This is a genomic window from Bradyrhizobium sp. SZCCHNR1051 (genome assembly GCF_032489615.1).
Lineage (GTDB): Bacteria > Pseudomonadota > Alphaproteobacteria > Rhizobiales > Xanthobacteraceae > Bradyrhizobium.
In genome coordinates this window covers 168,435-219,970 of record NZ_JAUEYJ010000014.1, presented here as the reverse complement: position 1 = coordinate 219,970, position 51,536 = coordinate 168,435, and the positions used below count along the sequence as shown (strand labels likewise).

The following is a 51,536-nucleotide window of genomic DNA, read 5'->3' as shown; positions in this document are numbered from 1 at the left end:
GCGGCTGCGCTTCATGCTCTGGTCCTCGTTGGGCCAGAACGAACTTCAAACTGGATTAAGCCCCAGGGGCAAGGTCACAATCTATCGCCATCCGTACTAGTTTGTCGTGGATTGCAACGTTCTGGCGTTCGCGTCGCAGTTACACACTCTCTTTCATTCTTATTCCGACTGGACCTTACGCTCGCTATCGTCATCCATGACGTGACTGCGGCTGGGGGGGCGGCAACTCTCGATCCGAAGAATGCCTTCCAATCAGGGCAAAAACGGCCGCCGAGCCGACCACGGCAGCGATCGCGGCAATTGCAAAAATCGTGGCAAATACGTTGATGCCGGACCAAATTGAATTGGGCTGTTCCAACGATGTCCTCATCACGGCACCGAACATCGCAATCCCGATAGCAAATCCACCTTGGCGGAGAATTACGCTGATCGCAGAAGCCGCTCCAGCCTGCTCGCGACGTACAGATCCGACGATCCTCGCCGTTAGTTGCGGATTGAGTGCGCCATTTGCGCACCCCGCGATGGCCATACCAACAAGGCCCACGACGAGATGCTGCATCTGTGCCGCGACGGCCATCACAAAAGCGCCGATCGAGACGATCAGAAGCCCGGCGCCAAAGAAGACCCGTGCTTCCATCGCCAGTGCAATGCGGGCGGAGAACATAGGCAATGCAACCATCGGCATGGTTGCAGCTAGCATCAGAACCCAAGCGTCACTAAAAGAGCGGCCTAACCGTTCTTGCAGGAAGAGGGGCAGATAGATTAGCACGGCCCAGTAAGCGACCGACAAAGCAACTGGCACGAGACAGAACCCAACAAATGTTCGGCTGGAGAACATATCGAGTTCTATAAGTGGTTGAGTGCCAAAGCGTTGAGTTGACCAGAAGGCGACAAAGAGCGCCAATACCCATAGAATTGCAAGCCAATTGGGAATTTCGAACGTCGAGATGCGTGTGCCATGAAGCAGGAGCCAGACGACCGAAAGAAGCAGCGCACTTAACGTCGCAATGCCGCGCAGATCAATCTTCCGCTTAGCTGGATCGCGAGATTCGTCGACTACCATGATCGCGGCAATCGCAATGAATAGGCATATGGGGATGTTGATTAAAAACACCCAATGCCACCCCAATAGATCCGCGATCAGGCCGCCTCCGGCCGGACCGAGGGCTGTTGCGACTCCTGCCATTGTTCCTGTCCAGGCGAACGCCCGAGCGCGACTTGCTGTATTTGTGTAGCGATTACCAATTATTGCGAGCCCAGAGGACATCATAAAGGCCGCGCCGATACCTTGGCCTACGCGGCCGATGATCAGAGAAATCTGGGCCCCAGCAAAGGCACATTGGAGAGACGCGAGAAGGAAGATGGCATTGCCGCCAAGCAACATCATGCGTCTGCCGAAACGGTCGGCGAGAATTCCGGCGGACAACAAGAAGGCCGTTAGCGCAATGCTGTAAGAATCCATGAGCCAAGCGAATCCGCCGACATCGAGTGCCAGATCCTGCTTTACGAGGGGCATCACCATAACGATTGCTGTGATATCGAAATTCACAACGAATAATACCATGCCTACAATTGTAGGAACCAACGTGTTCAGAAGTGATGTTGATTCGTCTAAGCGGGTCGAACTTTCCGCGGTCAATGTCGTCCCCTATCTGAAGGTGTTGCCGGATTTCGTGTGGGTTATCGGAGCTCTAGCGGATGAACGGATCCGAGGGAGAACGCGCACGTCGGGAGAACTTCCGGGAGTGGAAGACGATGCATTCCAGGTGATTAAAGGCGGTTCGGATCGCAAGACGATGAGGTCCCAGCTGCGGGCTGCCTGTCCCGGATTGTCTTCTGCGGTCGCACAAAATGCAGGCTTTGCGACCAATGTTCGCTTCTCGAAGGCGCAATGGGCATACCGCTTTAAATGCCGAACAACTCCGGAGGACGCGAATGATCGCTTCTCAAAACGGCATGAATCTGTATCATGTTACGCGAGGTCCCAAATGATCCGTCGCTTACCGCCCTTCGGCCCGCTTGTCGCGTTCGACGCAGTCGCCCGCAATCGCTCGTTTACGCGGGCGGCCGACGAACTGGGAGTTACCCAGAGTGCAATCAGTCATCAGGTGCGCCGGCTTGAAGAATTCTTCGGCATGCAACTTTTGATACGCCGCAATCCTGGAGTCGAATTGAGCGATGACGGGGCTAGGTTAGAAGGCGAGCTCGGCCCACTCCTCGACGAGATAGCGGGTCTTGGGCCTAGCTTAAGATATAGATCGACCCGACAGATGCTGCGCTTGGGAGCTGGCTCGTCGTTAGCCGGATGGTGGTTGATTCGCCGGTTGAGAGCCTTTCGCCATTCCAACTCGGAAATTGAGATTGATTTCCGGCTTGTCGAGTCTGAGGCTGTTGGTGAACCGCCGCTGGATGTCCGGATATTGTGGACTACTCTCGCAGAGTCCCGCGCAACGCCATTGCAAGAGCCGCTCCTACGCGAACGTATCTTTCCGGTCTGCGCCCCGTCTCTTCTTCCTCAGGGCATGCCTTTGTCGGACCCAACGGCACTGCTCGATCTTCCATTGATACAGAAAGGTCATCCCCCTGAGGGTGAATGGAGTTGGGCCTACTGGTTCGGGAAACTTGGGCTTAAGCGCACCGAACCGCACGGTCTTTTATTAGGGGACATGGGCCTTTGCTTGACCGCCGCTGTGGAGGGCGCTGGCGTCGCCATCGGCCGCTCTCTCCTCGTCGCCGATGCAATCAGCGACGGGCGCCTCGTGCCCGCACTAGCGAACGCTCCTCACGTACTATCAAACAAGGTTCACATTGCGCGTTGGAGCCAGGATCGCATTGGAGATCCACACACCAAAGTGCTGGTGAACTGGCTCGCGCAAGCCGCCGAGGACACGGATCGCGCTATGTCAAACGACTGGCACAGCATGGCGTAGTAGCGTTGTTCGGCTTCGGCCGGCGGGAGGTTGCCAATGGGCTCAAGGAACTTGCCGTTGTTGAACCAGTCCACCCATTCCAGGGTCGCGAACTCGACGGCTTCGAATTTTCGCCATGGCCCGCGCCGATAGATCACCTCAGCCTTCTAGAGGCCTTTGAAGGTTTCGGCGAGAGCGTTTTCATGGTTGCCATATCATGCGCCTGCCGTGGTTTTCGAGCCAAGATCATACAATAAGTTCCGCGCGACAGGGATCAACAGCGCGGAGCCTCGCCTGAGACGCCGTGGGCTAAGGCAAAGCACGCCCGGAATGCCCAGCTCCGGTTCGCCGAAAGGCCTCGCTGAGCCGTTCGGTCCCGAACGGCTGACGGATAGAATTTTGAGCAGCCGCTTCGAAATCGACAGGGTACACTGGCGGGTACACCCAAGAAGACGCAACAAAAAGCTCTGTGTATATCAAACGTATAGCGCAAAGTGCGATCCCGCCCCTGGGGCCATACCTACACCACTCGCACCGACGGTCTATTGGGATCGGGCACATTGGGCCGTCAGCGGTTGCGGACCGATGAGGCTATTCATCTGGTTGCGTATCCGAGAAATACAAACTCACGAGCTTGCCCGAGCCATATCGCGGCTTGTTGAATCGCGCCTCAACATACTGCAGCCGCCCACTTCTCAGATCGGTCCGCAGCGCCCAAAATACGTCGGCTGGAAGATAGGCAGAGAAAAGCCGGAGGTCTGGCTTGAGTCTCATGTACAGCAACGAGGGTTGTGCCTGAGCACCATTCGCATCGCTGCGATGATAAACGCGCGAGCACATCAGAGAGCAGCGGATTTCCCTGCCGAGGTGCTTGGGCAACTCGGGTCTGGTCATGACGATTTCAGCAAGCAAATGAGCAATAGCTTCATCTGTGCTGGCGTCACGCTCGCTACCGTGCGTTGAGATGTAGTAGCTCGCAGTGACCGATTTCACGTGAGCAACCAAAGAATATTCCTCTTCCGGTTGCTTGCGGTTTGGCAGTCGTTCTCTAGCCGGCATTCGAGGTCTTTCCTTTGGCCAGGTGGAGAGCTCGGCTATGAGGAAAGCAGGCCAGTGTTGACCCAGCAGTCTGCTGAAAACTGTCACATGATCTTTGCCAGGGATCGAACAGGCAGCATCAACCGCGCACGAAGCTACGTGACTCAGCCCTGCGACCCGCGCTTGATCGGCATCACCTTCTTGGGATCGAGCCAGTGGTCGATACGATCAGCCCAATGCTGCATCAGCTTCGTGCGCGAGCCGATCAGCGCGAGCGGTCCGTGTTTCTTGTAGAGCCCTTCCACGGTCGAACTATCGAGATGCGCGAGCTGCAGTTCGACGACATCGCCATCCCATGCCTTGGCCTCCTTGATCTCTTCGTGGTGGGACAGGGTCGAGAAGGTGGTCCGGAACCCGTGGGCGCAATGATCAGTCTTGGTGTCAATGCCAAGCAGCCGCAAGCGCTTGTTGAGCGTGTTGTTCGATAGCGGGGCATCCTTTGAGCAGGAAAAAACATACTGGCGATGGCCGGTCAGCTTTTGGACGCTGCGCAGGATAGCGAGTGCCTGTCGTGACAAGGGCACGACATGGTCCCACCCGGTCTTCATCTTGGTGGCTGGAATAGTCCAGCGCTCAGTGTCCCAATCGACCTCGCTCCACTCCATTTCATTGACCATGCCGGGGCGAGGTATGGTCAGCGCATCGAAGCGCAAGGCAAGGCCAACAATGTCGCCAAACCTCCCTCTCGCCCACGGTGCGCTGATGAGCTTGAAGACGCGCGTCACATCGCGTGGCTCAGTTACGCCGGGACGCGGCGTCGAAATGTTGGCAATCAGCTTCCCATTCAGATTGCGGAATGGATTGTAGCCGTCGCCTTCGACGTCGGCATAGTCGCAGATTTGCGCACCGATGCTGCGCACGCGGTCGCGGGTTTCCAGCTTTCCCTTGGCTTCGTATGAACGCAGGAAAGCGAGCACGTCCGGACGCTTGATGTCCTGCCTGCACAGCTTGCCAAAGCGGGCCTTGACGTAGCGGACGCGCAGCTCAAGGACCTCGATTGTCTTTGGGTCGCGCACCGCAACGATTCTGCCGCGCTTGACTTTCTCCATCTTTTTCTTCGCGAGCCACTCGTCAGCCCATTGCCCGAAAGGTCGAGCGGCCGCTTGCCTGTGCTTATCGAGCTGTTTCTCGGTGCTCGGGTCTTTGCCGTCCTTGAGCAGGTGCTTGGCCTTGTCGCGCTCGTGACGTGCGTCGGCGAGCGAGAACGTGCCGTTCTTTCCGTTGCCGTAAGGCCCGATGGAGTAGGTTTTCTGGCGACCGGAGAAGCGGTAGGCCATCCGCCAGAGCTTGGAGGCAGCATGGCCGGGTTTATTGTCGTCGGGTGTGACGAAGAGGTAGAGACCGCCGCCGGTTACATCGGAAATCTTGGCGGCACCCCACGCGCCATTGTCGAATCTCGGTTGGGCAGCGCGGCAGTCGACGTCGGTTCTGATCTGCTTGGGATTGACGCACGCGACATCGTTCTTGCGGGTCATCTGCTCCATTCCTTCGTTCGGAATAGCGAAAGTCGCCGTGAACGTTTGTTCTCCCGATACCAACACGATACCAACAAAAATACCAACAAATCGGGCGGCTGGGATCGGGCGAGAACAAACGGTGATGAACGCCAATGTGCGCGGAAAGGCCCACTTTTCAAGGGGTTCCGAGCGGAGCGCGAACTGTTGCGGACGATTTAGAACGGGCTTGAACAGCCTAGTTGGTGCCCCTGGCCGGAATCGAACCAGCACTCCTTGCGGAACTCGATTTTGAGTCGAGCGCGTCTACCAGTTCCGCCACAGGGGCATTCGCCGGGCCTGTGCAGGAACCATAGCGAAGCGGGCGGACTATAGCGGGCGGCCGGGCCGGGTCAACCCGCACGGACGTGATGGGCGCGCATCTCGACAGCTTTCGCTGGCCGGAGTAGGAGCCGGGACGGCCCGGCGTGACACCGGATCCCTGCCCGTTGCGGAGGATGGATGACCAATACGTCTGTGATGGCGCGCCCGGCGGTGACGGCGGCGTTGCTTGCGGCCGGCATCGCGGCGGCGACCCTGGCCGGCGCCTGGTACATGCAGCTGGTCTGGGGCCTGCAGCCCTGCGAGCTCTGCCTGAAGCAGCGCTGGGCCTATTATGCGATCGTGCCGCTCGGGCTGCTGATCGCGCTCGCCGCCAGAGGCGGCGCGCCGCGCGCGCTGGTGCTCGCCGGGGTCGGCGTCGTGGCGCTGGCCGCACTCGGCAATGCCGGGCTCGGCGTCTATCACTCCGGCGTCGAATGGGGCTTCTGGCCGGGGCCGACCGAATGCACCGGGCCGATCGGCAATCTCGGCAGCGCGGGCAACCTGCTGGAGCGGCTCGACAGCGTGAAGGTCGTGCGCTGCGACGAGGTGCAGTGGCGCTTCCTCGGCCTGTCGCTCGCCGGCTACAGCGTGCTGATCTCGCTTCTGATCGCCGCCATCGCGGGCTGGGGCATCGCCCGGAAGCGCGCCTAGTCGTCGACGTCCTCCTGCGGCCGTCCGAACAAATGGACGATGCCGGGGGTGGCGATGGTGACGAACACGAAGCGCGACAGGTGATGCGCGCCGACGAAGATCGGGTCGATGTGCAGCGTCAACGCCAGCGCCATCATCGCGTCCATCGCGCCGGGCGCGAACGCGACAATGGTGTCGGAGAAGCGCACATGCGTCACCAGCACGATCACGGTGACGAACAGCGCCGATATCGCCACCGCGATCGCGAACGAGCCCAACGCAGCCCTGATATGGCCGACCAGGGTCTTCACTCGCATCCGGGCGAAGCGGCTGCCGATCAGGGCGCCGATGCCGACCAGCGCCACGCCGCGCATCCATTCCGGCAGGCCGCCCTCGACGAGGCCGGTGCCGTGCAGGACGCCGCTGGCGACCATCGCGCCGAACAGCCAGCTCGCCGGAAACCTGATCAGCTGCATCAGCATCGCCGCGACCAGCGAGGCCACCAGCAGTGCGAGCAGGCCGAGCGGCGAGGCGACGCTCTGGCCGAGCGAGATCGGCGCGGCCGGTGCGACGCCCGCCACCGCCAGGACCAGCGGCAGCGCCGCGGTCAGGATGATCACGCGAAGCGTCTGCACCACGGCGATCGCCGGCAGGTCGGCACCGCGCTCGACCGCGAGCATCGTGATCTGCGACAGCGCACCGGGACTGCCGGCGAGCAGCGCCGAGGTGCGGTCCCAGCCATGGACGCGCTGCAGATAGAGGCTGGAGCCGAAGGTCGAGCAGAACGTCGCGAGCGCCAGGAGGCCGATGGTCACCGGATAGGCGCTGACATGGTTGATCAGCTCGCGCGAGACCACGGCGCCGATCGAGATGCCGAGCAGCAGCAGCACGGTCTGGGTCAGGATCGGCGGCATCGCCAGCGGGCGGCCGGCGATTGCGGCGATCGCGGTCGCGATCATCGCGCCGGAGATCAGCCCGCCGGGCAGATGGGCGACGAGGAAGATCAGGCCGCCGGCGGTGCCGAGCACGAGGGTCTCGATCGCGCTCAGGGTCTTGGCGCGGCTCGGCAGGTCAAAGGGGAGGGAGGAGATGATCTGGCGCACGGCGCCTTATGCCAAAAGCTGCCTGCGCGAACAATTCCCGCCGCTGCGCAGGCGCCATGCGCGCGTGCACCCGCAGGTGCCGGTCATTTCGGCTTCTCCGGCGTCGGCGCGGGAGCGGGCACGGGTGTCGCCGCGGCGGCCGCCGCCGCCTTGTCGCGCTTGCAGGCCGAGCGGAATTTGCCGCGTGCTTTGCCCTTCAGCCCCTGCTCGTCAGCCTCCTTGGAGCAGGCAACGGAAATCGTCCGCCGCGCCGCCTTGTCCAGGCTGGCGAACTTGTCGGTGGCGGCATCGGGCCGCGCCGGCAGCGTCAATCCGGGCTGCGAGCAGGCGGGGCCGGCGGTCCACAGGGTGGCAATTGCGATGGCCGCAATCGCCGCCCGGGCAGAGAATCTCATGCTGAAGTCCTCGAACGAAAGGCACGGCGCGATGTCCGGCGATGCTGAACCCACAGTGAATGGAATGAGCCGGATCGCCGCGCGACGCAAATTATATTTTCGCGCGGCCACGCTCCCGCCTGCTTTGTCGGTCGCGGGCGTCTCGCTAGAATTACCGTCCCATTCCATCATGCTCCACAGGGAGATCGAGGATGAGTTTTCACGCAAAATCATTGATTGCTTCGTCACTCGCTACGCTGGCCGTGATCGGGCTCGCGACGTTCGCCGCCGCCCCGGCGAAGGCGCTGACCGCGCAGGAATGCAGCGCCAAGTACAAGCAGGCGAAGGAGGCCGGCACGCTGGGCGGCCAGAAGTGGAACGACTTCCGCAAGGCCCAGTGCGGCAGCGATGCCGCCGCGGCCGCGGCTCCGGCGGCTCCGGCCGCGCCTGCCGCCGAGGCCAAGCCGGCCAAGGCGGCGAAATCCGAAGCCAAGGAGGCCGCTCCCGCGCCGACCGGTCCCGCCGTGTTCCCCAACGCGGTGGACCCGAAATACGCCAAGGAGAAGCCCGGCAAGGCGCGGCTGCAGACCTGCGTCGATCAGTACAATGCCAACAAGGCGACCAACGCCAATGGCGGCCTGAAGTGGATCCAGAAGGGCGGCGGCTACTACAGCGAATGCACCAAGAAGCTGAAGGGCGCTGCCTGATCCGGGCTGACGTGACGTTGCCGGCGGCCGGGGGCATCATGCGTCCGGCCGGCGCTTTCGACGCCGCGCATCGCCGCGAGACCGCCGGGCTCGGATCGGCGCCGGTCGCGCGGCGGTTCGCAGCGGTGGCGGCGGCATTGCTGCTCCGGTGATTTTGGGGCTTGCCTTCCTGTGCGGGAAATGACCCTGCTCTCGCCATGATCTCTGCTGTCCAAGGTGTGCTCAGCCTGTTTTGCGGCGCGATGGTCGGGTTCTCGCTCGGCCTCGTCGGCGGCGGCGGCTCGGTGCTCGCGGTGCCGCTGATGGTCTATGTCGTCGGCGTGCCCGAGCCGCACATCGCGATCGGCTCGAGCGCCATCGCGGTCGCCACCAACGCGGCCATCAATCTCGCCAATCATGCGCGCGGCGGCACCGTGATCTGGCCGATCGCGGCGCTGTTCGCAACGGCGGGCATCGTCGGCGCCTTCATCGGCTCGCTGCTCGGCAAGATGGTCGACGGCCAGAAGCTGCTGGCGCTGTTCGCGCTGGTGATGATGGTCATCGCCATGCTGATGCTGAAGACGCGCGCCCGCATCGGCACCCCCGATGTGAAGATGAGCATGGCCAACGTCCCGGCGGTCGTCGGCTTCGGCCTCGCCACCGGCACGCTGTCCGGTTTCTTCGGCATCGGCGGCGGCTTCCTGATCGTGCCGGCGCTGATGGCTGCGACGGGCATGCCGATCATGAATGCGGTCAGCTCGTCGCTGGTCGCGGTGACGACCTTCGGGCTCACCACCGCGGCGAGCTATGCCTGGTCCGGGCTCGTCGCCTGGGATCTTGCCGGACTGTTCATCGCTGGCGGAATCGCCGGAGGTCTTGCCGGCACACGCCTGGCGCGCCATCTCTCCGAACGGCGCGGCGTATTGAACGTGGTGTTTTCCGTCGTGATCGCGGTGGTGGCGCTGTATATGCTGACGCGCAGCCTGCTGCATATCTGGAGCTGACCTCAATGAAGCGCGTCCCCTCGACTGCGATCACCTCCGCCAGCAGCCGGCGTGACGTGTTGACGCTTTTTGGCGCAGGCGCGGCGCTTTCCTTGTGGCCCCGCGACAGTCACGCCGAGGATGCCGACGAGCCCGACGAGGGCGCGGTGCTGCGCGACCCCGACGCGCCGGTGCTCGGCAATCCTTCGGGCGACATCACGATCGTCGAATGGTTCGACTACAATTGCCCGTATTGCCGCAAGCTCGATCCCGAACTGCAGCAGGTCATCCACGATGATGGCAAGGTGCGCTGGGTGCTGAAGGAGTGGCCGATTCTCGGGCCGACTTCGGTAACTGCCGCGCGGATGGCGCTGGCCTGCAAATATCAGGACAAATATGCGAAGGCGCATGAGGCGCTGATCGGCGTCAGCTCGAAGCTCACCGAGCCGCGCATCGACGAACTGCTCGCGGGAGCAGGCGTCGACGTCGATCGCGCCAAGCGCGACCTCGCCGCCAACGCCAAGGCCATCGACGGCATGCTGGCGCGCAACGACAAGCAGGCGCGGGGCTTGCGTTTCCGCGGCACGCCGTCCTTCATCGTCGGCAAGTTCAGGGTACCCGGCGTGCTGACCATGGCGCAGTTCGAGCAGGTCATCGCCGACGCGCGCAAGGCCAAGGCGGCCAACTGATTGGCAAAGCAAAAGCGCCTCGACCAACGGCCGAGACGCCTTGAAAACAGCAGCATCGCGCGCGTTACTTCGACGAGATGCGAACCCAGTCGTCATGCGCGCGGGTCTTGAGTGAATTCCAGCTATCCGCCGCGACGTCCCAGTTCACGATGGTCCGGCGCGTCTGCGCGGTCGGCCCGTTGGCGACCTCGGAGGTCTGCATCGAATCATGGATGTAGACGCCAAACCCCAGGATGAGGGCCCCCAGGATCATTCCCACGAATGTCCGCATGTCATGTTCTCCAGTGTGACGGCCAACAACGCCGCGGTCGAAACTTGGTTCCGCGCTCGCCGCGGTCCCGGTCCACCGCGATCAGAACATCCTAACTGCGCGATTTTTCAGGCCGCGATTCCGGCAGCGAGGTGACGAGATTGAGTGTTTTCATCTCGTCGGGCTTGAACGTGAACAGCTGGTCATGCGGCGTCTCCATCGCATGCACCCAGACCTTCAGATCGATGCCCATCTCGGCGAGGTGGCGCTGGCATCGCGCCGAGATGTTCTGCGCAAGGCTCATGTCGTCGCCGGACCTCACGGCGGTCCCGGACGTGGGGGCTGCGGCGATCTGATGCACGCCGATGATCGCCCGCTCGCCGGCCCGGCGCTCGAGACCGCCGGCGAACACCAGCGGGCACGACGAGGCGCAATATTTTCCCGCCTCCACTTCGGTTGCGAATTTCCGCGCGCGGATCAGTCGCCCCATCGCCAGCGCGTCGGCGACGGAGCCGCCGGGCGAGTTCAGCACGATCGTCCTGATATATTCGCCATGACGTTCTACTGCGTCCGCAAAGCTGCGCGCGCTGCCGGGTGTGATCGTGCCGGTCGCGAACAGCCGGCCGCCGCCGCGCAGCTCGAACTGAATCGGCTGCTGCAAGGCACGATCGCCCTGCGGCAGCGGCATCAGCCGCTTCATCAGGGGCGCCAGCAAGGATGGTGATTCGGCCGGCAGGTCCGGCGCCTCGCGCCGAATGTCGAGCTGAGGCGGGGCTGCATCCGATGGCACCTGCGGAGCATTCAACTCGAGCAGGTCCGCCGCGAGAACCGCGACGGTGACGACGAGAATGCTGCGGAAGACCCAACGCAGAATGCTCTCGTCGGGATTGCCCGCGAGCCAGGCATGGACGCGTCGGTTCAGCGCCGAAGCCACGGGACTACTTTCCGATTCGTGCCGATGACAGCGACGTCACGTTCTCATCCACCGCGGCCGGCGCCGGCTCAATGGCCGGTGCAGCAGGCGCTTCCGTGGGCGTTTCGGCTGGCCGTCGCTCGGCCGCCCGCCTGGCGTCCTCGACCTCGCGCGCAATCCGCAATGCGGTGACGAGATCGGCGGCCGTCAGGCTGGAGGCGCTCACGGCGGGCAGGCCCTCGCGGCGGATGGCGGCATGGACGACGCAGAGGATCAGCACCAGCACCGCCGGCATCAGGTCGATCGAGATCGCGCCCGCCCAGCTCGGGATGAAATCGCTGGCGTAGCGCAGCACGGCTTCGGCCGGCGACAGCGTCTGGAAGCGGGTCGGCTCGATGCGCGGCAGCGCCAGGATCTTGTCGGCGGCGTCGGCGAGCGAGGCGGCCTGCGTGGCGATCGCGCCTTCCACCTTGCCGACGACGGCGGTCTGGCGCTCGGCCAGGTCGCCGCTGCGTCCGCCTGCGGCGGGCGCGATGAAACCGGCGGACAGCGAGGCCGCGGCGCGCCTCACCGCAGGTGCCACCGAGGTCTGCTGCAGATTGGCGATCACGCCCATCAGGTTCAACGACTCCGTGGCGAAGGCATCGCTGCGCGTTGCGATCGGGCCGCGGTCGGAGATCAGCTCGCGCATCTTGGCGAGGCTCTTGCCGCCCTGCTCGTAGAGAGCAGAGACGCGCTTGCCGGACTCCTGGACCTGCTGGCCCAGTCCGTCGAGCTGCGTCGACATCTGCGCGAGAAGCTGGACCACGGTGCCCGATCCGGAGGTGCCGGTCAGCGAGCCCGCGCGTTCGGCGTCCGCCAGCTTGGCGAAGCGGGAGGAGGCGAGCTGGATATCGGGCAGCAGGCTTTGCGCAGCGATGGCCTGGCTATTGGCCCTGTCGAGGTCGCGCGTGTAGTTCTGCACGGTGATGGCGAGATGCTGCTGGATCGCCGCGGCGCCGGCCAGGGCAGACGCATTCAGCCAGGACGACATCGCGACGATCATCAGCGAGCCCAGCAGCATGCAGCCGGCCATCATCAAACGCCCCATCGCGCTGGTGACGTGCGGCATGAACTGCATCATGAACACCCAGAAGGCGTAGATGCCGACCGAGACCGCGACGGAGTAGATGACCGCCGCAAAGAACACCGTGGTCGGACTGCCGTTGAGCAGCTCGCGGACGCCAAGATAGGTGTAGACGCCGGCGGCCAGCGCCAGGATCGCGGTCGTGAGCTTCAGCGTCACCTCGAGACGGTTGACGCCATTGGCAAGCACGACGGAGGTGGAGGAGCGGGCGGACGAGACTTGCGCGACGGACGCGGCAGGCGAGGGCATCAGCGGCGAGGGCATGAGCAGACCTTCGGCGGCGTCATGGCCGCCCGTGTGCAGCGCCCCCGCTGTATGACCGAGCAGGACCAATGCGGACAAAATCCGCCGACATTGTGTCGGCGGCATTGCCGATCAGCCATGTCGTAGCAAGGAGAGGCAAGCTCAGCGCAACAGCCAGCGCAGCAGCTCGACATTGGCCTCGCGCGGATAGCAATGGCTGAGATCGTCGATCTCGCGATAGGCGACGTCGGCGCCGGCCTTGGCCAGGGCGTCGGCCGTATGCCTCGCGATCTCGACCGGGAACATCCAGTCGAGCCGGCCGTGCACGATCTGGATCGGCAGGCCGCGCAGACGGTCCCGGTCGGCGATCTCCGCCATCAGGGGATGGAACGTCGCGGCCACCGGCGCAAGATGCGTGAACGGCGAGCCTGCGGCCAATCCGCTGACGTAGCAGAACGTGCCACCGTCGCTCATCCCGGTCAGGAGCATGCGGGCGGGATCGATCGCGACGCGGCTGCGGACGAGGTCGAGAATGCGCAGGAGGTTCGGCGTATCGGCGTCGTCGCCCATCAGCGCCCAGGTCGGTCCTGCCGCGGTGGGGGCGATCAGGATGGCGCCGAGGCTGCGCGCGGCGCGCAGCCAGCTCCAGAGAAAGTCGCGGCCGTTGCCGCTGCCGCCATGCAGCGCCATGACCAGCGGCCAAGCCCTGTCCGCCGTGTAGTATTCCGGCACATACAGCGAAAAGCCGCCGCGATTGCCGATCTCGTTGTGGTCGTGAAACACGGCGTCCTTGCCTGCAGAAGAAGCGGCCAGCAACTGGCGCAGCCCGTTGTCGCCATCGACGGCGGGATCGAGGAAGAATTCGCTCAGCGGCGGCAGCGTCGCTGCCAGTGGAAACAGCGCCTCGAGTGCGCGTGGCAATTGACGAAGGGCCCTGAACACATCGACCAGGTCGCCCTCACCGCGCTGAACGGCGCGCAGGCCGGCAAACGACATCAGCGCGGCGTCCGCCGCGGTGTCGAAGGCGATACGGATATGGGCGAAGTCCGCCGGCCACGACGTGAGATGAATCCGCGCCGTGTGCAGCGTCCGCTCGGGATCGCCGACATCAGCCATCACGCGATCGAAATCCGGCGGGTTCAGGTAGCGTGCAACGTGGGACAGGGCTTCGAGCGTCTGCAGCAGTGGCGGCAACACGATGAGAATGTCATCCACCACGGCATCCGTCATGCAGGTCTCCTTGGTACGCGGGTCTGGCCGTCTCGTCTGCTTGCCGGCGAGCGCTGTCATGCAACGCAAAATCGGACGTCCGGGCAATGACCATTTTCCGAACGCGTGTTCGCTCCGCGAAGCCACAATCTCGCGATGCGGCTCCTGCAAGTCAACACAGCGCGGAGGCTGCCATCGCGCGCGGCAGGTGAGTCGCGCGCGAATACACGCGGAGACGATAGTTGGTTGACAAAATTCGGGCGCGATGTCGCACTTGGTGAGAGCCGGCGGCGCAGCGGAGGGTTCCTCGTGGATCTCCGCCCTGGGTCAAAACTGCCGATCGGTTGCCGAGGGGGGATTCGCATCATGACCAAGTCGCCGTCGGCCGCGTTGATCAACGCGGTGCTCGCCATGGACGTCTACAACAGAGGCGTCAACCCGACGCTTGTGGTCAATTTCAACCGTATCGGGAGCTATGAGCTGGTGGCGGCGAGCGTGACCTCGACCGCCGACAATTTCGAGGCCGCGACCTATCAGCTCGCGAGCGATCCATCGACACGGATCATTTCGTTTCGCGGCACCGACAGTCTCGCCGACGTGCCGTCGTGGCTTGGCGGCGCCGGTCTGACCGGCTGGCCGACGCAGTTCCCGGATGCGGAAGCCTACTACAAGAAATGGGCGACATCGAACGTCTCGCTGACCGGCCATTCGTTGGGCGGCGGACTTGCCGGCTACATCGCTGCGCTCAACGACAAGGTGGTCTACGCCTACGACGCGATGCCGTTCGAGTTCGCCGCCGAGGTCCGTTACGATCAGCTGCACGGCTTCTGGGGCGCGCTGACGTCGCACCCCGTCGAGCGCTATTCCGACATCCATATGGTCTCCGTCGCCGGCGAGATCCTGCAATATGTCCGAGCCGCGGCGCCCGTGCTGGAAGCACCCCTGGCGTTGCTGCAGCTCGGACCGGTCGCCGGCGCGCTCGCCATTGCCGATGCTGCGATCGGCATCTCGTCCGAGCAGAAGACCGTGCTCGGCGCGGGCACGGATCTCGGTCTGGATCCGGTCAGCCTGCACTCGATCGCGCTGCTGACGATGATGCAATGGGCGAGTGACAACGGTGCCCAGGATTGGAAGAAGGCGGCGGCTGTGCTGCTGGCGCCGCTGCAGGATGACGCGATTGCTTCGGCCGTCGGCATTCCCGCGGCCGGTGTGAGCGGGGAAGGCGCGCCGTCCGACAAGATGAAGGACATGATCGCCTATTCGGCGGTGACCGACGCCAGCGGCTACGGCAACAGCGCCGTGCAGGCCCTGTTCAACGGCGGCGGCGTGCTCGGCAACAGCGTGACTGCAACCTCGGCTGCGACCTATCTGAAAGATGGCGGGGTCGAGAAGGCGCTGGCCGAGATCGTGGTCGAGTATTCGGCGCTGCTGGCGCAGAACCATGACGAGGTGATGTCGACGACGCCCGGCCTGATCGGCCACGAGCACGGCATCCTCTATCAGGACACGGCCAAGAACCTGCTGGTCGCCGACCTGTCATCCGATCTGTGGTCGCGCTGGGACACGGGATCGGCGGTCGACATCCTGGGCAAGGTCGCGCTCATCGATGCCGTCGCCAGCTTCGACAGCGAGGATGCTGGCCTGATCGACATGGCGATCGGCGTGCTCTGGGGCGGCAAGACCGACAATCTCGACTGGCTCAGCGCAGCCTTGAGCGACGCGGCGACAACGGTGACGATCGATCCAGTGTCGGGCGCGACCATTGCTGCAACCGATGGTGCGCTGCTGATCGCGGGCGGCGGCAACGACATGCTGTTCGGGACCGCCAACGACGATCTGCTGATCGGCGGTCTGGGCAGTGACGTGCTGCAGGGCGGGGCCGGCGACAACATCCTGGTTGGTGGCGTCGGCGCCACCTATGTCTACGCGCCCGGTGACGGCAACGACATCATCATCAATGGCGTCGCGTCGCTGGCGAAGCCGACCGGCACGCTCGATTTCGGCACCGCCTACACGGCCGACAATTTCTGGTTCGTCAAATCGGGCAACGATCTCGAGATCGACATTCTCGGCACCCATCAGCAGGTCACGGTGGCCGACTGGTTCCTTGGCGGCTCCTATCAGCTGCAGGAGATCAAGGCCGGCGGTCTCGAGATCGATACGCACGTTTCGCAGCTCGTGCAGGCCATGGCGACCTACGCCCAGGCGCATCCGGGTTTCGATCCCACGGTGGCATCACAGTTGCCGACGGATGCGCAACTGCACGACCAGATCGCGGCGGCTTGGCACGTCAACGCGTGAGCGCAGGCCCGCGGCCGCCTCAGTGCAGCCGCGGGGCCTTGAGCAGCTTGGCGCGGTCGGTCGAGGCGATCGTGACGTCGAAGGTGACGCCCTCATGGTGCACCGTCAGCGGCACGTCGACGCCGGCTGCGCCGAGCGCCCAGAGCTTGCGATAGAACTCGCTCTGGCTCGTCACCTTGTCGCCGTTGATCCCGAGGATCACGTCGCCCGCCTTGAGCTCGGCGCGGGCCGCGGGACCGTTGTCGGAGACGCCGATCACGACGACGCGATCGTCGACCTCGGTCGCGTACATGCCGAGCCAGGGGCGCGCCGGCTTGTTGACGCGGCCGAAGCGCCTGAGATCATCGATGATCGGCTTCAACAGATCGATCGGCACGATCATGTTGACGTGCTCGTCCTTGCTGTCGCGCTCGCGCTCCAGCTGCAGCGACCCGATGCCGATCAGCTCGCCCTTGGCCGAGAGCAGGCCGGTGCCGCCCCAATTCGGATGGGCGGGGTGGGTGAAGATCGCCTCGTCCAGCAGATATTCCCAATAGCCGGCGAATTCCTGCTTGGCGATGATCTGGCTCGCGACCGATCGCGTCCGCCCACCGGCGCCGCCGAGCACGACATGATCGCCGACCTTGGTAGCGGCCGACGAGCCGAGCGGCAGCGCCGGCAGGTCAAGCGACCCGAGCGCCTGTACCAGGCCGAAGCCGGTGGTGAAGTCGAAGCCGAGCACATGACCTTCGACCACGCGTCCGTCATTGGGGTGCAGCCAGACGGATTCGGCCTCGGTGATCAGGTAGCCGATGGTCAGCACCAGCCCGTCGTCGATGACGACGGCATTCCCGGCGCGCTCGGTCCCCAGCGTTTCCGCGCTGAAGGCGTCGGACGGAATGATGGCATGCAGGCCCACGATCGAGGACAGGGCTTGATCAAGATCATATTGATAGTCTTCGGCGCGAGGCTGGAAGGCGGATGGCACTTTCCATTCGGTCAAAGAAGGCATTTCGTTCTCCTGCTCTGTCGATACCCCCGGGTGCATCGACCAAGCTTCTGCTTCGTGTCGCGTGACGGCCACAGCGTGAACGCGAGCTTAACATCTTTGGGCGTCGGCGCCAGTTCCGAGGGCTCCGCGTTCGCGCGAGGAGGAACTGCGCTTCACCGACTACCCGCGGCCGCAGCCCCTGCCGATCAGGGGCCAGACCAGCCACGCGCCGGCGGCGTAGAGGCTGCCGACCGTGGCGGCTCCCGTTCTGGCCGCGAGGTGGAAACGCCCGGCGTCGAGCAAGGCTCCATCGGCGGTAACGATCGCGGGGATCACACGGTCTGGCGGACCGAACACGACCACCGCATCCGGCTTGATCACCAGCGCCATGGCAGCCATGCCCGCAAACCAGGCGAAGGCAACTGCCAGCACGCCCTTCACTGGAACGGCGCGGGATCGGGGATGCTGGTCAGTAGTCGTAGGCATGTTCGAACGTATATCCCGCGGCTTCGAAACGGGTGATGTCCTGAACCAGTGACCGGACGGGCACGTCGACACCGATGCGACGGGCACCGGGACGGGACTGGATCGGCACGCTGAATATAGGCAGCCCGTCGAAAGCTGCCAGCCGTCCGTCGCCGGGCGGGACCACGATCGTGACCAGGATGCGGTGGTTGCCTGCGATTTCGCCGAGCGAAGCACCGTCATGACGGCCGAGCTCCTTGGCGAAGGCATCGAACTTGGCGTAGCGCTGGGTCTCCACCAGCACGCCCTTCGCGCCCTTGGCGTCCGTGACCTCGCGGATCACCTTCACTCCCGGAACGACTGCAAGCTCGGCGGCGGGCAGGCCGGTGACGACGCTCTGGATGGTCAGCACGGCCGGATCGTAGCCCGCCGCATAGCCGATGACGGCCGCATAGGCGGCGCGCCCTGCATATTGCAGGCTGAGCGAAACGCGCCGCTCCATCGCGCGGAACGATGGCACGAAGGGCGGCTCGCGCCAGAACTCACCGAGCTTGGCGGCGAAGGGATACCGATACCAGGGTGTCTGATAGAGGAACGCGGCGTAGTCCTTCAGCAGGGCAAGGTTGAAGGCGTCCTCTGCCGTCTTGACGCCGTTCGTGGTCTCCCAGCTGATCGCTCCGATGCTCTTCTCGTAAGCGCCCTGTAGCGCCATCTCGGCGGTGAAGCTGAAGCCGATGATGTAGTTCGTCAGCTTCTGGTCCGAGGTGGCGGGTCCGGAGCCCGCGGCCTGCCGCGTGGCGCGGCACAGGCTGCGCCAGAAGCCGGAGATGCTCGACAAATAGTGGAAGTCCGATTCCGATGCCTGCGCGGTCACCGCGGCGAGGTCGGCATAGGCGTGGACGATGTACCATTCCGGAAAGGTCAGGAAGCTGTCACCCTGCGATCGCGCATAAGCGGGATCGGTGATGCCGAACTCCGAGGTCACGGCGGGTGTCGGTACGTCGGCGACGCAGACCGTCTCGACGCTGATCACGGTGGCGGCGATGCCGATCGCGGCGGCCGCGACGAGGGCGCCGGCGAGATATAGCGCTTTGCGACGCAGGCTCATGCGACGGCGGCCTGCGTGCGCCACGGCGACCAGCCGACAGCGATGCCGATCGCGCCGAGTGCGAGATGCGGCAGGCTGGAGAGAACCCTCACCAGCCACGAGGTGTTGCGGATGCCGTCGATGACGATCGAGAGGTCGAGATAGCCCGAGCCGGTGAACACGCCCATCACGCCGTCGAGGAAGTACAGCGTGCCGAACACGCGCAGGAAGAACAGCGCGCTGCGGCGGGTCAGCATCGCCGCCAGCGCCCACAGGCCGGAGACGACATGCAGCGCATCCTTGTAGATGTCGAGCTGGAACAGGCCGAACACGCGGCCCTGCGCATCGATGAACGTCGGGATGTAGTCGGTCGCGGCGGCGAACAGGAGCGCCATGGCGAGCGCCAGCGCGGCGATGCGGTAGCGGTCCAATGCGAAGCCGTCTGCTGCTGATGTATTCATGCGAAGTAGGCGTCCCACATCGCGTTGCGGAACAGGAGGTTCGGATCATACTGCCGCTTGGCGGCGACGAAGCGCGCGGCCGCCGGATAGGCCTTCTCGACCTGGTCGCGGCGGGCGTGCAGACGATAGGGCAGATAGAACGCGCCGCCAATCGCGGTGATGCGGTCGATCAGCGCCTCCGTCGTCCGCAGCATGTCGATCTCGCCTTCGGGCGAGGTGGCCTGTGAGAACGACATCACGGCCGCGATGCGGCGTACCGGCGCAATCGTGAGCGCGGGTGTCCTGTCCTCGGCGACGTAGCGCAGGGTGACGTTGAGGAATTCGGCGCGCGCCTTGGGAATGATCTCGCGGCAGGCGGCGAGGAAGTCGCCGAACCGCTCGGGCGCGACGAAATATTCATGCAGGATGTCGGTGCGGTGCATGTCCTTCTGCGCCAGATTGGCGACCGGCTCGGCCATCAACGAGTTGCGGGTGTAGCGGCTGTCGGAGATGGCGGGGCCGAGCCGCGTCTCCATGAACCAGCGCAGGCCCTTGGCGACCTCCCAGCCGGTCTGGGCGCGATAGATCGTGTTGGCGACGCCGGTGAGCTTGCCGGAGCTCACTGCCGCGGGCAGGGTCGCCGGAGCATCGGGGGCAGGGCGGAAGGTGACGAGCAGGGCGTCGTCGAAGAACGCCTTGCGCGACACCGACATCCGGCCATAGGCCATCTTCACATTGGCGTCGCCGTCGATGCTCTGCGTGAACTTCGCCGCGAACGTCTCCGGCGCCATGCGCTCGAAGCGCGGCTCGAGCAGCAGGTTCGGCACCATCTCGACCTCGAGATCGACGATGATGCCGAACAGGCCGTAGCCGCCCATCGCAAGGCCGAACAGCTCGGCATTCTCGTTACGCGAGCACTGCACCAAGGTGCCGTCGGCAAGCAGCATGCGGATCGACTTCACCGTCGATCCGAACGGACCGTACGGCACCGGCCAGCCATGGGCATTGACGCAGAACGTGCTGCCGACGCCGAAATCGCTGTTCGACTGCATCACCGCCGGCGAGAAGCCCTTGGGATCGAGCGCGGCGATCACGTCCCACCAGCGGTTGCCGGCCGCGGTCCGATAGGTCTTCGCCGCCGTGTCGAGCTCGATCGCGCCGCCGTCGAGTGTGATCGCGGTGCCGTCGCGCGGCAGGCTCTGGCCGCCCATCGAATGCCGGGCCACGGCCGCGGTCACCGGGCGTTTCGCGGCCGCAGCCTCCTTCAGCTCGGCGCGCAGCCGCGCGATCAGATCGTCGGTTGTGGGCTTGCTGATCACCACGTGCCTGGCGACCGGCGTCGGGTTGAGCCGGCTGGCATCGTTGAGGATGGTGCGCAGCTCGGCACGCGCCCGCGGCATCCGCGCAAAGGGCAGCGCCGCGGCCGTACCCGCGGTGCGCAGAAACCGTCGTCTCGACATCATGGCGCGGAGTCTCCTTCCCTCACGGAGTCTACGCCAGCATCGTAAACGTTCGAAAAATTTCCGTGCCGTCAGTCTGCTGCCGGTCGCGCCCGCGCGGGCACGAGACGGAAGTCGCGGCCATCCTTCATCCATGCCGCGCGCTCGTCGCGCAGCAGGGTGCGCCGGACCTTGCCGGAGTCGTCGCGCAGCATCACGTCGACCAGCTCGTAGCTTTCCGGGTGCTTGTAGCGGCTGAGCCGGTCGGCGAGGAATGCACCCATGCCGTCGACAATGGCTTGCGCGTCCTTGGCACGGTCGATCTCCACGATCGCATGCACGCGCTGGCCGAGCTCCGGATCGGGCAGGCCGACGACGACGCAGGAGCGGATGTCGGGATGCGCCATCAGCGCCGCCTCGACCTCGGCCGGATAGATGTTGGCGCCGCCGCGCAGGATCATATCGGCGAGGCGGTCGCCGAGATAGAGGTAGCCGTCGGCATCGAGCCGGCCGATGTCGCCGAGCGACTCCCAGCCGTCGGCGCGCCGCTTCGGCTCGGCGCCGAGATAGTGATAGGTGCTGCCGGCGCCATCAGCGGGCAGGAAGTAGATCTCGCCGCTCTCGCCGGGCGCGACATCGTTGCCGTCGGGACCAAGGATGCGCAGTTTGCAGGACTCGTCGATCCTGCCGACCGAGCCCTTGTGCTGCAGCCATTCGGTGCCGGAGATGATGGTGCGGCCCTGGCGCTCGGTGCCGCCATAGAGCTCATGGACGCGCTCGGGCCCGAGCCACTCGATCCATCTTTCCTTGAGCCATGGCGGCATCGGCGCGGCCATGTGGAACACCATCTTCAGGCTCGATACGTCGTAGCTGTTGCGGACCGCCTCCGGCAGCGCCCAGATCCGGTGCATCATCGTCGGCACGAAGTTGACCCACTGGATGTGCTGCGCCTGGATCAGCCGCAGCGTCTCCTCGGCGTCGAACTTCACCATCCCGGTCAAGCTGCCGCCGGCGAACAGCGCGTAATGCGACACGATGAAGGGCGCGTTGTGATAGAGCGGGCCGGGATTGAGCAGCGATGCGCCCTTCGGAATGCCGAGCGGCGGCTCGGCGGCGGTGTCGGTCACCGCAGGCTGGTGATCGAGGATCACCTTTGGCCGTCCGGTCGAGCCGCCCGAAGTCATCGCCTTCCAATAGCGTGACACCGGCGCGCTGAGCGGCTCGTCGGAAAAGCCCTCGGGCGTGAAATCGGCCGGCAGCGCGTTCGGCGCGTTCCAGTCGGCCTCGCCACCGACCACCAGCGACGGCTTGAGGATCTCGAGCACCGCGGCGGCCTCGCCGCGCGGCAGCCGCCACGACAGCGACGTCGGCGTCGCGCCGCACTTCCACACCGCGAAGCTGGTCTCGAACAGCGCATTGCCGTTGGGCAGGCCGATCGCGACGAAGTCGCCTGGCTTGACGCCCTTGGCCGCGAAGGCGCGCGCACGCGCATTGGCGCGGCGCTCGAGCTGCTCCCAGGTCAGCGTATCGGTCCCGTGCCGGAGCGCGACGCTGTCCCTGGGTTTGCGCTCCGCATACCAGCGCGGTACGTCGGCCATCGGAATCAGCATCCATTCCTCCACATCGTCGGCGCTTTGCTTGCGCGCGTCGTTCTTGGTCCGCGGCTCGGGCCGCCGACGTCAGTGACAAGAGCTGTTGTGCCTCAACCGAACGGGTGCGTCCATACGCGCACGCCGCAAGGTTTCGGATGGCAGTTCTGCGAAATGGCGCTCGTAGGCGCGGGCGAATGAAATGCCGGAAGCCGTGACGCACGGTGAGGTGATAATTCCGTCACGCGGATCGTGAGATGATTGAGGTCGCGCCGCGCGATCGAACTTGATCGCCCAATCGATGATGGATGCAGGCGGGAACAGAGTTAGGCGTCAGCGCGTCCGGATACGTTGATGCCGGCTCTGTGCTGAGGAATGCGAGCAGCACGCCGGGATGCATGCCCATTGCCGGATCGGCGCCGAGTCCTGCCGGCGCTGCACGAATGCCTGCGAGCAGGCTGGACGCAGCACGATGCCCTGATAGGTCGGTTGCGGCGCCGCTCCATCGAAGAATGGAACTATATCAAAAGACAAAGGCCGGGCGCGAGGCCCGGCCAGTCCGACCATGGCGACCGGATTGCTCCGATCCTGAGAACGCCATTGCAGACAATCGATCGATCAGCCGCCGTTCAGCTTCGTGGTCAGGGTCGTGAAGATGCCTTCCAGGGTCAGTCCGAGCTTGTTGAGTATGGTGATGATCGCGAGCGCGATGCCGGCCGCAATCAGGCCGTACTCGATCGCGGTTGCGCCCGATTCATCCTCGTAAAATTTGAGAAGCAATTTCCTCATCAATTCCCCTCCGCCGTCCGGCAAATGGCCGCCGGGACGATCTCCGCAAAACTACGGAATGGAACCTAAGGTAGTGTGAACGAGGTCCAGCCAAGTTTCGCAACTTTGCCGTTCATGTCGAAAATTTCAGTTGCAGCAGGGTCCGCTGCACGCGAACGAGATCACGGCGGCACCCCGGCTGCGCGCAGCGCCTCCGCATAGGTTGTGGCGAGCATTCCGGCCGGAAACGGGATCCGTTCGAGGAACCCGGACACGGTGAGATCCGGTTCGAGGCTCAGAAGCTGACGCGCGACCTCGCCGGCGCGCGACATCTCACCGGTCCCGACCAGGGCCACGATCAGGACGCGGAGCGCCACAGCGAAACGGCGGTTCTGCGCCAGCGCGATCTCGGCCCATCGAATGGCACCTGCGAGATCGTCCTCCGCCACCGCGCAGATCGCCAGCGCTCCGGCTGCGAACCAGCCCCGCGGATCGCGCGGGTTCAGCTGCCGCGCCCGTTCGATCATCGCGCGTCCCGCAGCCGTGTGTCCGGCCATGATCTCGATCCAGCCGCTCAAGGTCAGCGCCATCGCCGAGTTCGGGTTGATGGCAAGCGAGCGGCGGAATAGCTCCCGTGCCGGGGCGATGTCCTCGGCCATGTTCCAGATCGCGAAGGCCGCCATCCACAGCACCTGCGCGTCGCTGGGCGCACGCTCGCACGCCTGCCACGCCCGCGCGACGGCGGCCGTGCGATAGGTCTCGTCCGGCGCGCTCCAGCCCTGGAAGTGGCGCAGCGCCTGACAATAGGCCCAAGCCGCCATCGCGGGCGCGCAGGCGGGATCGATCGCCAGCGCCTGGTCCAGACACGCGATCGCCGCCGCGAGGCTGTCGGGCGTGAAGGCGTCACGCAGGCTGGCGGCGCGCAGCAGCAGATCGTAGGCGTCCGGATGCAGCGGCGGCGTGGCGCGGCGCCGCTCGCCTTCCGCCAGCTCGAGCGTCGGCTCGATCGCCGCCACGATGCTTTCGGTGATGCGGTCCTGCAGTGCGAACACATCGTCCAGCTGGCCGTCGAAGCGCTCCGCCCACAGATGCGCGCCGGACGCCGCATCGATCAGCTGTCCGTTGATGCGCAGGCGGGACCCTGCGCGGCGCACGCTGCCTTCGAGAACGTAACCGACGCCGAGCTCGCGTCCGACCGCACGGATATCGACGGCCTTGCCCTTGTAGATGAAGGAGGAGTTGCGGGCGATCACGGCGAGGCCGCTGCAGCGGGACAGCGCGGTGATGATGTCCTCGGCCATCCCATCGGCGAAATAGTCCTGCTCGGGATCGCCGCTCATGTTGGTGAACGGCAGCACCGCGATGGCGGGGCCGTCGAAGGCTTGCGCGACCGAAACCGCCGCCGGCGTCTGCACTGCGTCCGCCTGCTCATGGACTTCCCCGACGAAGCGGACGCCCTTGCGCGGAATGGTGCGGATCAGGCGCTGCGCCTCGCCGCTGTCGCCGATCGCGCTCCGCGCGGCGCTGATGCGGCTCGCCAGCGTCGCCTCGGAGACGATGCGGCCGCCCCACACCTCGGCGAGGATGTCGTCGCGGCTGACGACGCGGTCGCGCGTCCTGATCAGGAACGCGAGCAGGTCGAACACCTGCGGTTCCATCGCAACCAGGTCGTCGCCGCGGCGCAGCTCGCGGCGGCCGGGATCGAGCACGAAATCGTCGAAGCAATACACCACATGCACCGCCCTGGCCGCCGCGGCAGCCGGTTTCACCCTCGCGTCACGCGATCCGCAAAATCAAGCCGGCCTCAAGGAAAAATCAATGCCTCCTCCAAGCGCCGCGCGGATGCATGGCGCACAAGGACCGCACATCGGAACCAGGAGCCTCCGCCATGCCGACCGTTCTTTACCCCGACCGCCGCCGTTTCCTCACCCTTGCCGGAACCGCCGTTGCGGCCTTTCAACTCGGCTCCAGCGCTGGGCAGGCGCAGAGCTTCAAGGCGACGACGAAGCTGCCGGCGATCCGGCCGGGGGCGGGGACGTCGCTCGGACCGATCAAGCAGGTCACGGCCGGCGAGATCAGCATCGGCTATGCCGAGACAGGTCCGGCCGACGGCCCCGTCGTCATCCTGCTGCACGGCTGGCCGTACGACATCCACAGCTTCGCCGACGTCGCGCCGGCGCTGGCCGCGTCCGGCCATCGCGTCATCATTCCGCATCTGCGCGGCTACGGCACGACGCGGCTGCTGTCGCCGACCGCGTTGCGCAGCGGCCAGCCGGTCGCCGTCGCCGCCGACATCGTCGCGCTGATGGACGCGCTCGCGATCAGGACCGCGACCCTCGCCGGCTATGACTGGGGCGCGCGCACCGCCAACATCATCGCGGCGCTGTGGCCGGAGCGGTGCAGGGCGATGGTCTCGGTCAGCGGCTATCTGATCGGCAGCCAGCAGGCCGGCCGCATGCCGCTGCCGCCGGCCGCCGAGCTGCAATGGTGGTACCAGTTCTACTTCGCGACCGAGCGCGGCCGCGAGGGCTACGACAAGAACCGGCGCGACTTCGCCAGGCTGATCTGGCAGACGGCCTCGCCGAAATGGGCGTTCGACGACGCCACCTTCGCGCGCAGCGCCGCCGCCTTCGACAATCCCGATCACGTCGACATCGTCGTGCACAACTATCGCTGGCGGCTCGGCCTCGCGCAGGGCGAGGCGAAATATGATGCGCTGGAGGCGAAGCTCGCGACCTTTCCTGACATCACCGTGCCCACCATCACGATGGAGGGCGATGCCAACGGCGCGCCGCATCCAGCGCCCGAAGCCTATGCCAGGAAGTTCACCGGCCGCTACGAGCACCGGCTGATCACCGGCGGCATCGGCCACAACTTGCCGCAGGAGGCGCCGCAAGCGTTTGCGCAGGCGGTGCTCGACGTGACGGCGAGCGCGTAGCGCCGACGATCTCAGGCGGGAGCGCGTTGCTTCCCTTGACGTTGCAGCCACGTCTCCCGCCGCACGATCCATTGCTCGGAGCGGGTCTCGCCATTGTGGTGCGCGACCTCGATGAAGCCGACGAACTCGGCGCCCGTCTTCTGCTTGACTCGCCGTGACGCGACATTGGTCGCGACGTTGCAGACGGTGAACTGATCGAGGCCGAGCGGACCGAAGGCGAAGTCGTTCACGGCGGCGATCGCCTCGCTCATCAGTCCCCGATTCCAATAGGGCTCGGCGAGCCAGAAGCCGCGATGGCCCTTCACCGACTTCATGCGCGGCCGGAAGTGAATGTTGCCGATGGCCTCGCCGTCACTGTCGCGCAGCACCAGCACCCATTGATAGAGCTCCTCGCCGGCTGCGATCCTGTCGAGCTGCAGCCTGACGAAGGTCTCGGCGCCGTCGGGAGGATAGGGCCACGGCACGACGGCCGCGAGGTTGCGGATCACGTTCCAGTTGTCGAACTGACGCTGGATCGCCGGCGCATCGGCGAGGGCCAGCGGCCGCAGGATCAGACGGGCGGTATGCAACGTGGGCGTGAGCATGACGCCATGCTGTCGTTTACCAAGCTCGTTTGCAAGCCGGGGTTGCTACGCCGTCTAACTCGCATGTCATTGATAATTCGCATCGCGCTCCGCCATTAAGGTTGCCAGGAACTTTCACGCCCGGACTGGAGCCCGATACTTCCACAACGTTGCATTGCAGTGCATGAATCGAGCACACGCAACCTGCGCGAATGCAGCGCGCGTACAACCGTCGCAGGAAACTGCGCCGGCTCGGGCTCAGGGTTGCGCCCGAACGTCAACCATTCGCTTGCCGCGAGATCATCACGCAGATCTTGGGCTGGCGCGATTCGGGGTGTCGTGGACATGAAGCGCAAAGCGGCGGATCGTCAGTTACGTCGTCTGCGGGCGGAGCAGAGCTTCGATCCGCGCACATGGCGCGATCGGCAGCTCGGCCGGGCCGTGCCGTTCTACGGCTCGCAGCTGTTCCAGCTCGGCTGCCCGCCGCTGGCGTCGTTCATCGCCGCGTTCCTCGGCTGCCTGATGACCCTGCATCTGAGTGCAGCCGGGCTGTCGCCGCTGATTGCCTCGGCGGCGGCGGCTTTGCTGCTGTGCGCCTCGCTGATCCTGACACGGACCGCGGATCTGGTGCCGAGCACGTTCTTCTCGTCGGCCTATGGCGGCAGCTTCGTCGGCATGACTCCCGTGGCGCTGTTGAACGCCAGCGTCATTCGCGCCGGCCTGCCGCTCGACGCTGCCTTCGTTCTGCTCTCGCTGTTCTGTGGACTGATGTTCTGTCTGGGCTGCGCGCTCGACATGTGGCTGCGCGGCGGGCTCGCGCGCGGTTATGGCGGACGACTGGGCGCGCTGGCGGCGGTCGCTTCGTTCCTGTTCGTCGGTCTGGCGCCGCTGCTCGGCGCCGAGGGCGAGCTGTTTCCGATCGCGCGTCGCGGCGCCCTGGAGCAGGGGCTCGGCGGCATCGCGCTCACCTTCGCGTTGTGCTCGGTCGGCATGCTGGCGACGATGGCCGCCTTGCGTTGGGCGCCCGTGGCAGGGTCGCGCCGCGCGGTGCGCATCTTCGTTGCGGCGACCGTGGCCTTTGCCGGCCTCGTGGTGCTGCAGCTCCTGCCCAGCGACGCCCCCGATCTCGACGCCTATTCTGCCGGTTGCTTCGTCGGCATGTCGTCGTCGCGGCGGCTGCGCAGCCTGCTGCAGGCGATGGCCGCGGCGGTGCTGCTGACGGCTCTGCTGATCCTCACCGGTCCCATCCTGCCGAGCGTCGGCGGCAGCCTCGGATACATCGCCTTCGTCTCGGTCATCTTCGTGGATGCTGCGGTCCGACTGTTCGTCGAGGCAGGGGAATCGCCGTGGCAGACCGCCCTCGCCTGGACGCGGGGGCTCGTCGCCACACTCGCTATCTTCGCGGTGCTGCTCTCCAGCGAGCTGATGTTTCAGCGGCCGGTGGCGGAGCCCAACGGTCCGTTCGTGAACGCGGACGGGGCCGCTGCGCCGGCGCGGACCACGATGCCCTCACGTGACGAGGATCGGCGCGACGGCATGGTGCCCGGCGAGCCGGCCTCGGCCGCTGCCACAGCGCCGGATCTGCCGCTTCAGATCCTGGATCCGCAGGGCGCCAATCCGCTCGCCGCGCGGCCCCCGAGTGGGCCGGCCCAGCAGTCCGCGTCGCCGGCCTCCGCAGGCCCGTCCCGGCGGATCGCTCGCGACGGTCAGGCCGCGGGGCTCCTAGCTGCGCCGCTGAAGCGCCACCAGACGCGGGTGGTGCCGCACGCGACGGCGCGACCGCGCATCGTGGCCCGCCATGAGGTGCAGCCCGCGCCGGAGTGGCGGCCGGACCCGTCGACGTTGGCGGGGCCGTGACAGCGGACCGCGATGGCGCGCTCGACCAGTCGTCCGAGCCCGGCTCTCGCCGCTGGCCGCGCCGGTTGCTGAATGTCGTGCCGCTGGCCTCGTTCGCCGGTGCCTTTCTCGGCTGTCTGGCGACGCTGCACCTGAGCACGTCGGGTCTGCCCCCGGCGCTCGCGTCGGTCACCGCCACCCTGCTGCTCTGCGCCGGCCTGATCACGGCAAGAACCAGAGATCTGCTGCCGACGACCTTCTCCTCCTCGGTCTATGGCGGCAGCTTCAGCGGGATGACGCCGATCGTTGCGTTGAGCGAGAGCGTGGCGCGGTCGGGGCTTCCGGTCGACAGGTCCTTCCTGCTGCTGTCGCTGTTCTGCGGCCTCGTGTTCTGCAGCGTCTGCGCGCTCGAAATGCGGCTGCGCGTCGTGCTGTTGCGCGGCTATGGCGGGCGCTTCGGCGCGCTCGCGGCGATCGGCTCGTTTCTGTTCCTCAGTCTCGCGCCGCTGCTCGGCGCCGATGGCGTGCCGTTGCGCGTCGCCAGCCTTCAGGGCTTCGATAAGGGTCTCAATCATTCGGTGCTCATGCTGGCGCTGTGCGGCGTCGGAATGGTCGCAACGATGTTCGCGCTGAGGCTGCCGCAGGTCGCGGCCGCAGGGCGGCCGGCGCGCATCTTCGTCTCGGCAGCACTGGCCTGTGCCGGTCTCGTCATCCTGCAGCAGCTCGTGCCGGACGATGCCCGCCTGTCCGACGCGTATTTTGCCGGTTGTTTCGTCGGCATGTCGTCGCCGCAGCGTTTGCACGGCGTGGTCCAGCCGCTGGTCGCCGCGGTGGCGCTGACCGCGTTGCTGGTCCAGGCGGCGGCGATCCTGCCCAGCGTGGGCGGCAGCCTCGGCTTCGCGGCCTTTGTCGCGGTGGTCGGCGTCGATGCCGGGCGCCGGATGATCAGCAGCGCCGCGCTGCCGCGCGAGCGTCCTGCGCCGATCTCGCTCGGCAGAAGCCTCGCCGCCGCACTCGCGATTGCGGGCGTGCTGCTGCCGAATGACATGTTCCAGTCGGGGCCGGTCGAGGAGACCACGGGATCGATCGTGCGAGCGGAGACGCCGCCTCAAGCTGCGCCCGCCGTTCAGGCCGAGCCTGTTGCGGCCGAGCCGGCCGCGGCGGCAGTCCCAATCGAAATGCCCGCCGATGCGCCGCCGGCCGCCGAGACGACATCCGACATGGTCCGTCCGGTCGCTCCGCCGGTGCCGAGCGAGCCGCCGCGGCGGCGCCGCGCCAGCCGGCCCGCGGTCGTTGCTCCGCAATCGCGTCCGATCGATCCCGAGCCCTGGCGCATCATTCGTGACGGAGAATGGGCGGGTGCGGCGACAACGACGACCAGCCTTCCGCCGGCTCGCGCCAAGCGCAGCCAGGCTCGCGCTCCCGGATCGGCGCCGGCTCCGCCGCGCGCCGCGCCACGGCCGCGGACACTCCGGGTGCAGGACCCGCAGCCCTCGGCGTCGGAACCGCGCTGAGCGGGCTCAGCCGAACTTGCGCCGCGCGTCGAGCGCGAGCCCGATGCCGACGCTGCCGAGCAGGTCGGTCTCCGCGATGCGCGCCGCCGGAAACAGCGCCAGGATCGCCTGACGCAGCGCCGGCACCATGCTCGAGCCGCCGGTGAGGAAGATGGTGTTGATGGAAGCGGCCCCGACGCCGGCATCGTCGAGCAGCTTCGTCACGGTGCCGACGACGCGTTCGACGGAATCGGCGATGGCGCGGTCGAAATCCTTGCGCGTAAAGCGGATGCGGGCCCAGTCGTCCTTCTCCGACAGCACCGAGGTCAGCGACTTCGCCGCGGTCAGCGCGATCTTGGCCTGCTCGACGCCGATCGCAAGCGTATGGCCGCGATGCTCCTCCACCACCTTGATGAAGCGGTCGACCAGATCGCGCCGCTCGGCCTCGTAGCGGATCTGGCGCAGCTCGCCGATGACGCCCCTCTTGTAGAGCTGATTGATGCGGTGCCAGGTGGCGAGCTCGTGATAATACAGCGTCGGCAGGTTGCGCTTGCCGTCGGCGGTCAGGCTGCCATAGCCGAGATGCGGCATCACGCTTTTCAGGCTGAGCAGCCGGTCGAAATCGGTGCCGCCGATATGGATGCCGCCATTGGCGAGGATGTCGTCCTCGCGCTGCGCCTTGCTGCGCCGCTCGGGCGAGACGCGCACGATCGAGAAGTCCGAGGTGCCGCCGCCGATGTCGACGATCAGCACCAGCTCCTCGCGGGCGACCTGCTGCTCGTAGTCGAGCGCGGCGGCGATCGGCTCGTATTGGAACGCGATGTGCCTGAAACCCTGGTCGCGCGCGATGCCCTCCAGCGCGCTCTGCGCCTCCGCGTCGGCCGCGTCGTCCTTGTCGACGAAGCGGACGGGACGGCCGAGCACGACCTGATTGATCTCCCTGCCGAGCCGCGTCTCGATCTGCGTCTTCAGATGCGCGAAGAAGAAGCCGAGGATGCCGGCAAACGGCACCGCCTTCTGCCGGATATAGGTCTTCTCGTGAATCAGCGCGGTGCCGAGGATGCTCTTCAGCGCGCGCATGAAGCGGCCGTCGTGGCCGGTCAGATAGCGCTCGATCGCGCTGCGCCCGAACTGGGTGCCGTGATCCTCGAAATCGAAGAACATCGCACTCGGCAAGGTCCGCTGCTCGCCCTCCAGGGGGATGAGCTCTGCGGAGGCGGAATTGCTGAGGCCGACCGTGGTGTTCGAAGTGCCGAAGTCGATGCCACAATGGGCCGCTGCCGCCATGCTCGTCTCGTTTCCGTCCGGGGGGGGGCGGACCGCTTAGCCGTTCGGCGGCGCGATGTCATCCGCCAATGTGCGGAGCGGTGCGCATGGCAGTCGTCTGGCGGAGAGATGACTGTGCGTCCTGCCTGTCGAAGGTGCAGCCGGGGGCGCTGACGCCCCCGCTGTCCGGTGATCATCCCGCCGGCCTGAACGCCGGTCCCTCGAAGCGCAGCCCGGCTGCGCCGCGTTCAACGCGGTCATGCGCCGCGTGGATGAGGCGCTCCTCGCCGGCGTCGGCCAGGCGGGCGCGGCCGTCCAGCAATGCGGCGAGACGCGCGAGCGCCAGCGCCTTGTTGCGATGCTGGGAGCGGCCGTCGCGCGCGATCGCGACCAGCCCCGTCGGCACGTGAACTGCGCGCACCGCGCTCTCGGTCTTGTTCTGGTGCTGGCCGCCGGGCCCGCCGGCGCGAAAGCTCTCGAACCGGGCGTCGGTGGCCGCCAACGCCGCCACCTGCTCCGACAGGGGCAGATCGACGATGCCGACGAACCAGTTCTTGCGGCCGTGATGCGGCCGCAGCGGACTGCGGCACACCCAGAGCAGCGAGCCCTGCGTCCAGCGCCGCGCGAGGTCGGCCGCCGTCGGCCCGTCCAGCACGACGATCGCGCTGGCCGGCCCATGCCGGTCGGTCTGCTCTCGCGCGATCGCGCATTCGCAGTCCGCCGCCTCGGCCTCGTCGGCGAGCCGCCGCAGCGCATGCGCGACCGCGAGCCGGCATTCGGCCGGACCGCGTCCCGCCGTGAGGAGCAGCCGTCTCATCGGCGGTCCTCCCTGCGCGGCCGCTGGACGGCGATCTTCTTCACCGTCACCAGCGGGCGGAAGCTGGCGACGACGCGCGCCAGCCCGAATGCTTCGAGATCGGCGATCACGCCGGCGATCGGCTTGTAGGCCTCCGGCGCCTCCTCGGCGAGCAGCGCGCGGTCCTCGCAGATCACGCGGCCGCCGAACGGATTGCGCGCGAGACGCTCGCGATCCGATCGCGTGGCGCCGACACGGCCGATCATCGAGCTCCGGTCGAACTTGCGACCGGCGCCATGCGCGATCGACCACAACGCCTCCTTTGGCGCTGACGCGAGCGGCGCGACCAGATAGGACAGCGCGCCGCGCGAGCCCGGCACGACGACGAGACCCTGGTCGGACGGCGCAGCCCCCTTTCGGTGCAACACGCCGTCTGTGCGATGCTCGATGCAATTGTGCGAGCACGCACAGACCGGATCGGCCTCACCGCGCAAGGCCGTCGCGGCCCGCTGCGCGATCACCTGCCGGTTCAGCGACGCCCAGCGCAGCGCGTGGTCATGCGCTGCCAGATAGGCGTGGCCAGCCTCACTGTCCGGCGCGAGCGGATTGAGACCCTCCGCAACGTGCCGTTCGAGCAGCGCGTGGCCAAGGCCGCGCGAGCCCGAATGCACCAGCAGATGAGCGCGGTCGCGATCGATACCGCAGGACGGATCGAACACCTCCTCGACCGCCTGCAGCTCACAGAAGTGATTGCCGCCACCGATCGTGCCGAGCGACGCATCGAAGTCGGACGGCGCAAGCTGATGAGCTGCGAGCTCGCCCACGATGTCGCCGTCATAGGGGGTGGCGACGTCGCGCAGCCGGTCGGCCGCCTTGTCGACGCGAATCCGGCGCGAAGCGAGGTCGAGCTGATACAGCGCCATGCCGCAGCCCGCATCGGAGCCGACGAAGGCCGGGTGGATATGGTCGGCGAGGATGGCGCAGCCGACGGGACCGAACTTGCCGGGATGCAGATCCGGCATGCCGGCGACAGCACGCACGCCACAGATGTCAGCCACCGTTTCGAGCTGGCGCGCAGCGGCGCCCTCGATCCAGGAGCTGGACGAGTAGAAGCCGTGGACCGGCGCACGGCCGTCCACGCGATGGGAATTGCCCATGTAAATACCTTGGAGAAAGACAGGGAGAACTGGTCAGGGACGATCAGCGCGCGCGGACGCACGCATGCCAGACCAAGCCTCGCCTCACGCGAGGATCAGTCCTGGCGGCTCCTGGCGGAGCAACGGATGATCGCAGTCATCGTCTCTCTCCTGTGCGGCGGAGCCGAATGCTCGACGCCGGAGCGCGTAGTAATCACATCCCGATCATATTGGCAATGTGCATCATTCAACCGATGTCCCGCTGTGACGTACAGGACACGGATGCCCCGTCGTTTTCGAGCAGCTCGCTTTCTCTCCGTCATTGCGAGGAGCGCAGCGACGAAGCAATCCAGGGCCCCACGCACCACACTGGATTCTTCGCTGCGCTCGCACAGAATGGGTGGCATCGAAGATGGACAACGGCGCATCTGCCCGCAGCCGGCAGATCCAGGCACGTGCATCCTCGCGATCAGAACAGCGCGAGGAAATCGCCGAGGAAATAGATGATGGCCACCACGATCAGCGCGCCCATCAGCAAGAAGGAAAGCTGCACGGCGATCGCGCAGCCGCCCAGGGTCGTCGCCATCGCCGCGACGTGCCGCTCCTCGCGACGCAACTGACCCACGACGCCGAGAATGATCGCAAGCAACCCGAGCGAGACCGCGGCCACCGGCAATTGCTGGTGCAGGAGGTCGGTCCAAGACGTCTCGCGCACCGGCGCCTGGTAGTCGACGCCCTTGATGCGCGCCATCAGGCGCTCCTTCACGCGATGTCCGACATCGACGATGACCTTGTCGATCGGCGGCGGCGGATCGATCACCGGCAGCACCCAATGCGGCAGAACCGCCGCGACCAGAGCAACAAGCCCGATCACGCAACCGATGATGCCCAGCCGGCGTGACTGAACGATCGTGTCTGTCATGGCTCAAAATCTCCGATGCGGGCGTGCTGCGTCTGCTTCGGTCGCGGCGGAAGGATTGCGAAACGTTATTCTCGTCATCGTCACCGCGGAAAGGACCGAACCCTGCAAGCCTGAACGCCGGATCATGCGTCGGCCGCCGGAGCTCTCCGGTTCAATCCCTCCGATCCGCCCAAGCTCATAGCAAGCGCGTCCCAAGCTGCTGCGCCTCCCAGCCTTCGAGAAATTCCCGCTGCTGCGTGACCCAGCGGACATTCTCGCTACCCCATTCGCGCGAACGGCTGGCCTGCTCGCCCATCAGCCAGAAGTGCCTGACGATCACGAAGGCATGCGCGGCCTCGAAATCAGCGGTCGAGATCGGGCGGACCGAGCGGTAGCCGTCGACGAAGGCGTGCCACGCCGCATGAAAGCGCCGGCCGAACGACAGCTTGGCCCACAGGAACACGGCCATGTCATAGGCCAGATAGCCGGGGCCGCCGTCGTCGAAGTCGAAGAACACGGCCTCGCCGCCAGCGCCGATGCGCGCATTGAAGCCGTGGCAGTCGCCGTGACAATGCGTCCATGTCAGGCCCTCCATCGCCTCGATCCGTGCGGCGGTTCGCTCCGCGATGTCCTGGAGAAAGCCGCCGTCATCGGCATCGATTAGGCTGCAGAGCTGTTGAACGCGCGCGAGCGGCCGGCGCAGCAGATGGTCGAGGTCCAGAAGATAGAGCGGCGCTTCGGGCCGATAGGACATCGCCGCCGCGTGCACTCGGGCAAGCGTCACGCCGTTGGCGCGCGCGTCGCTCTGCGATGCGACCTCCGGGGTCCGTCCCTCGATGGCGTGAAACAGCACGCCTTCGCGGCGGCCTTCCGCCGCCTCGCCGCGTACGAACAGCGCGCCGTCGCGCGCCGGAACCGCCGCGGCCACCGGCACGCCGCAGCGCGCGAGATGTGCGAGGAAGTCGGTCTCGGTGCGGACATCGGCCGGGCCGCGGGCGCGGTGATGCGACAGACGGAAGACGTAGCGTGCGCCCGTTGCGGATGTAATCAGATAGACGTCGTTGAAGCCGCGGTTCATCAGGCGGCACGCGAGCGGCTCTGATAGCGCGTAGTGTGTTGCCACGAAGCGGCCCACGCTCTCGGCGCCGGTCGTGGTGTAGATCGGCTCGAAGTCGGGCACGTCGCGTGTTCCGGATTGTGCAGACGATGGCATCCTAGGCGGCTGCCGTCCGCAGTGAAAGCCGGGACGGGCACGAGCAATCCATCGCATTGGCGTAGGCAGGTTGTACCGGGCTGCCCGTCGGGCAAATCGATCGAGGTGGCGAGCGCAATCTGCCGCGGATGTCCAGCCCGCCTGCGAAAAATATTCTTGTTTCGTTTTTCCGGAAATAATGCTTATCTCCCGCGCATCCCGCCTCATGCAGAGAGGGGCGTACGCGTCGTCACGATACGCGGGGGCGGGGAGTGGTGGCCGTCGCGAGGTCGGGCGCGTTCGCGCGCAAGACGACTGATGTCGTGGCGGACGGTCAAGCCGTGTGGTCCTGGCACCCCGAAGCTGGCGCCAAGCTTGCGATCACGTTCGTGCGTGGTTGCGAGCGACGGGGGCAAACAAGCCGGTCCCCGGGGAGAGCGCGGAGCAGCCGTGAAAACCATCGCGCAGGGAAGGCCGGGTCGATCCGGCTGATCCTTGTATGGGGAGTAAGTTGTCAAGAGGGGCGTCGTTTGTTGGGGGCGGTCTTTGGCGCCAAGGAGAGGCGCGGTCAAGGCTGGCCGAAGGCCACCGCCGGAGGCGGCGCGTCAGCGGCCTTGAGCGCGCCGAGCTTGGCGCCATCATGGCGCGCCCGCAACGCGCGGTGTCGCGATGGCAGGCCGGACGTGATGCGAGGATTGGGCCGTGAACGACAATGCGGAACGACCGCATCACCTTGTATCCGGTCGGGCGCGAGGCCCGGTACCCTGATCTTTCATGCACGGGGGAAGGTAAGGCCCAGTCAAGACGGGACCCCTCTGTGAGAGCGGGAGGTTTATGCCCCCGGTTCAGCACGGTCACGCGTCGGTCCTGGCTCACGTCGGCTGTCATGGCGCGCGCAGCCGTTTACGAAGTTGGACGCAGCACGGCGCCTTCGGGAACAACGCCGGTCACCAGATAGCGCCACAGCGCCACCATCAGCTTGCGTGCCAGAGCGACAATGGCAATTCGCCGGATGCGTCCCTTGATGTCGCGCACCCGCTCGCGGAACCAGCGTGTCAGTGCGCTGTCCGGCTGATGAACGGTCCATAGCCACGCCAGCTCGACCGCGAGCTCACGGGCGCGCCGGTTGCCGGCTTTGCTGATGCCCTGCTCACGGCTGCGCTCGCCACTGTCATAGGGCGTGCCGGTGAGACCAAAGTAGCTGCCGACCTGACGACGGTTGTCGAAGTCGCGATAGAACACCTCGTTGACCAACTTCTGGCCGCCGACCGGGCCGATGCTCCTGAGATCCATGAGCTGCATGATCCTGGCTTCCGGCGAGCCGGGCCGAGCGGCGCACAGCTCGGCTTTGCTTTTGGCCTCGAGCTCCTTGAGCTGCCGTGCCACCAGGCACAGTCGCTCGTGTTCGCGCACGATCTCTTCCTTGAGCCGCACCGGCAGTGGACGACCGTCGCCAGTGCGCAGGCTGGCAAGGCTTTCCAGGAACGAGCGATCGAGCGGGTGGACGTCGCGAATGCCCTGGCCGTGCAGCAGTCCCTTGATGCGGTTGCTGTGAGCCGTGCACTCCTGGATCAGGCGATCACGTTCACGGGTACGGCGCTTGCGATCCTCATCCTCGACGCTTGGCACGTGGACGATGCTGCAGACCCGAGGCTCGCCCCGCAAATGGGCGAGGAACGCCCGCATCAGCTTCTCCAGATCGATCCGGTCGGTCTTGGCGCGCCGGGCACGACGGTTCACCTCGATGCTGGAAGGGTCGACCTCATGATTGACGATGCCTTGTCCGCTCAGCCATCGGTGCAGCCAGTGGCCATCCAAGCCTGCTTCGTAGCATGACAGGATGCGCACCGGCCGGCCGCCCGCGGCAGCCGCAGCCTTCTTGCGCATGTCCGCAAGCCGGGCCGCCAAGGCGGCCAAGTCACCGCCGCCGATCGTGTACCGGCTCAGTTTCTGCGAGCCAGGAAGCAGCACGCCGAGCTTCCATTTCGCTTTGCTCAGTTCAAACGCGAGGTAAACCGTGGCATGCTCCGCCGCGGCGGGTGTGTCAGTGCGATCGAGCTTGATCATCTTGATCCTCCGAGGGCCGGATGGTTCGGAAATCCAATCCTAACCCTTCTTGACCACCCGCCGCCCCATAGGATCTGTGGTTCCTGCCCCGTGCATTTTCTCCGCACGGGGGCCACGGGCCTCGGCCGAGGCTCGGCCTTCCCTGCGCCCTCTCGTTTCGAGAGGAGATCGATCAGCACAGCTCGGGCCCATCGCGCCGCGAGAGTGCGAAGTCATGTCTCGACGCGGCGCATCTCAAGTTGGCCGATGGCCGTGAAGGCGAACGCGCCTCGCGAAGAAGGCCCGGCGGCCGAATGCCGCAGCAGCCGGCCGCGGGCGCGCCCTCCGGATTGACCGGGATCAAGAGCGCTCGCGCTTGCTCCCTTAAGCCCCTACAACTCTGTTGTTCGTTGGGATCAAGAATGGACGTCGTGGTGCCGCAAGATCCAATCGTGCCTCCATCTGGCTTGCGGCGGCGGCTCGGACTGCCGCTGCTGGTCCTCTATGGCACGGGCGTGACCGTCGGAGCCGGCATCTACGTGCTGATCGGCGCGGTCGCCGGTCATGCGGGAGTCCATTCCTCCTGGGCCTTTGCGCTGGCGGCGTTCGTGATGGCGTTCACCGCCGCCTCCTATGCCGAGCTTGCGACCCGCTATCCCGTGAGCGCCGGCGAAGCCGCCTATGCCCGCGCGGCATTCAAGTCGCGGCTGTTGTCGACGGCGGTCGGCTCGCTGCGGCTCGCCACCGGCATCATTGCGGCGGCCGCGGTGACGCTCGGCGGCGCCGGCTACATCCGGCAACTGATCGATCTGCCGACGCCGTTGATCACGATGGCAATCGTGGTCGCGCTCGGCATGGTCGCGTCCTGGGGCATTCTCGAATCGGTGATGCTCGCCGGACTGCTGACCTTGATCGAGACCGGCGGACTGGTGTGGATCGTCGTTTCGGCCGTTCACTCCGGCGTCGCGTTCGGCCCTGCCTTGCTGACGCCGCCGCCGCTCGATCTCGGCGTTCTCTCAGGCATCACGTTCGCCGGCCTGCTCGCGTTCTTCGCCTTCGTCGGCTTCGAGGACCTCGCCAACGTCGTGGAAGAGGCCAAGAGCCCGCAGCGAAACATTCCGTGGGCGATGGCGCTCACGCTGCTGATCACCTCCGTGCTGTATGTGCTGATTGCAGCGATTGCGGTGACCGCCGTGCCGCCGGGCACGCTGTCGGCCTCTTCCGCGCCGCTCAGCGTGGTGTTCAATGCCGTAGCGGGCATCAGTCCGGCCACCTTCAATGCGATCGCGATCGTGTCCACGCTCAACACCATTCTCGCCCAGATGACGATGACGGCCCGCGTCGTCTATGGCATGGCGGGGCAGGGCGACCTGCCGCGCATCGCCGGCCGCGTCGATCCGCGCACCGGAACGCCGCTGATCGCAACCGGGCTCGTCATGCTGGCGGTCGCGGTTCTCGCGCTGGCCTTCCCGCTGGAGCGGCTGGCGGAAGGCACCTCGCTCGCGACGCTGACGATCTTTGCGATCGTCAACCTGTGCCTGCTGCGTATTCGCATCCGGCGCATCGGATCGGATGGTCCGCATGTCCGGGTGCCGCTATGGGTCCCTGCGCTCGGTCTCATCACGTGTATGCTGATGATCGTCAGCGCGTTCGTCGCGCCTTGAGCCGGCCGGGAAGGAACTGTCAGCCCGATGTATCATGTTTCCCGATGGTCTCCGGCGTCGACCTGGCGATGTGATTCAGGACCATGTCGATGCCGGATCTCATGAGCCTCAGTCCCGCGATCATCGCGATCGTCGTTGCGCTCGGCATCGGACTGCTGATCGGCCTCGAGCGCGAGCGCCGCAAGGGCGAGGGGCCCGGACGCTCGCCCGCCGGCTTGCGGACCTTTGCCGTGGCGTCGCTGGCCGGCGCGATCGGCATGCTGATCGGCGGCAAGGTGCTGCTGGCCGTCGTCACCGCTGGAATCATGGTCCTCACCGCGATCGCCTATTGGCGTTCGCACAGCGACGATCCGGGACTGACGTCGGAGGCGGCGCTGATCCTGACCGTCCTGCTCGGCGGCCTCGCCACCGAGCAACCGGCTCTGGCGGCGGGCGTCGCCGTCGTGCTGGCGGTGCTGCTGGTGGCCCGGCCGGTGCTGCACGACTTCGTCCGTTCGGTGCTCAGCGAGAGCGAGCTCAAGGACGGCCTGATCTTTGCCGCGGCCACGCTGGTCGTGCTGCCCCTGCTCCCCGATCGGCCGATCGGTCCGTACGGCGCGCTCAATCTGCGCGGCATCTGGACGCTCGTCGTCCTGATGATGGCGATCGGTGCCGCCGGACATGTCTCGATGCGTCTGCTCGGCGCACGCGGCGGGCTCGCCGTATCCGGCTTCGCCTCGGGCTTCGTCTCCAGCACGGCCACGATCGGCGCGATGGGCGCGCGGGCGCGCAAGGCGCCAGAGCTCGGCGGTGCCGCGGCTGCGGGCGCGACATTGTCGACCGTCGCGACCATCGCCCAGCTCGCCGCGGTGCTGGCCGTCACCAGCCTGCCGGCGCTGCAGGCGCTGCTGGTTCCGCTGCTATGCGCCGGCGCGGCGGCGGCGATCTACGGTGCGATCTTCACGATCGTCGGGTTGCGGCAGAGCGGCGCCGCCGATCTGCCGCCCGGACACGCCTTCAGCCTGCCGGGCGCGCTGTTGCTGGCGCTGACGATCTCTGCGGTGTTGGTGCTGTCGGCCGCGTTGCGCGAGGCGTTCGGCGAAGCCGGCCTGGTGGCGAGCGCCGCCGTCGCCGGTCTCGTCGATACCCATGCGCCGGCGGTGGCCGCGGCTGCGCTTGCCGCGTCGGGCAAGATCGGCGCCGCCGATGCCGTGGCTCCGGTGCTCGCGGCGCTGTCGGCGAACACGATCAGCAAGATCGTGGTGGCGTGGACCAGCGGCGGGTCGTCCTTCGCCCTGCGTCTCGTCCCCGGACTCGTCCTCGTCATCGCCGCCGCGTGGGCCGGCGCCTTCGGACCGAGCCTCGCCCATGGTCTTGCCGATGTGCTGGTCCATCCGTGAGCGCGACGTCCGCGCCGCACCTACGCGCTGCGCGGCAAGCGCTCGATCGCGGCAGCAGCACCGCTGCGATGCTGGACGAGCCACGCGATGGCGTCGTCCTCCTTCATCGGCTTGCCATAGAGCCAACCCTGTCCGTAGGAGCAGCCGAGCATGCGAAGGCACTCGGCATCCGCCTCGCTCTCGACGCCCTCGGCGATCATGCGGTGGCCGAGCGGCAGCGCCACCGCGGTGATGGCGGCGACGAGCTGCTGATCCCGTCGGTTGCTGGCGATGCCGTGGATGAAGGAGCGGTCGACCTTGATGGTGTCGATCTCGACCGCCATCAGGTTGGCAATCGAGGAATGGCCGACGCCGAAATCGTCGATCGCAAGACCAAAGCCGTATTGGTCGATCAGCTTCAATTCGTCGGCGCAGCGCTTGGGGTCGAACATCGCCTCTTCGGTCACCTCGATCTCGATCCGGTGGGGATCGACGCCGTAGCGCTCGGAGACGGTCTTGAGGGTCTGCGCCGGCGAGTGAAGCGGGAATTCCCGCGGCGAGACGTTGATCGACACCCGGATGCCGTGCGCCTTCTTGCGGTCGAGCGCGCGCAGGAACGCGCAGACGCGCTCGCCCACGAACTCCGTGAGCTGGCCGGACAGGCGCAATCGGATCGCCGCGGACACGATGTCCGGCGGCGGGATCAGTCCGGCGCTCGGGTGCTTCCAGCGCAGCAGCGCCTCGAAGCCGATGACCTCCTGCGTGGCCATCGCGACCTGGGGCTGGAATTCGACGTGCAGCTCGCGGCGGGCCAGCGCGGCGGGGAGCTCCGCATCGAGCCGGCGCTGCAGCGTCAGCTCGGACTGCATCTTGGCGTCGAATACGCGCATGCAGCCGCGACCGTCGTCCTTGGCGCGATACAGCGCGACGTCGGCGCGGGCGGAGAGCTCTTCCAGATCGATCGAGCCTTCCGCATGCGCCGCGATGCCGATCGAGCAGCTGACGGGCAGCACCTGGCCCGCGATCGCGAGCGGCTGCGTGAGGGCGGCCATCAGCCATTCGGCGAGTGCGACGGATCGGCTTGCGACATCGTCACCCTGCATGACGACCACGAACTCGTCGCCGCCCAGGCGGACCGGCAGATCGTCGGCGTGGCAGGCGGATTGCAGCAGCGTGGCCACTGCCTGGATGACCCGGTCGCCGGCGTCGTGGCCGCGCGTATCGTTGATGGTCTTGAAGTTGTCGACGTCGATCAGGAGGAATGCGACCCCGCGTCCGGAACGGCAGGCCGCGGCGGCCACGGTGCGGAAGTGACTGCGATTGGCAAGCCCGGTGAGCGAGTCCGTGCGAACCAGACGCTCCAGGGCGTGGTTGGCCTCGGCGACGGATTCCGCCAGCACCGTCGCCTCGATGGCGGTATTCTGGCTCGCAATGAAGTTGCGCTCGCCGAGCCGCGATGCGCGGAACAGCATGAAGGTCAGGAATGCGACGTCGACCGCAACGATGTAGTCGACATCGCTGCCCGAGATCAGCATTCGCAACACGGTCGAGCCCATCAGCGGCGCGCCGAAGGCGATCGCCATCGGCGAATAAGCAAGACTCTGGATGATGGCGCCGGTGGTGGTGCCGGCCATGATGAAGACGACGTCGTTGACGTTGTGCGCGCGGGAGAAGGCCGGCAGCGCGAGCGGGACGATCGCCCACAGCACTCCGCTGGCGAAAGCCATGATGGTGAGATTGCGCAGCACGCGCCGTGGATCGCGCTCGATCCGTCCGGAAGACTTCAGGTACGACACCCATCCAGCGCGGAGCGCCGCGAAGGTGATGGCGGCTGCCAGCCACCAGAAGATGAGCGTGCCCCCCTCTCTGAGATACAGCAACAGCGCCAGCGACGTTGCGATCGCCACATTGGCGAACAGCGTCAGGGAAATGTTCTGCAGCGAGCTCGCTGCCTGGGCTTTCGCGAGCGCCGCCGCTTTGCACTCGGTGATTGCGGTCTGCATGCGCGGAACGGACGGCCCTGCTGAATCGGTGACGGAAGCGGGCAGCCATGGCGGCGCCCAACGCGGCGACGCAGGAGCATGCTGAACAGGGGCCTAAGGTGGGGTTAATCCAGCCCATTATACCGCTGGACGGCCGAGCCATGCGGCGAGCCGTCTGGCCGATCGAGCCGGTGGTCGTCGACGTCGGACATCGATCACCCCCAGCCGGCACGGCCGTGCGAGCGCTTCCGCCATTTCACAGAGGTCCAACGACGACGACAAAGCGCCGATCCGCTACGGATCGAGCTCGGTGTCCCAATAGAGATAGTCGAGCCAGCTGTCGTGCAGGTAGTTCGGCGGAAACAGCCGGCCGTTGCGATGGAGCTGGTGGACGGTCGGCGCGTAGGGCGCCTGCTTGGGGAACATCTTGGCCTGCTGCGGGGTCAGATTGCCCTTCTTCAGATTGCAGGGCGAGCAGGCGGCGACGACGTTTTCCCAGGTGGTCTGGCCACCTTTGCTGCGGGGAATGACGTGGTCGAAGGTCAGGTCGTCGCCGGAGTGGCAGTACTGGCAGGCGAAGCGGTCGCGGAGGAAGACGTTGAAGCGGGTGAAGGCCGGATGCGTCGTCGGCTTTACGAAGGATTTCAGCGAAACCACGCTGGGCAGCTGGATCTCGAAGGAGGGACTTCGGATCGCTCTGTCGTAGTACTCGACAATGTTGACGCGATCGAGGAACACCGCCTTGATCGCGTCTTGCCACGACCAGAGAGACAGTGGGTAATAACTCAGCGGCCGGAAGTCCGCGTTCAGCACCAACACCGGCCAACCGCCTTGCGAGACATGTGCGTTCAAGTAACGCTCCTGGCCTCCATAACGGCTGCGAAGCAGCATGCCCTCACATACTACATGCAGCGTGACGGGATTGTGAAGCCCCAAGAATGGCTTGACACGGCTTCTCCCGTCTTTCGAGGCGGCGCCCGAAAGGCGTCAAAACGGCGGCAGAGTGGTTTGCAGCTGCACTGCAAATCAGTCGCAGATCTGCGGTCGCCGCCCCAACTGGCTGGCGAGGCGTCGTCAGGCCTGGACACGCTCCAGCTTCTGCAGGCAGCGGTGGATGTTGACCTCGGCGGGCATCGGCCGGTCCGGGAAGCTCGTGCTCCAATTGGTGACGCCGACCTCGCCGACATAGATGTCGCCGCGGCTGTCGATGGCGAGGCCGTGCGGCGCCAGGAAACGGCCGGTTTCCAGGCCCGGGCCGTGCTCGCCGCCCAGCCGCGCCAGCCGCTGACCGCCAGCATCCGTGATGGTCAGGCGAGGGCCGAGATTGGGGACGTTGAGGTTGACCGGCATGCCCGGACCGAGCTCACCGATGATGAAGGTCCTGCGCCCGGCGCCGCAGGCACACAGCGCACAGGGCCGGTGCAGATTGTTCCACTGCATCTCGTAGCGGCCGTCGCCGTCGAAGATCTGGATGCGGTGGTTCTCGCGATCGGCGACGTAGACGAATCCATCGGCATCGGTCGCGATGTTGTGAACGATGTTGAACTGGCCGGGATCGGAGCCCGGCTCGCCCCAGCTGCGGATCAGCCGGCCGTCGGGGGTGTATTTGTGGACCCGCGCATTGCCGTAACCGTCGGAGACATAGATCTCGCCCGAGGGCGACAGCGCGGTGTGGGTGCAGCGGTTGAACGGCTCGCCGCTCATGAACGGGGTCGGACGCTTCGGCAGGCCGATGGTCAGCAGCACCGTCCCTTCCGGAGTGCATTTGCGGACGGTGTGGTCGCCATCATCGGTGCAGTACAGATTGTCGTCGCCGTCGATCGACAGGCCGTGGGCGCGGCTGAACAGGCCCTCGCCCCAGCTCTTGATGAAATTGCCGCCGCGGTCGAACACGATCATCGGATGGGCGCCGCGATTGAAGGCGTAGACGCGGTCCTTGCTATCCACGGCAACCGAGGCGACGTCGGTCAGCGCCCAGCCCTCGGGCAGCCTGGCCCAGTCCTTGACGACGCGATAGGTGAAATTGCCCGTTCCGAGAATGGACATCGCCTCGCCTCCCTGCCTCCGTGCAACCTCAGTCCTGGCAACGCTACACGGCTTTGGTCGCGGGTGAAAACCTGGTTACGTCGCCATCGTCAGCATGTGGCCCTGATGCGGCGGAATATGACCTTGCAACGTGTCGAGATAGACGCGCCGCACCGCGTCGGGACCGCGTCCGTCGACGATCGTCAGCCAGCCGTCGAGCCGCGGAGCGAAGTCCCGCCACGCCGCGCCGAGCCGCGCCTCGATGCCGCCCGGTCCCCATTCCTTGGCGCGCTTCCTGATCTGGTCAGGCGCGAAGAACCAGGTGGGCCGGGCGCCGGAAAGCGTCTCGACATCATCGCTGCCGTCCTGATGCGTCAGGCCGATGCGGCCGGAGTAGACGAGGTTGTCGCCGTAGTGTCGATGCAGCGCGGCGCGCAGACTGGCATTGCCGGCCATGTCGACGAAGGCCGCGCGCGACGTCGCGTCGAGCATGTCGACCGCATCGTAGGTCACGACCTCGTCGTAGCAGCCGAGCGAGCGGACGAAGGCCGCATGCGATGGCGAGGTCAGCCCGATCACGCGGATGCCCTTGCGCTGCGTATGCAAGAGGTGGGCGAGTCCGAACGCGGTCTTGCTCGAGGCCGAGGACAGGATCACGGTCGTTGCGCCGAATTGGGCCTGTTCGGCGAGAAAGTCGTCGACCAGGAACGACAGCATGAACAGTGGGCGCAGCAGGGCCTGATGATCGCCTTGCCGTCCGGCAAAGGCGGGATCGTCGCCGACCCGCGCATAGGCGTTGTAGACCGGCGCGACGCCCTGCCGGTGTGCGGCCGCGTCGCGCAGGCCGCGCTTGCCGACGTCGGCGGCCTCGATGACGAGATGCGTCGCCATCGGGAAGTAGCCGAACAGGCGCTCGCCTTCCGCGACGGCAGGATGGCGGGAGGCGATCACGTCGCCGAAGCCCCACACGGGAATGATGCCGAAGCCGTCGGGCGCAGGAAACAGTTGCCAATATTTCAACTGCTCGCCGAGCAGCGCGTAGGTGATGTTGTTGGCGGTGAAGGCGAAGCGGTCGACCTTCACCAGCAGCGCCTCGGCAGGAAGCGCGTCGCCATCGGGAAGCTCGGTGACGACCGTCTTGCACTGTTGCAGATCGCTGCGTGTGACGATGAAGTCGGACGATTGCATGATGAAGACCTCGGCCGTTCGATGATGTGCGTCGTGGTGCGACCCTGGCCGACATCGATGACCGTTTTGCAACCCCAACTTTGTTTGAAACGGCGTTCGCCGGAGTTGTTAGTTCGCCGATGCGATGACGCCCTCGCGCTTCTTGACCACGCGGTAATAGCTCCACCACAGATGCGCCGCCGCGCCGCGCAGCGGGCGCCACGATTCGGCCAGCGGCATCATCTGCTTGGCCGTAGGCCGCGTCGCAAGGCCGAGCCCGACCTTGACTGCCTCCTGCACGGCGAGGTCGCCGGCCGGCCAGGCATCGCCATGGCCGAGGCAGAACAGCAGGTAGACGTCGGCGGTCCACGGTCCGATGCCGGGCAGGGTCGTCAAGGTGGCGTGGGCCGCATCGGCGTCCTCATTGGCGAGCACGTCGAGATTGAGCCGCCCGGCGCCAAGCTCGCGCGCGATGTGCTTCAGCGTCTTGATCTTGGCCGCAGAGAGACCGAGCCGTCCCAGCCGGTCGGCGCGGGCGCGGCGGATGGCGTCGGCATCGAACGGATCGAATGCCGCCTGCAGCCGGCCCCAGATCGCGGCCGCGCTGGCGGTCGACAGTTGCTGGCCGCAGACGATGTGCGCGATCCCGGCAAAGCCTGGCTCGCGCCGCCGCAGCGCCGGCATGCCGGCGGCGGCGAGGATCGGCGCCAGCCGCGCGTCCTGCTTCACCAGGTCGCGGATCGCATCCTCGAGGATGTCCTGGCTATCGAGGTGAAGGGTCATCTCAGTGGGACCTTTTCCATTGTCATGCGCGGGCTTGACCCGCGTATCCATCTCGGATCGAACGAGCCCGCGAAGAATGATCGTCGGACCACGCCAGCTCAAGTCCGGCAAGGACGAGATGACATGCCACCCGTTTTCCGATTCGCCCCCAGCCCGAACGGCTATCTGCATCTCGGCCACGCTTTTTCGGCGTTGTTGAACTTCCAATGCGCGCAGCAGAGCGGCGGCCGCTTGCTGCTGCGCATCGAGGACATCGACCCGACCCGCTGCCGCCCCGAGTTCGAGCAGGCGATCTATGAGGATCTCGCCTGGCTCGGCATCGCCTGGGAGCAGCCGGTGCGGCGGCAATCGGAGCACCTCGCCGAGTACCGCGCTGCGCTGGAGCGGCTGCAGGGCATGGGGCTGGTCTATCCGAGCTTCGAGAGCCGGGCCGAGGTCGCGCGGATGGTCGCGCAACGGGATGCAGAGGGGAGGTGGCCGCGCGATCCGGATGGCGCGCCGCTCTATCCGGGGACCGCGACCTCGCTCTCCGGAGCGCGCCGTGCGGCACTGATGGCCGGCGGCGCGCCCTATGCCGTGCGGCTCGACATGGTCGCTGCGGTCGCGCAGGCGGGCCGGGCGGCCTGGGACGAGCACGGCGCCGGGCCTTCGGGCGAGAGTGGCAGGGTCGAAGCAAGGCCGGAGGCCTGGGGGGATGTGGTCTTGGCGCGCAAGGAGACGCCGACCAGCTATCACCTCTCCGTCGTGATCGACGACGCCCTGCAGGGGGTGACGGAGGTGGTGCGTGGACAGGACCTGTTTCATGCCACGAGCGTCCACCGGCTGCTGCAGGTCCTGCTCGGCCTGCCGGCCCCGGCCTATCGGCATCACCAACTGATTCGCGACGCGCAGGGCCACAAGCTGTCCAAGTCCACCCAGGCGACGGGATTGCGCGCCTTGCGCGCGGAAGGCGTCTCGCCGACGGAAATCCGACACAGGATCGGCATGGTCTAGCCGTGTCCTGTCCGCAGCCCTGGTATCTCCGAATGTTTCCGGCGGGGACAACCTCCGGGGCATCGTGACACCCGGAAACGACCGTGCCATGCTGCTCAATGGCGCGGGTAATCGGGAGCTTCAATCGAAAGCGGCACGACGAGACATGACAGTACAAGTGCCCCTTCGTTTTTCGGAGTTCATGTCACAGGGGCCATGATGAAGCGCGTTCGGAAGATGAGTACGGGGCGTCGGGCCCGACCGGCCAAGCCGGCTGCGCCCAGGCCCGCCGGCGCGTCCAGAGGGCCCGCTGAAAAGGCGTCCTCCAGGACGACATCCGTCAGGATGCCGTCGTCCGCAGCACAAACGCCGAAGACACAAACGCCGAAGACCAAGGCCGCGAAGGCGGCGCCGGCCAAGGAGCGCGCCAAGGCGCGACCGCTCAAGAAGCACGTTCCTCAGGTCACGGCGATGGCGGGGAGCCGGCGAAGCGCGGCCAAGTCCGGAGTGAGGAAGCCCGAAACCGCGAAGTCGGTGCCCAGGGCTGCCGCCGGATCACCAGGGGTCGTCGAAGCCGCGCTGGCGGTGTTCGCTCATGAGGTGCGCACGCCGCTGACAGGCATTCTCGCCATCAGCGACCTGCTTGCCACCTCCGAGCTCGGCGAGCGCGAGCGGCGCTGGGTCGATACGATCAAGGCCGGCGCGGAGCATCTGTCGAGCCTCGCCACCCTGTTCGTCGATGCCGCCAAGGACGAGACCGCCGGCGCGCTGCTGCGTGAGGATCTGTTCGATCTGCACGTGCTGGCGCGGGCCGCCGGAGACTCGCTGTCGGGCCGCGCCGCCGCCAAGGGGCTGGATGTCAAGGTCCACGTCTCCGACGACTTGCCGGGACTCGTGTTCGGCGATCCCGTGCGGCTGCGCGCTGCGCTGGAGAACCTGATCGACAATGCGGTGAAGTTCACCGAGCAGGGCGGCGTCGCGCTGGAGGTCGTTCCCGCACGTCGCGGCGGTCGCGGCAAGCCGAGCACGGGCGCAGGCCGAGGCGCGAGCAGGGGCCGCGCCGCGATCGCCTTCCACGTCTCGGATTCGGGCATCGGCCTGACCCTGAAGGAGATCAAGCGGCTGTTCCGCCCGTTCAGCCAAGCCAATGTCTCGATCGCCTCGCGCTTCGGTGGCGCCGGCCTCGGTCTGTCCTCGGTCCGGCAGCTGGCGCGCGCGATGGGGGGCGACGTCGCCGTGGCGCCGCATGAAGGCGGCGGCACGACCTTCACGCTGACCGTGACGCTGACCGTTGCGGCCGCGCCGCGCAACACGGCAGGCGGATCGGAGAATGGCGCAACCTTGGCGCCCACGAGGCCGTTACGCATCCTCGGGGTCGAGGACAATCCGTTCGGCCGCGTGGTGCTCAACACCATCCTCAACGAACTCGGCCACCAGGCCGAGTTCATCGGCCGTGGCGAGGCGGCGCCGGAGCGGATCGCGGCCGGCAATTACGATGCGGTGCTGATGGACATGGTGCTGCCCGGCATCAACGGCGTCGAGGCGATTGCTCGCATTCGCAAGCTGGACGCGCCCCACGGGACTATCCCGATCATCGGCGTGTCCGGACGCGGCGAGGACGAGGCGGCCTCGCGCGCTGCCGGCGCGGACGCGTTCCTGCTCAAGCCCGTTTCGCCGCGGGCTCTAGCGACTGCGCTTCTTGGAGCGACACGCCGCGCGGCAGCCGCGACTTGATGATCGAGGCGTTCAACTCACCGCCATACACGAAAATCGCGGCGATGAAATACAGGAACACCAGCGCGATGATCACCGACGCGAGCCCCGCATACATCGTGACGTAGTTGTAGGCGAAGCGCGCCAGATACTGGCCGAACACGATGCCCGACACCAGCGAGGCGACGAAGGTGAAGACGATGCCGGGCACGATCTGCATGAAGCTGCGCCGGCCCGCCGGCAGCCAGGCGTGCAGGATGAACAGCGCGACGATCAGCGCGCTGATGGTGATGCCGTAGCGCGACAGGTTGACGAAGCGCTCGTTGGCTTCGACCGCCAGCGGCAAATAGCGCCGGGCGGTGGCCAGCATCAGCGGGCCGAGCACGATCAGGAACGACATCGCCAGCGCGGTGAACGCGGCGACCAGAGTATAGCCGATCGATTCCAGCCGCAGCCAGTACCAGCGGCGCTGCTCGATCACGCCATAGGCGCGGTTGAGCGCGACCCGCAGCGCCTCGACGCCATTCGAGGCGAAGTAGACCGCGAGCACGGCGCCGATGGTCAGCGCATCGGTCCGGGTCGTGGTCAGCACGTCGTGGATCTCGCCGGTCAGCGCATCCGCCACCTGCGCCGGCCAGGTCTCGAGCATCAGGGTGGCGGCTTGGTCGGCCAGGTCCTTGGAGCCGAGAAAGCCGGCGAGCGAGGTCAGGACGATCAGGAACGGAAACAGCGCCATCAGCGTCGACAGCGCGATATGGCTGGCGATCGCCCAGCCATCGTCGGCGAGGAAGGTGTAGAACGCGTCCATGACGACGTGGAAAATGTAGCGAAGCGCCTTCACCTGTCCCTGCACTCCGCAAAAGAAACTTGGTTTGTACAATCCGATATTACGGGTCCAAAAGCCAGAAGTTGCAGCGCCGGCCGCGCGGATCCGCCATGGCGCTCTTGCGTCTGCGGTGTTATCTAGCCCCGATGGCTTCACTTCTCGGTAAATTCATCCTTCCCATCGCCGTCGGCGCGGTCGCCCTTGTGCTGTTTCTCGGCCTCGTCAACATGACGCGCGGCGGCTCGCCGAACCTGTCGCAGAAGCTGATGCGCTGGCGGGTGATCCTGCAGTTCGTCGCGGTCGTCATTGCCATGGCGGCGATCTGGGCGATGGGGCGCTGAGACCGAGACGCCGAGGCGTCGAGAAACGGACGTTGAGAAGCAGCATGGTGGTCCTGAATCGCATCTACACGCGGACCGGTGACGACGGCACGACCGCGCTCGGCAATGGCGAGCGCCGTCCCAAGTACGATCTGCGCGTCTCCGCCTATGGAACCGTCGACGAGACCAACGCTGCGATCGGCGTGGTCCGGCTGCATCTGGCCGATGCGCCCGAGATCGATGCGATGCTCGGCCTGATCCAGAACGATCTGTTCGACCTCGGCGCCGATCTGGCCGTGCCGCAGCGCGAGGGCAAGGCGGAGCGGCTGCGCGTCGTCGCCAGCCAGGTCGACCGCCTGGAGCGTGACATCGATACGCTGAACGAACGGCTCTCGCCGCTGACGTCGTTCGTGCTGCCCGGGGGAACCGCGGCGGCGGCGCATCTGCATGTCGCGCGTACCATTTGCCGCAGGGCGGAACGGATCATGACGGAGCTCGCCGGCAAGCCCGACGAGCCGGTCAGCGAGGCCGCCATTCGTTATATGAACCGGTTGTCGGATTTCCTGTTCGTGGCCAGCCGGGCGGCGAACCGGAACGGCGCCGGCGACGTGTTGTGGGTGCCCGGGCAAAACCGTTAACCCGGCGGCGTGCGGGCCTGCGTTTTTTCGCCCGTCGCGCGTTGACCGGGGGGGATGGGGGCTTTAGGTTCCGCGCCCGAAAGGTCAACCCCGGACAATTTAGAGCGAAAGAGGATCGATGAAGGTTCTGGTGCCGGTCAAGCGGGTGGTCGATTACAACGTCAAGGTCCGCGTCAAGAGCGACGGATCGGGCGTTGAGCTCGCCAACGTCAAGATGTCGATGAATCCGTTCGACGAGATCGCCGTCGAGGAAGCGCTGCGGCTGAAGGAAGCCGGCAAGGCGACCGAGGTGGTGGTGGTCTCGATCGGCCCCGCGCAGGCCTCGGAGACCATCCGCACGGCGCTCGCGATGGGCGCGGACCGCGGCATCCTGGTCAAGGCCGAGGGCAACGTGGAACCGCTGGCGGTCGCCAAGATCCTCAAGGCCGTCGCCCAGGAGGAGCAGCCGGGCCTGATCATCCTCGGCAAGCAGGCGATCGACGACGACTCGAACCAGACCGGCCAGATGCTGGCGGCGCTGCTCGGCTGGGCGCAGGCGACCTTCGCCTCCAAGCTCGAGGTCGACGGCTCCGACTTCAAGGTCACCCGCGAGGTCGATGGCGGCCTGCAGACCGTGAAGCTGAAGGGGCCGGCGATCGTCACCACCGACCTGCGCCTCAACGAGCCGCGCTATGCGTCGCTGCCGAACATCATGAAGGCGAAGAAGAAGCCGATCGCCGAGAAGACCGCCGCCGACACCGGCGTCGATCTCACGCCGCGGCTCGAGGTGCTCAAGACCACCGAGCCGGCGGGCCGCAAGGCCGGCGTCAAGGTCAAGGACGTCGCCGAGCTC

47 protein-coding genes, 1 tRNA gene and 1 pseudogene (1 of these 49 only partly in view) are annotated in these 51,536 nt (G+C 66.2%); 17 read left to right on the top strand and 32 right to left on the bottom strand.

Going from position 1 to position 51,536, the window contains the following annotated elements; all coding sequences use genetic code 11:
* Positions 1-190: 190 nt before the first annotated feature.
* Positions 191-1,564, bottom strand: coding sequence for an MFS transporter (locus QW868_RS19020; protein WP_316171835.1), 1,374 nt, complete (start codon positions 1,562-1,564; stop codon positions 191-193).
* Between QW868_RS19020 and QW868_RS19015 the strand changes: the two genes are divergently transcribed.
* The gene (locus QW868_RS19015; RefSeq protein WP_316171834.1) at positions 1,461-2,930 is read left to right on the top strand and encodes a LysR substrate-binding domain-containing protein; all 1,470 of its coding nucleotides are present in this window, start codon (positions 1,461-1,463) and stop codon (positions 2,928-2,930) included. The genes QW868_RS19020 and QW868_RS19015 overlap by 104 nt on opposite strands.
* Here the strand turns inward: QW868_RS19015 and QW868_RS19010 are convergent.
* From QW868_RS19010 to QW868_RS18995, 4 genes and pseudogenes are all read right to left on the bottom strand, one after another.
* A pseudogene (locus QW868_RS19010) lies at positions 2,918-3,118 on the bottom strand (IS3 family transposase); the annotation flags it as partial. The gene QW868_RS19015 and the pseudogene QW868_RS19010 sit on opposite strands and share 13 nt — an antisense overlap.
* 382 nt (positions 3,119-3,500) lie before the next feature.
* On the bottom strand, positions 3,501-3,968 hold the full coding sequence (locus tag QW868_RS19005) for a hypothetical protein (RefSeq protein WP_316171833.1): 468 nt from the start codon (positions 3,966-3,968) through the stop codon (positions 3,501-3,503).
* Positions 3,969-4,111: 143 nt separating this feature from the next.
* Positions 4,112-5,482, bottom strand: a complete 1,371-nt coding sequence (locus QW868_RS19000) for a tyrosine-type recombinase/integrase (protein WP_315754324.1) — start codon at positions 5,480-5,482, stop codon at positions 4,112-4,114.
* Between the two features lie 222 nt (positions 5,483-5,704).
* Positions 5,705-5,789 (bottom strand) — tRNA-Leu (locus tag QW868_RS18995).
* A 173-nt stretch (positions 5,790-5,962) separates the two neighbouring features.
* Between QW868_RS18995 and QW868_RS18990 the strand changes: the two genes are divergently transcribed.
* On the top strand, positions 5,963-6,475 hold the full coding sequence (locus tag QW868_RS18990; protein WP_316231195.1) for a disulfide bond formation protein B: 513 nt from the start codon (positions 5,963-5,965) through the stop codon (positions 6,473-6,475).
* Here the strand turns inward: QW868_RS18990 and QW868_RS18985 are convergent.
* Positions 6,472-7,557, bottom strand: a complete 1,086-nt coding sequence (locus QW868_RS18985) for an AbrB family transcriptional regulator (RefSeq protein WP_315716226.1) — start codon at positions 7,555-7,557, stop codon at positions 6,472-6,474. The two genes, QW868_RS18990 and QW868_RS18985, sit on opposite strands and share 4 nt — an antisense overlap.
* 83 nt (positions 7,558-7,640) lie before the next feature.
* Positions 7,641-7,952, bottom strand: a complete 312-nt coding sequence (locus QW868_RS18980; protein WP_316231194.1) for a PsiF family protein — start codon at positions 7,950-7,952, stop codon at positions 7,641-7,643.
* Between the two features lie 191 nt (positions 7,953-8,143).
* On the opposite strand from QW868_RS18980, the gene QW868_RS18975 reads away from it, so the two are divergent.
* Genes QW868_RS18975 through QW868_RS18960 form a run of 4 tightly spaced genes read left to right on the top strand, consistent with a single transcriptional unit; the run spans position 8,144 to position 10,289 of the window.
* Positions 8,144-8,638, top strand: a complete 495-nt coding sequence (locus tag QW868_RS18975) for a hypothetical protein (RefSeq protein WP_316231193.1) — start codon at positions 8,144-8,146, stop codon at positions 8,636-8,638.
* A gap of 11 nt (positions 8,639-8,649) precedes the next feature.
* The gene (locus QW868_RS18970; RefSeq protein WP_316231192.1) at positions 8,650-8,790 is read left to right on the top strand and encodes a hypothetical protein; all 141 of its coding nucleotides are present in this window, start codon (positions 8,650-8,652) and stop codon (positions 8,788-8,790) included.
* 45 nt (positions 8,791-8,835) lie between these two features.
* Positions 8,836-9,621: a sulfite exporter TauE/SafE family protein gene (locus QW868_RS18965; RefSeq protein WP_315736173.1), complete on the top strand. Its 786-nt coding sequence runs from the start codon at positions 8,836-8,838 to the stop codon at positions 9,619-9,621.
* A gap of 5 nt (positions 9,622-9,626) precedes the next feature.
* On the top strand, positions 9,627-10,289 hold the full coding sequence (locus QW868_RS18960) for a DsbA family protein (RefSeq protein ID WP_316231191.1): 663 nt from the start codon (positions 9,627-9,629) through the stop codon (positions 10,287-10,289).
* A 64-nt stretch (positions 10,290-10,353) separates the two neighbouring features.
* Here the strand turns inward: QW868_RS18960 and QW868_RS18955 are convergent, their stop codons facing one another.
* From QW868_RS18955 to QW868_RS18940, 4 genes are all read right to left on the bottom strand, one after another.
* Positions 10,354-10,560 (bottom strand): hypothetical protein, encoded by a 207-nt coding sequence (locus tag QW868_RS18955; RefSeq protein WP_172111383.1) that lies wholly within the window; start codon positions 10,558-10,560, stop codon positions 10,354-10,356.
* A 91-nt stretch (positions 10,561-10,651) separates the two neighbouring features.
* On the bottom strand, positions 10,652-11,473 hold the full coding sequence (locus QW868_RS18950) for a hypothetical protein (protein WP_316231190.1): 822 nt from the start codon (positions 11,471-11,473) through the stop codon (positions 10,652-10,654).
* Positions 11,474-11,477: 4 nt separating this feature from the next.
* Positions 11,478-12,842, bottom strand: a complete 1,365-nt coding sequence (locus QW868_RS18945; protein WP_410051309.1) for a hypothetical protein — start codon at positions 12,840-12,842, stop codon at positions 11,478-11,480.
* Between the two features lie 141 nt (positions 12,843-12,983).
* A complete protein-coding gene (locus QW868_RS18940) occupies positions 12,984-14,051 on the bottom strand; it encodes a phospholipase (RefSeq protein ID WP_316231189.1) in 1,068 nt (355 codons plus the stop codon).
* Positions 14,052-14,396: 345 nt separating this feature from the next.
* On the opposite strand from QW868_RS18940, the gene QW868_RS18935 reads away from it, so the two are divergent.
* Complete coding sequence (locus tag QW868_RS18935; RefSeq protein WP_316231188.1) at positions 14,397-16,331, top strand: calcium-binding protein; 1,935 nt, start codon at positions 14,397-14,399, stop codon at positions 16,329-16,331.
* A gap of 19 nt (positions 16,332-16,350) precedes the next feature.
* Here the strand turns inward: QW868_RS18935 and QW868_RS18930 are convergent, their stop codons facing one another.
* The 8 genes from QW868_RS18930 to QW868_RS18895 form a co-directional block, all read right to left on the bottom strand.
* The gene (locus tag QW868_RS18930; RefSeq protein ID WP_315716217.1) at positions 16,351-17,322 is read right to left on the bottom strand and encodes a S1C family serine protease; all 972 of its coding nucleotides are present in this window, start codon (positions 17,320-17,322) and stop codon (positions 16,351-16,353) included.
* A gap of 159 nt (positions 17,323-17,481) precedes the next feature.
* On the bottom strand, positions 17,482-17,787 hold the full coding sequence (locus tag QW868_RS18925) for a hypothetical protein (protein ID WP_315777811.1): 306 nt from the start codon (positions 17,785-17,787) through the stop codon (positions 17,482-17,484).
* Entirely contained in the window at positions 17,771-18,874 is a 1,104-nt protein-coding gene (locus QW868_RS18920; RefSeq protein ID WP_316231187.1) for a hypothetical protein, read from the bottom strand. Before QW868_RS18920 ends, QW868_RS18925 begins: the two co-directional genes overlap by 17 nt.
* Positions 18,871-19,314, bottom strand: coding sequence for a DUF4383 domain-containing protein (locus QW868_RS18915; RefSeq protein ID WP_316231186.1), 444 nt, complete (start codon positions 19,312-19,314; stop codon positions 18,871-18,873). Before QW868_RS18915 ends, QW868_RS18920 begins: the two co-directional genes overlap by 4 nt.
* A complete protein-coding gene (locus QW868_RS18910) occupies positions 19,311-20,756 on the bottom strand; it encodes an FAD-binding oxidoreductase (RefSeq protein ID WP_316231185.1) in 1,446 nt (481 codons plus the stop codon). Before QW868_RS18910 ends, QW868_RS18915 begins: the two co-directional genes overlap by 4 nt.
* Before the next feature lie 68 nt (positions 20,757-20,824).
* Positions 20,825-22,342, bottom strand: coding sequence for an AMP-binding protein (locus tag QW868_RS18905; RefSeq protein ID WP_316231184.1), 1,518 nt, complete (start codon positions 22,340-22,342; stop codon positions 20,825-20,827).
* A 597-nt stretch (positions 22,343-22,939) separates the two neighbouring features.
* Positions 22,940-23,110: a Flp family type IVb pilin gene (locus tag QW868_RS18900; RefSeq protein WP_315736183.1), complete on the bottom strand. Its 171-nt coding sequence runs from the start codon at positions 23,108-23,110 to the stop codon at positions 22,940-22,942.
* Between the two features lie 161 nt (positions 23,111-23,271).
* On the bottom strand, positions 23,272-24,822 hold the full coding sequence (locus QW868_RS18895) for a winged helix-turn-helix domain-containing protein (RefSeq protein WP_316231200.1): 1,551 nt from the start codon (positions 24,820-24,822) through the stop codon (positions 23,272-23,274).
* A 155-nt stretch (positions 24,823-24,977) separates the two neighbouring features.
* On the opposite strand from QW868_RS18895, the gene QW868_RS18890 reads away from it, so the two are divergent.
* Positions 24,978-26,027: an alpha/beta hydrolase gene (locus tag QW868_RS18890; RefSeq protein WP_315772755.1), complete on the top strand. Its 1,050-nt coding sequence runs from the start codon at positions 24,978-24,980 to the stop codon at positions 26,025-26,027.
* 11 nt (positions 26,028-26,038) lie between these two features.
* Here the strand turns inward: QW868_RS18890 and QW868_RS18885 are convergent, their stop codons facing one another.
* Positions 26,039-26,611 carry a GNAT family N-acetyltransferase gene (locus QW868_RS18885; protein ID WP_315736185.1) on the bottom strand — a complete coding sequence of 191 codons (573 nt, stop codon included), beginning with the start codon at positions 26,609-26,611 and terminating at the stop codon, positions 26,039-26,041.
* A gap of 324 nt (positions 26,612-26,935) precedes the next feature.
* Here QW868_RS18885 and QW868_RS18880 point away from each other — a divergent pair, with 324 nt between their 5' ends.
* Both QW868_RS18880 and QW868_RS18875 read left to right on the top strand, forming a co-directional pair.
* Positions 26,936-28,447, top strand: coding sequence for a hypothetical protein (locus QW868_RS18880; protein WP_316231183.1), 1,512 nt, complete (start codon positions 26,936-26,938; stop codon positions 28,445-28,447).
* The gene (locus tag QW868_RS18875; RefSeq protein ID WP_316231182.1) at positions 28,444-29,940 is read left to right on the top strand and encodes a hypothetical protein; all 1,497 of its coding nucleotides are present in this window, start codon (positions 28,444-28,446) and stop codon (positions 29,938-29,940) included. The genes QW868_RS18880 and QW868_RS18875 overlap by 4 nt, the downstream gene beginning before the upstream one ends.
* A 6-nt stretch (positions 29,941-29,946) precedes the next feature.
* Here the strand turns inward: QW868_RS18875 and QW868_RS18870 are convergent, their stop codons facing one another.
* The 6 genes from QW868_RS18870 to QW868_RS18845 form a co-directional block, all read right to left on the bottom strand.
* Complete coding sequence (locus tag QW868_RS18870; protein ID WP_315777803.1) at positions 29,947-31,206, bottom strand: Hsp70 family protein; 1,260 nt, start codon at positions 31,204-31,206, stop codon at positions 29,947-29,949.
* Positions 31,207-31,378: 172 nt separating this feature from the next.
* Positions 31,379-32,002: a peptide chain release factor H gene (prfH, locus tag QW868_RS18865; RefSeq protein WP_315812417.1), complete on the bottom strand. Its 624-nt coding sequence runs from the start codon at positions 32,000-32,002 to the stop codon at positions 31,379-31,381.
* On the bottom strand, positions 31,999-33,138 hold the full coding sequence (locus QW868_RS18860) for an RNA ligase RtcB family protein (RefSeq protein ID WP_316231181.1): 1,140 nt from the start codon (positions 33,136-33,138) through the stop codon (positions 31,999-32,001). Before QW868_RS18860 ends, prfH begins: the two co-directional genes overlap by 4 nt.
* A 448-nt stretch (positions 33,139-33,586) precedes the next feature.
* Entirely contained in the window at positions 33,587-34,039 is a 453-nt protein-coding gene (locus QW868_RS18855) for a hypothetical protein (RefSeq protein WP_316231180.1), read from the bottom strand.
* Positions 34,040-34,214: 175 nt separating this feature from the next.
* Positions 34,215-35,198 carry a phosphotransferase enzyme family protein gene (locus QW868_RS18850; RefSeq protein WP_315736192.1) on the bottom strand — a complete coding sequence of 328 codons (984 nt, stop codon included), beginning with the start codon at positions 35,196-35,198 and terminating at the stop codon, positions 34,215-34,217.
* 915 nt (positions 35,199-36,113) lie between these two features.
* Complete coding sequence (locus QW868_RS18845; RefSeq protein ID WP_315778738.1) at positions 36,114-37,277, bottom strand: IS110 family transposase; 1,164 nt, start codon at positions 37,275-37,277, stop codon at positions 36,114-36,116.
* A gap of 431 nt (positions 37,278-37,708) precedes the next feature.
* Here QW868_RS18845 and QW868_RS18840 point away from each other — a divergent pair, with 431 nt between their 5' ends.
* Positions 37,709-38,920 carry an APC family permease gene (locus QW868_RS18840; protein ID WP_316231179.1) on the top strand — a complete coding sequence of 404 codons (1,212 nt, stop codon included), beginning with the start codon at positions 37,709-37,711 and terminating at the stop codon, positions 38,918-38,920.
* Between the two features lie 83 nt (positions 38,921-39,003).
* Positions 39,004-40,299 (top strand): MgtC/SapB family protein, encoded by a 1,296-nt coding sequence (locus QW868_RS18835; protein ID WP_316231178.1) that lies wholly within the window; start codon positions 39,004-39,006, stop codon positions 40,297-40,299.
* Between the two features lie 20 nt (positions 40,300-40,319).
* Here the strand turns inward: QW868_RS18835 and QW868_RS18830 are convergent, their stop codons facing one another.
* The 5 genes from QW868_RS18830 to QW868_RS18810 all read right to left on the bottom strand — a co-directional run bounded on the left by QW868_RS18830 (position 40,320) and on the right by QW868_RS18810 (position 46,235).
* A complete protein-coding gene (locus tag QW868_RS18830) occupies positions 40,320-42,281 on the bottom strand; it encodes a putative bifunctional diguanylate cyclase/phosphodiesterase (protein ID WP_315812421.1) in 1,962 nt (653 codons plus the stop codon).
* Positions 42,282-42,554: 273 nt separating this feature from the next.
* Positions 42,555-43,112: an HNH endonuclease gene (locus QW868_RS18825; protein WP_009025578.1), complete on the bottom strand. Its 558-nt coding sequence runs from the start codon at positions 43,110-43,112 to the stop codon at positions 42,555-42,557.
* A 222-nt stretch (positions 43,113-43,334) separates the two neighbouring features.
* Entirely contained in the window at positions 43,335-44,306 is a 972-nt protein-coding gene (locus QW868_RS18820; RefSeq protein WP_316231177.1) for a peptidyl-alpha-hydroxyglycine alpha-amidating lyase family protein, read from the bottom strand.
* Between the two features lie 75 nt (positions 44,307-44,381).
* Positions 44,382-45,473, bottom strand: a complete 1,092-nt coding sequence (locus tag QW868_RS18815) for a DUF2855 family protein (RefSeq protein ID WP_316231176.1) — start codon at positions 45,471-45,473, stop codon at positions 44,382-44,384.
* A gap of 108 nt (positions 45,474-45,581) precedes the next feature.
* Entirely contained in the window at positions 45,582-46,235 is a 654-nt protein-coding gene (locus QW868_RS18810) for a DNA-3-methyladenine glycosylase 2 family protein (RefSeq protein WP_316231175.1), read from the bottom strand.
* Positions 46,236-46,358: 123 nt separating this feature from the next.
* On the opposite strand from QW868_RS18810, the gene gluQRS reads away from it, so the two are divergent.
* Together gluQRS and QW868_RS18800 are read left to right on the top strand one after the other, a co-directional pair.
* Positions 46,359-47,228 carry a tRNA glutamyl-Q(34) synthetase GluQRS gene (gene gluQRS, locus QW868_RS18805; protein WP_316231174.1) on the top strand — a complete coding sequence of 290 codons (870 nt, stop codon included), beginning with the start codon at positions 46,359-46,361 and terminating at the stop codon, positions 47,226-47,228.
* 558 nt (positions 47,229-47,786) lie between these two features.
* Positions 47,787-48,941, top strand: a complete 1,155-nt coding sequence (locus QW868_RS18800; RefSeq protein ID WP_410051310.1) for an ATP-binding protein — start codon at positions 47,787-47,789, stop codon at positions 48,939-48,941.
* Here QW868_RS18800 and QW868_RS18795 read toward each other — a convergent pair.
* A complete protein-coding gene (locus QW868_RS18795) occupies positions 48,868-49,761 on the bottom strand; it encodes a YihY/virulence factor BrkB family protein (protein WP_315755938.1) in 894 nt (297 codons plus the stop codon). The genes QW868_RS18800 and QW868_RS18795 overlap by 74 nt on opposite strands.
* A gap of 131 nt (positions 49,762-49,892) precedes the next feature.
* On the opposite strand from QW868_RS18795, the gene QW868_RS18790 reads away from it, so the two are divergent.
* The 3 genes from QW868_RS18790 to QW868_RS18780 form a co-directional block, all read left to right on the top strand.
* On the top strand, positions 49,893-50,087 hold the full coding sequence (locus QW868_RS18790) for a twin transmembrane helix small protein (protein ID WP_015664263.1): 195 nt from the start codon (positions 49,893-49,895) through the stop codon (positions 50,085-50,087).
* 44 nt (positions 50,088-50,131) lie between these two features.
* Positions 50,132-50,704, top strand: coding sequence for a cob(I)yrinic acid a,c-diamide adenosyltransferase (locus tag QW868_RS18785; protein ID WP_315736202.1), 573 nt, complete (start codon positions 50,132-50,134; stop codon positions 50,702-50,704).
* A 118-nt stretch (positions 50,705-50,822) separates the two neighbouring features.
* Positions 50,823-51,536, top strand: partial view of an electron transfer flavoprotein subunit beta/FixA family protein gene (locus QW868_RS18780; RefSeq protein ID WP_315777790.1) — the 5' portion only. Its footprint extends 36 nt past the window's final position; 714 of the gene's 750 nt are visible here — the first part of the coding sequence; it begins with the start codon at positions 50,823-50,825; its stop codon lies off the right edge, out of view.

Excerpts from the sequence above, each read along its gene's own strand:
- QW868_RS18945 (WP_410051309.1), bottom strand. The coding sequence starts at position 12,842 with ATGCCCTCGCCGCTGATGCCCTCGCCTGCCGCGTCCGTCGCGCAAGTC.
- QW868_RS18860 (WP_316231181.1), bottom strand. The coding sequence starts at position 33,138 with ATGGGCAATTCCCATCGCGTGGACGGCCGTGCGCCGGTCCACGGCTTC.
- gluQRS (WP_316231174.1), top strand. The coding sequence starts at position 46,359 with ATGCCACCCGTTTTCCGATTCGCCCCCAGCCCGAACGGCTATCTGCAT.
- QW868_RS18955 (WP_172111383.1), bottom strand. The coding sequence starts at position 10,560 with ATGCGGACATTCGTGGGAATGATCCTGGGGGCCCTCATCCTGGGGTTT.
- QW868_RS18990 (WP_316231195.1), top strand. The coding sequence starts at position 5,963 with ATGACCAATACGTCTGTGATGGCGCGCCCGGCGGTGACGGCGGCGTTG.
- QW868_RS18820 (WP_316231177.1), bottom strand. The coding sequence starts at position 44,306 with ATGTCCATTCTCGGAACGGGCAATTTCACCTATCGCGTCGTCAAGGAC.
- QW868_RS18980 (WP_316231194.1), bottom strand. The coding sequence starts at position 7,952 with ATGAGATTCTCTGCCCGGGCGGCGATTGCGGCCATCGCAATTGCCACC.
- prfH (WP_315812417.1), bottom strand. The coding sequence starts at position 32,002 with ATGAGACGGCTGCTCCTCACGGCGGGACGCGGTCCGGCCGAATGCCGG.
- QW868_RS18870 (WP_315777803.1), bottom strand. The coding sequence starts at position 31,206 with ATGGCGGCAGCGGCCCATTGTGGCATCGACTTCGGCACTTCGAACACC.
- QW868_RS18915 (WP_316231186.1), bottom strand. The coding sequence starts at position 19,314 with ATGAATACATCAGCAGCAGACGGCTTCGCATTGGACCGCTACCGCATC.
- QW868_RS18935 (WP_316231188.1), top strand. The coding sequence starts at position 14,397 with ATGACCAAGTCGCCGTCGGCCGCGTTGATCAACGCGGTGCTCGCCATG.
- QW868_RS18830 (WP_315812421.1), bottom strand. The coding sequence starts at position 42,281 with ATGCAGACCGCAATCACCGAGTGCAAAGCGGCGGCGCTCGCGAAAGCC.
- QW868_RS18880 (WP_316231183.1), top strand. The coding sequence starts at position 26,936 with ATGAAGCGCAAAGCGGCGGATCGTCAGTTACGTCGTCTGCGGGCGGAG.
- QW868_RS19020 (WP_316171835.1), bottom strand. The coding sequence starts at position 1,564 with ATGGTATTATTCGTTGTGAATTTCGATATCACAGCAATCGTTATGGTG.
- QW868_RS18815 (WP_316231176.1), bottom strand. The coding sequence starts at position 45,473 with ATGCAATCGTCCGACTTCATCGTCACACGCAGCGATCTGCAACAGTGC.
- QW868_RS18845 (WP_315778738.1), bottom strand. The coding sequence starts at position 37,277 with ATGATCAAGCTCGATCGCACTGACACACCCGCCGCGGCGGAGCATGCC.
- QW868_RS18975 (WP_316231193.1), top strand. The coding sequence starts at position 8,144 with ATGAGTTTTCACGCAAAATCATTGATTGCTTCGTCACTCGCTACGCTG.
- QW868_RS18855 (WP_316231180.1), bottom strand. The coding sequence starts at position 34,039 with ATGACAGACACGATCGTTCAGTCACGCCGGCTGGGCATCATCGGTTGC.
- QW868_RS18925 (WP_315777811.1), bottom strand. The coding sequence starts at position 17,787 with ATGCCTACGACTACTGACCAGCATCCCCGATCCCGCGCCGTTCCAGTG.
- QW868_RS19005 (WP_316171833.1), bottom strand. The coding sequence starts at position 3,968 with ATGCCGGCTAGAGAACGACTGCCAAACCGCAAGCAACCGGAAGAGGAA.
- QW868_RS19015 (WP_316171834.1), top strand. The coding sequence starts at position 1,461 with ATGAGCCAAGCGAATCCGCCGACATCGAGTGCCAGATCCTGCTTTACG.
- QW868_RS18785 (WP_315736202.1), top strand. The coding sequence starts at position 50,132 with ATGGTGGTCCTGAATCGCATCTACACGCGGACCGGTGACGACGGCACG.
- QW868_RS18905 (WP_316231184.1), bottom strand. The coding sequence starts at position 22,342 with ATGCTGATTCCGATGGCCGACGTACCGCGCTGGTATGCGGAGCGCAAA.
- QW868_RS18835 (WP_316231178.1), top strand. The coding sequence starts at position 39,004 with ATGTCGATGCCGGATCTCATGAGCCTCAGTCCCGCGATCATCGCGATC.
- QW868_RS18920 (WP_316231187.1), bottom strand. The coding sequence starts at position 18,874 with ATGAGCCTGCGTCGCAAAGCGCTATATCTCGCCGGCGCCCTCGTCGCG.
- QW868_RS18885 (WP_315736185.1), bottom strand. The coding sequence starts at position 26,611 with ATGCTCACGCCCACGTTGCATACCGCCCGTCTGATCCTGCGGCCGCTG.
- QW868_RS18910 (WP_316231185.1), bottom strand. The coding sequence starts at position 20,756 with ATGATGTCGAGACGACGGTTTCTGCGCACCGCGGGTACGGCCGCGGCG.
- QW868_RS19000 (WP_315754324.1), bottom strand. The coding sequence starts at position 5,482 with ATGACCCGCAAGAACGATGTCGCGTGCGTCAATCCCAAGCAGATCAGA.
- QW868_RS18965 (WP_315736173.1), top strand. The coding sequence starts at position 8,836 with ATGATCTCTGCTGTCCAAGGTGTGCTCAGCCTGTTTTGCGGCGCGATG.
- QW868_RS18790 (WP_015664263.1), top strand. The coding sequence starts at position 49,893 with ATGGCTTCACTTCTCGGTAAATTCATCCTTCCCATCGCCGTCGGCGCG.
- QW868_RS18900 (WP_315736183.1), bottom strand. The coding sequence starts at position 23,110 with ATGAGGAAATTGCTTCTCAAATTTTACGAGGATGAATCGGGCGCAACC.
- QW868_RS18960 (WP_316231191.1), top strand. The coding sequence starts at position 9,627 with ATGAAGCGCGTCCCCTCGACTGCGATCACCTCCGCCAGCAGCCGGCGT.
- QW868_RS18890 (WP_315772755.1), top strand. The coding sequence starts at position 24,978 with ATGCCGACCGTTCTTTACCCCGACCGCCGCCGTTTCCTCACCCTTGCC.
- QW868_RS18940 (WP_316231189.1), bottom strand. The coding sequence starts at position 14,051 with ATGACGGATGCCGTGGTGGATGACATTCTCATCGTGTTGCCGCCACTG.
- QW868_RS18810 (WP_316231175.1), bottom strand. The coding sequence starts at position 46,235 with ATGACCCTTCACCTCGATAGCCAGGACATCCTCGAGGATGCGATCCGC.
- QW868_RS18930 (WP_315716217.1), bottom strand. The coding sequence starts at position 17,322 with ATGCCTTCTTTGACCGAATGGAAAGTGCCATCCGCCTTCCAGCCTCGC.